Annotated in this window: 58 protein-coding genes and 1 tRNA gene (2 of these 59 only partly in view); 37 read left to right on the forward strand and 22 right to left on the reverse strand. The window is 55.2% G+C overall.

The window, feature by feature from the left end:
* On the forward strand, positions 1-615 hold the 3' end of the coding sequence (locus FHI25_RS16365; RefSeq protein ID WP_210519582.1) for an AsmA-like C-terminal domain-containing protein. It extends 2,904 nt beyond the left edge of the window; only the last 615 of its 3,519 coding nucleotides appear in the window; its start codon lies off the left edge, out of view; its stop codon occupies positions 613-615.
* A 73-nt stretch (positions 616-688) separates the two neighbouring features.
* Here FHI25_RS16365 and tyrS read toward each other — a convergent pair whose 3' ends face one another.
* The gene (gene tyrS, locus FHI25_RS16370) at positions 689-1,942 is read right to left on the reverse strand and encodes a tyrosine--tRNA ligase (protein WP_210519584.1); all 1,254 of its coding nucleotides are present in this window, start codon (positions 1,940-1,942) and stop codon (positions 689-691) included.
* Between the two features lie 187 nt (positions 1,943-2,129).
* Between tyrS and FHI25_RS16375 the strand changes: the two genes are divergently transcribed.
* Positions 2,130-3,245, forward strand: coding sequence for an anhydro-N-acetylmuramic acid kinase (locus FHI25_RS16375; protein WP_210519586.1), 1,116 nt, complete (start codon positions 2,130-2,132; stop codon positions 3,243-3,245).
* 40 nt (positions 3,246-3,285) lie between these two features.
* Here FHI25_RS16375 and FHI25_RS16380 read toward each other — a convergent pair whose 3' ends face one another.
* Positions 3,286-3,924: an alpha/beta hydrolase gene (locus tag FHI25_RS16380; protein WP_008890643.1), complete on the reverse strand. Its 639-nt coding sequence runs from the start codon at positions 3,922-3,924 to the stop codon at positions 3,286-3,288.
* 245 nt (positions 3,925-4,169) lie between these two features.
* Here FHI25_RS16380 and cysE point away from each other — a divergent pair, with 245 nt between their 5' ends.
* From cysE to FHI25_RS16445, 13 genes are all read left to right on the forward strand, one after another.
* Positions 4,170-4,889, forward strand: coding sequence for a serine O-acetyltransferase (cysE, locus tag FHI25_RS16385; RefSeq protein ID WP_197147242.1), 720 nt, complete (start codon positions 4,170-4,172; stop codon positions 4,887-4,889).
* 74 nt (positions 4,890-4,963) lie between these two features.
* A complete protein-coding gene (locus FHI25_RS16390) occupies positions 4,964-5,446 on the forward strand; it encodes an Rrf2 family transcriptional regulator (RefSeq protein ID WP_210519589.1) in 483 nt (160 codons plus the stop codon).
* Between the two features lie 49 nt (positions 5,447-5,495).
* Positions 5,496-6,623 (forward strand): cysteine desulfurase family protein, encoded by a 1,128-nt coding sequence (locus FHI25_RS16395; protein WP_210519592.1) that lies wholly within the window; start codon positions 5,496-5,498, stop codon positions 6,621-6,623.
* 27 nt (positions 6,624-6,650) lie between these two features.
* Positions 6,651-7,874 carry an IscS subfamily cysteine desulfurase gene (locus tag FHI25_RS16400; protein ID WP_063088290.1) on the forward strand — a complete coding sequence of 408 codons (1,224 nt, stop codon included), beginning with the start codon at positions 6,651-6,653 and terminating at the stop codon, positions 7,872-7,874.
* Positions 7,875-7,948: 74 nt separating this feature from the next.
* Positions 7,949-8,353: a Fe-S cluster assembly scaffold IscU gene (iscU, locus tag FHI25_RS16405; RefSeq protein ID WP_008890648.1), complete on the forward strand. Its 405-nt coding sequence runs from the start codon at positions 7,949-7,951 to the stop codon at positions 8,351-8,353.
* 44 nt (positions 8,354-8,397) lie between these two features.
* Complete coding sequence (locus FHI25_RS16410; protein ID WP_008890649.1) at positions 8,398-8,739, forward strand: iron-sulfur cluster assembly accessory protein; 342 nt, start codon at positions 8,398-8,400, stop codon at positions 8,737-8,739.
* Between the two features lie 152 nt (positions 8,740-8,891).
* Positions 8,892-9,512 (forward strand): Fe-S protein assembly co-chaperone HscB, encoded by a 621-nt coding sequence (gene hscB, locus FHI25_RS16415; protein WP_008890650.1) that lies wholly within the window; start codon positions 8,892-8,894, stop codon positions 9,510-9,512.
* A 24-nt stretch (positions 9,513-9,536) separates the two neighbouring features.
* Complete coding sequence (hscA, locus tag FHI25_RS16420) at positions 9,537-11,435, forward strand: Fe-S protein assembly chaperone HscA (protein ID WP_210519594.1); 1,899 nt, start codon at positions 9,537-9,539, stop codon at positions 11,433-11,435.
* Between the two features lie 154 nt (positions 11,436-11,589).
* Positions 11,590-11,925, forward strand: a complete 336-nt coding sequence (locus FHI25_RS16425) for a ferredoxin family 2Fe-2S iron-sulfur cluster binding protein (protein WP_008890652.1) — start codon at positions 11,590-11,592, stop codon at positions 11,923-11,925.
* Positions 11,926-11,979: 54 nt separating this feature from the next.
* Positions 11,980-12,177, forward strand: a complete 198-nt coding sequence (iscX, locus tag FHI25_RS16430) for a Fe-S cluster assembly protein IscX (RefSeq protein WP_008890653.1) — start codon at positions 11,980-11,982, stop codon at positions 12,175-12,177.
* A 125-nt stretch (positions 12,178-12,302) separates the two neighbouring features.
* A complete protein-coding gene (gene tenA, locus FHI25_RS16435; protein ID WP_063088287.1) occupies positions 12,303-13,007 on the forward strand; it encodes a thiaminase II in 705 nt (234 codons plus the stop codon).
* A 129-nt stretch (positions 13,008-13,136) separates the two neighbouring features.
* A complete protein-coding gene (gene mnmA, locus FHI25_RS16440; RefSeq protein ID WP_210519596.1) occupies positions 13,137-14,282 on the forward strand; it encodes a tRNA 2-thiouridine(34) synthase MnmA in 1,146 nt (381 codons plus the stop codon).
* A 183-nt stretch (positions 14,283-14,465) separates the two neighbouring features.
* Positions 14,466-14,542, forward strand: a tRNA-Met gene (locus FHI25_RS16445).
* Positions 14,543-14,758: 216 nt separating this feature from the next.
* On the opposite strand, the gene FHI25_RS16450 is transcribed toward FHI25_RS16445, so the two are convergent.
* Positions 14,759-15,646: a LysR family transcriptional regulator gene (locus tag FHI25_RS16450; protein ID WP_210519599.1), complete on the reverse strand. Its 888-nt coding sequence runs from the start codon at positions 15,644-15,646 to the stop codon at positions 14,759-14,761.
* Positions 15,647-15,759: 113 nt separating this feature from the next.
* Here FHI25_RS16450 and gstA point away from each other — a divergent pair, with 113 nt between their 5' ends.
* From gstA to FHI25_RS16465, 3 genes are read left to right on the forward strand one after another with little or no spacing between them, the layout of a single operon-like run.
* The gene (gene gstA, locus FHI25_RS16455; RefSeq protein WP_210519601.1) at positions 15,760-16,368 is read left to right on the forward strand and encodes a glutathione transferase GstA; all 609 of its coding nucleotides are present in this window, start codon (positions 15,760-15,762) and stop codon (positions 16,366-16,368) included.
* The gene (locus FHI25_RS16460) at positions 16,368-16,760 is read left to right on the forward strand and encodes a nuclear transport factor 2 family protein (RefSeq protein ID WP_210519603.1); all 393 of its coding nucleotides are present in this window, start codon (positions 16,368-16,370) and stop codon (positions 16,758-16,760) included. Before gstA ends, FHI25_RS16460 begins: the two co-directional genes overlap by 1 nt.
* A gap of 3 nt (positions 16,761-16,763) precedes the next feature.
* Positions 16,764-16,985: a 4-oxalocrotonate tautomerase family protein gene (locus FHI25_RS16465; RefSeq protein WP_210519605.1), complete on the forward strand. Its 222-nt coding sequence runs from the start codon at positions 16,764-16,766 to the stop codon at positions 16,983-16,985.
* A gap of 130 nt (positions 16,986-17,115) precedes the next feature.
* Here the strand turns inward: FHI25_RS16465 and FHI25_RS16470 are convergent, their stop codons facing one another.
* Positions 17,116-17,925: a hypothetical protein gene (locus FHI25_RS16470; RefSeq protein WP_210519607.1), complete on the reverse strand. Its 810-nt coding sequence runs from the start codon at positions 17,923-17,925 to the stop codon at positions 17,116-17,118.
* Positions 17,926-18,322: 397 nt separating this feature from the next.
* Here FHI25_RS16470 and FHI25_RS16475 point away from each other — a divergent pair, with 397 nt between their 5' ends.
* Together FHI25_RS16475 and FHI25_RS16480 are read left to right on the forward strand one after the other, a co-directional pair.
* Entirely contained in the window at positions 18,323-19,642 is a 1,320-nt protein-coding gene (locus FHI25_RS16475; RefSeq protein WP_282597595.1) for a sensor domain-containing diguanylate cyclase, read from the forward strand.
* A complete protein-coding gene (locus tag FHI25_RS16480) occupies positions 19,642-20,097 on the forward strand; it encodes a GNAT family N-acetyltransferase (RefSeq protein WP_210519619.1) in 456 nt (151 codons plus the stop codon). The genes FHI25_RS16475 and FHI25_RS16480 overlap by 1 nt, the downstream gene beginning before the upstream one ends.
* 50 nt (positions 20,098-20,147) lie before the next feature.
* On the opposite strand, the gene FHI25_RS16485 is transcribed toward FHI25_RS16480, so the two are convergent.
* Positions 20,148-20,939 (reverse strand): crotonase/enoyl-CoA hydratase family protein, encoded by a 792-nt coding sequence (locus FHI25_RS16485; protein ID WP_210519621.1) that lies wholly within the window; start codon positions 20,937-20,939, stop codon positions 20,148-20,150.
* Positions 20,940-21,017: 78 nt separating this feature from the next.
* On the opposite strand from FHI25_RS16485, the gene FHI25_RS16490 reads away from it, so the two are divergent.
* Positions 21,018-21,596, forward strand: a complete 579-nt coding sequence (locus FHI25_RS16490; protein ID WP_210519623.1) for a TetR/AcrR family transcriptional regulator — start codon at positions 21,018-21,020, stop codon at positions 21,594-21,596.
* 104 nt (positions 21,597-21,700) lie between these two features.
* On the opposite strand, the gene FHI25_RS16495 is transcribed toward FHI25_RS16490, so the two are convergent.
* A complete protein-coding gene (locus FHI25_RS16495) occupies positions 21,701-22,615 on the reverse strand; it encodes an AraC family transcriptional regulator (RefSeq protein ID WP_210519624.1) in 915 nt (304 codons plus the stop codon).
* Positions 22,616-22,754: 139 nt separating this feature from the next.
* Here FHI25_RS16495 and FHI25_RS16500 point away from each other — a divergent pair, with 139 nt between their 5' ends.
* Positions 22,755-23,642 (forward strand): SDR family oxidoreductase, encoded by an 888-nt coding sequence (locus FHI25_RS16500; protein WP_210519626.1) that lies wholly within the window; start codon positions 22,755-22,757, stop codon positions 23,640-23,642.
* Between the two features lie 50 nt (positions 23,643-23,692).
* Here FHI25_RS16500 and FHI25_RS16505 read toward each other — a convergent pair whose 3' ends face one another.
* From FHI25_RS16505 to FHI25_RS16540, 8 genes are all read right to left on the reverse strand, one after another.
* Positions 23,693-24,724 carry a DMT family transporter gene (locus FHI25_RS16505; RefSeq protein ID WP_210519628.1) on the reverse strand — a complete coding sequence of 344 codons (1,032 nt, stop codon included), beginning with the start codon at positions 24,722-24,724 and terminating at the stop codon, positions 23,693-23,695.
* A 142-nt stretch (positions 24,725-24,866) separates the two neighbouring features.
* Positions 24,867-25,850 carry a DMT family transporter gene (locus FHI25_RS16510; RefSeq protein ID WP_349238029.1) on the reverse strand — a complete coding sequence of 328 codons (984 nt, stop codon included), beginning with the start codon at positions 25,848-25,850 and terminating at the stop codon, positions 24,867-24,869.
* Between the two features lie 205 nt (positions 25,851-26,055).
* On the reverse strand, positions 26,056-27,387 hold the full coding sequence (locus FHI25_RS16515; RefSeq protein ID WP_246879156.1) for a branched-chain amino acid ABC transporter permease: 1,332 nt from the start codon (positions 27,385-27,387) through the stop codon (positions 26,056-26,058).
* Positions 27,384-28,394, reverse strand: coding sequence for a branched-chain amino acid ABC transporter permease (locus FHI25_RS16520; RefSeq protein WP_210519630.1), 1,011 nt, complete (start codon positions 28,392-28,394; stop codon positions 27,384-27,386). The genes FHI25_RS16515 and FHI25_RS16520 overlap by 4 nt, the downstream gene beginning before the upstream one ends.
* Before the next feature lie 12 nt (positions 28,395-28,406).
* Entirely contained in the window at positions 28,407-29,114 is a 708-nt protein-coding gene (locus tag FHI25_RS16525; RefSeq protein WP_008890664.1) for an ABC transporter ATP-binding protein, read from the reverse strand.
* Positions 29,111-29,893: an ABC transporter ATP-binding protein gene (locus tag FHI25_RS16530; RefSeq protein ID WP_063088159.1), complete on the reverse strand. Its 783-nt coding sequence runs from the start codon at positions 29,891-29,893 to the stop codon at positions 29,111-29,113. Before FHI25_RS16530 ends, FHI25_RS16525 begins: the two co-directional genes overlap by 4 nt.
* 141 nt (positions 29,894-30,034) lie before the next feature.
* Entirely contained in the window at positions 30,035-31,231 is a 1,197-nt protein-coding gene (locus FHI25_RS16535) for an ABC transporter substrate-binding protein (protein WP_210519632.1), read from the reverse strand.
* 258 nt (positions 31,232-31,489) lie between these two features.
* The gene (locus FHI25_RS16540; protein WP_063088155.1) at positions 31,490-32,389 is read right to left on the reverse strand and encodes a LysR substrate-binding domain-containing protein; all 900 of its coding nucleotides are present in this window, start codon (positions 32,387-32,389) and stop codon (positions 31,490-31,492) included.
* Positions 32,390-32,549: 160 nt separating this feature from the next.
* Here FHI25_RS16540 and FHI25_RS16545 point away from each other — a divergent pair, with 160 nt between their 5' ends.
* The 7 genes from FHI25_RS16545 to FHI25_RS16575 all read left to right on the forward strand — a co-directional run bounded on the left by FHI25_RS16545 (position 32,550) and on the right by FHI25_RS16575 (position 38,931).
* Positions 32,550-32,822 (forward strand): hypothetical protein, encoded by a 273-nt coding sequence (locus FHI25_RS16545; RefSeq protein WP_210519634.1) that lies wholly within the window; start codon positions 32,550-32,552, stop codon positions 32,820-32,822.
* Positions 32,823-32,824: 2 nt separating this feature from the next.
* Complete coding sequence (locus FHI25_RS16550) at positions 32,825-34,009, forward strand: NADH:flavin oxidoreductase/NADH oxidase family protein (protein WP_210519636.1); 1,185 nt, start codon at positions 32,825-32,827, stop codon at positions 34,007-34,009.
* Between the two features lie 121 nt (positions 34,010-34,130).
* Complete coding sequence (locus FHI25_RS16555; protein WP_210519638.1) at positions 34,131-35,042, forward strand: AraC family transcriptional regulator; 912 nt, start codon at positions 34,131-34,133, stop codon at positions 35,040-35,042.
* Between the two features lie 317 nt (positions 35,043-35,359).
* Positions 35,360-36,340: a C4-dicarboxylate TRAP transporter substrate-binding protein gene (locus FHI25_RS16560; RefSeq protein ID WP_210519640.1), complete on the forward strand. Its 981-nt coding sequence runs from the start codon at positions 35,360-35,362 to the stop codon at positions 36,338-36,340.
* Positions 36,341-36,426: 86 nt separating this feature from the next.
* Positions 36,427-36,879 (forward strand): TRAP transporter small permease, encoded by a 453-nt coding sequence (locus FHI25_RS16565; RefSeq protein ID WP_120226337.1) that lies wholly within the window; start codon positions 36,427-36,429, stop codon positions 36,877-36,879.
* A complete protein-coding gene (locus FHI25_RS16570; RefSeq protein ID WP_008890674.1) occupies positions 36,879-38,159 on the forward strand; it encodes a TRAP transporter large permease in 1,281 nt (426 codons plus the stop codon). The genes FHI25_RS16565 and FHI25_RS16570 overlap by 1 nt, the downstream gene beginning before the upstream one ends.
* Positions 38,160-38,214: 55 nt before the next feature.
* Positions 38,215-38,931, forward strand: a complete 717-nt coding sequence (locus tag FHI25_RS16575; protein ID WP_008890675.1) for a GntR family transcriptional regulator — start codon at positions 38,215-38,217, stop codon at positions 38,929-38,931.
* Positions 38,932-39,025: 94 nt separating this feature from the next.
* Here the strand turns inward: FHI25_RS16575 and FHI25_RS16580 are convergent, their stop codons facing one another.
* Entirely contained in the window at positions 39,026-39,865 is an 840-nt protein-coding gene (locus tag FHI25_RS16580) for an NAD(P)H-binding protein (protein WP_210519642.1), read from the reverse strand.
* Between the two features lie 162 nt (positions 39,866-40,027).
* On the opposite strand from FHI25_RS16580, the gene FHI25_RS16585 reads away from it, so the two are divergent.
* The gene (locus FHI25_RS16585) at positions 40,028-40,654 is read left to right on the forward strand and encodes a TetR/AcrR family transcriptional regulator (protein WP_210519644.1); all 627 of its coding nucleotides are present in this window, start codon (positions 40,028-40,030) and stop codon (positions 40,652-40,654) included.
* Positions 40,655-40,669: 15 nt separating this feature from the next.
* Here the strand turns inward: FHI25_RS16585 and FHI25_RS16590 are convergent, their stop codons facing one another.
* Positions 40,670-41,740 carry an EAL domain-containing protein gene (locus FHI25_RS16590; RefSeq protein ID WP_210519646.1) on the reverse strand — a complete coding sequence of 357 codons (1,071 nt, stop codon included), beginning with the start codon at positions 41,738-41,740 and terminating at the stop codon, positions 40,670-40,672.
* A 250-nt stretch (positions 41,741-41,990) separates the two neighbouring features.
* On the opposite strand from FHI25_RS16590, the gene FHI25_RS16595 reads away from it, so the two are divergent.
* The 4 genes from FHI25_RS16595 to FHI25_RS16610 all read left to right on the forward strand — a co-directional run bounded on the left by FHI25_RS16595 (position 41,991) and on the right by FHI25_RS16610 (position 46,737).
* Positions 41,991-42,767, forward strand: a complete 777-nt coding sequence (locus tag FHI25_RS16595; RefSeq protein WP_246879157.1) for an AraC family transcriptional regulator — start codon at positions 41,991-41,993, stop codon at positions 42,765-42,767.
* 114 nt (positions 42,768-42,881) lie between these two features.
* Positions 42,882-43,775, forward strand: coding sequence for an EamA family transporter (locus tag FHI25_RS16600; protein ID WP_210519650.1), 894 nt, complete (start codon positions 42,882-42,884; stop codon positions 43,773-43,775).
* A gap of 158 nt (positions 43,776-43,933) precedes the next feature.
* A complete protein-coding gene (locus FHI25_RS16605; RefSeq protein WP_210519651.1) occupies positions 43,934-45,694 on the forward strand; it encodes a sulfotransferase in 1,761 nt (586 codons plus the stop codon).
* 68 nt (positions 45,695-45,762) lie between these two features.
* The gene (locus tag FHI25_RS16610) at positions 45,763-46,737 is read left to right on the forward strand and encodes an adenosine deaminase (protein ID WP_210519653.1); all 975 of its coding nucleotides are present in this window, start codon (positions 45,763-45,765) and stop codon (positions 46,735-46,737) included.
* Between the two features lie 21 nt (positions 46,738-46,758).
* Here the strand turns inward: FHI25_RS16610 and FHI25_RS16615 are convergent, their stop codons facing one another.
* The 3 genes from FHI25_RS16615 to FHI25_RS16625 all read right to left on the reverse strand — a co-directional run bounded on the left by FHI25_RS16615 (position 46,759) and on the right by FHI25_RS16625 (position 49,551).
* The gene (locus tag FHI25_RS16615) at positions 46,759-47,679 is read right to left on the reverse strand and encodes an alpha/beta hydrolase (protein WP_210519655.1); all 921 of its coding nucleotides are present in this window, start codon (positions 47,677-47,679) and stop codon (positions 46,759-46,761) included.
* Positions 47,680-47,695: 16 nt separating this feature from the next.
* Complete coding sequence (locus tag FHI25_RS16620) at positions 47,696-48,994, reverse strand: hypothetical protein (RefSeq protein ID WP_210519657.1); 1,299 nt, start codon at positions 48,992-48,994, stop codon at positions 47,696-47,698.
* Positions 48,995-49,146: 152 nt separating this feature from the next.
* The gene (locus FHI25_RS16625) at positions 49,147-49,551 is read right to left on the reverse strand and encodes an OsmC family protein (protein WP_063088127.1); all 405 of its coding nucleotides are present in this window, start codon (positions 49,549-49,551) and stop codon (positions 49,147-49,149) included.
* Between the two features lie 199 nt (positions 49,552-49,750).
* Here FHI25_RS16625 and FHI25_RS16630 point away from each other — a divergent pair, with 199 nt between their 5' ends.
* On the forward strand, positions 49,751-50,083 hold the full coding sequence (locus FHI25_RS16630) for a hypothetical protein (RefSeq protein ID WP_210519660.1): 333 nt from the start codon (positions 49,751-49,753) through the stop codon (positions 50,081-50,083).
* Positions 50,084-50,264: 181 nt separating this feature from the next.
* Positions 50,265-51,920 (forward strand): sensor domain-containing diguanylate cyclase, encoded by a 1,656-nt coding sequence (locus FHI25_RS16635; protein WP_246879158.1) that lies wholly within the window; start codon positions 50,265-50,267, stop codon positions 51,918-51,920.
* A 42-nt stretch (positions 51,921-51,962) separates the two neighbouring features.
* On the opposite strand, the gene FHI25_RS16640 is transcribed toward FHI25_RS16635, so the two are convergent.
* The 3 genes from FHI25_RS16640 to FHI25_RS16650 form a co-directional block, all read right to left on the reverse strand.
* Complete coding sequence (locus FHI25_RS16640) at positions 51,963-53,726, reverse strand: sulfotransferase (RefSeq protein WP_210519661.1); 1,764 nt, start codon at positions 53,724-53,726, stop codon at positions 51,963-51,965.
* 146 nt (positions 53,727-53,872) lie between these two features.
* Positions 53,873-55,282: a type I glutamate--ammonia ligase gene (gene glnA, locus FHI25_RS16645; protein WP_008890688.1), complete on the reverse strand. Its 1,410-nt coding sequence runs from the start codon at positions 55,280-55,282 to the stop codon at positions 53,873-53,875.
* A gap of 62 nt (positions 55,283-55,344) precedes the next feature.
* Positions 55,345-55,683, reverse strand: a complete 339-nt coding sequence (locus FHI25_RS16650; protein ID WP_007091888.1) for a P-II family nitrogen regulator — start codon at positions 55,681-55,683, stop codon at positions 55,345-55,347.
* 405 nt (positions 55,684-56,088) lie between these two features.
* On the opposite strand from FHI25_RS16650, the gene FHI25_RS16655 reads away from it, so the two are divergent.
* Positions 56,089-56,871, forward strand: partial view of an aminotransferase gene (locus FHI25_RS16655; protein ID WP_210519663.1) — the 5' portion only. Its footprint extends 390 nt past the window's final position; the window shows 783 of its 1,173 coding nt (coding positions 1-783); the start codon lies at positions 56,089-56,091; the stop codon falls past the right edge of the window.

The raw sequence follows: 56,871 nt of genomic DNA on the forward strand, positions 1-56,871 counted from the left end.
GTGCGCGAAGATTTCCAGACCCGCAAGGTCACAATGACCAGCGAGGATGCCGGACGTTTCCTGCGTGCGGTTGATATGTATGAAAATCTTCTGGGCGGACGCCTGACGATTGAAGGCACGGTTGATGAACGCGACATCGCCCAACCGTTCACCGGTCAGGTCACTGTCAATGAATTCCGCGTGGTCAATGCGCCGATTGCGGCCCGCGTGCTCAGTGCGGCGTCGCTGACCGGGCTTGGCGATGTGTTGCAAGGCAATGGCATCGCCTTTACCGAAATGAACGGCGACTTCACCTATGTTAATGATGTGCTGTCGCTGTCAAAGGTGGCGGCGAACGGCGCAGCCGTCGGGGTCACCGCCAACGGGTCGATTGATTTGGCCAAATCGGAAATCCGACTGGCGGGATCAATTGTGCCGATTTACGCACTGAATTCGGCGCTGGGTGCCATTCCGATCCTTGGTGATATTCTGGTCGGCGAAGAGGGCGGCGGCATATTTGCCCCGACCTACACGGTGGAAGGCGATCTGAACGACCCCAGCATTACGGTCAATCCGCTATCGACCTTTGTGCCCGGCGTGTTCCGCAACCTGATCACCGGTGCCGAGCCGGGCTAAGTCGGCAACAAGACACAAAAAAGCCCCGCACGATGATCGGCGGGACTTTTGTTTTTCTGCGGGTCTTCTTTGATCAGACCGGCTTGATCAGGACGTGGCGTTTCTTGCCGGCAGATACCTTGATTACGCCATCTGCATTTACCGCATCGGCGGTGATATTGGCGTTTTCATCGCTGACTTTTTCGTCATTGATCTTGGCCCCGCCACCCTTGATCAGACGACGTGCGTCACCGCCCGATTTGGCAAGGTCGGCACGGCGGAAAAGATCAAAGGCCGGAATACCGGCATCAAGATCGGCCTTGGCGATTTCCACGGTCGGAAGATCGTCTGCCAGAACACCTTCTTCAAAGGTCTTGCGCGCGGTTTCGGCCGCCGCAAGGGCTGCTTCTTCGCCGCGGCACAGTTTGACCGCCTCGAACGCTAGAACTTTCTTGGCTTCGTTGATCTGCGATCCTTCAAGCTTGGCGTATTCTTCGATCTGATCGAGCGACATCTCGGTAAACAGTCGCATGAACTTGATCACGTCGGCATCTTCGGTGTTCCGCCAGAACTGGTAGTAGTCATAAGACGACAGGCGTTCTTCGTTCAGCCAGACAGCCCCGGCCGCAGTCTTGCCCATCTTGGCACCCGATGCGGTGGTCATCAGCGGGGTCGTCAGGCCAAACAGCGACTTCTCATCAACGCGGCGACCAAGCTCAACACCATTGACGATGTTGCCCCACTGATCCGATCCGCCCATCTGAAGCGTGCAGCCATAGTTGCGGTTCAGTTCGACAAAGTCGTAGGCCTGCAGGATCATGTAGTTGAATTCAAGGAAGCTTAGCGACTGTTCACGTTCCAGACGCAGCTTGACCGAATCAAATGCCAGCATCCGGTTGACCGAGAAATGGCGACCGAAATCACGCAGGAATTCGATGTAGTTCAGCTTGTCTAGCCAGTCGGCATTGTTGACCATGACCGCATCGGTCGGGCCATCGCCAAACGTCAGGAATTGCTGAAACACCTTTTTGATGCCAGCCATGTTGGCTTCGATGATTTCATCGGTCAGAACCGGACGTGCATCATCGCGGCCGGTCGGATCCCCAACGCGGGTGGTGCCGCCGCCCATCAGGACGATCGGTTTGTGGCCGGTCTTCTGCAGCCAGCGCAACATCATGATCGACACAAGCGATCCGACATGCAGGCTGTCTGCAGTGCAATCATAACCCACATAGCACACCACCGTATTTTCCGATGCATAGGCATCAAGGCCTTCAAGATCAGTACATTGGTGGATGTAACCGCGGTCATTCATGACGCGGAGAAAATCAGACTTCAGTTCAGTCATGGTTTTTGCGCTATGTTGGTTGTGATAGAAAATTTGATCCGCCATTCGGTGCGGAGGCGATGATCTAGCACAGAAAACATCCGCTCGGCAACGCATCGGCGAACAGATCTGCCATACGGGTAACGAATTCGCGATAATTTCCTTTTAGGCTACTCAAAACCAACAGCGATTGCGCACGGAGCACGATATGAGACACGGCTGGATAACAGCAATCGGCATGATGAGTGGCACCTCCCTTGACGGGGTGGACGCAGCACTGATTGAAACCGATGGCATCGAAGTGCGCCGCACCGGGCAATCGGTTTTTGTGCCTTATGCGCCGGAATTGCGTGAACGCATGCGGGCCTGCTTTGGCAATCGTAGTGCGACCAACACCGAACATGTCGTTGCCGATGATCTGACACAGGTGCATGTTGATGCTGTTAACATGCTGATGGATAAATCCGGTATGTCGGCCGCCGACATTGGTGTGATCGGCTTTCATGGGCAGACCGTGTTTCATGAACCGGCATCGGGGCTTACGCGCCAGATCGGAACACCGCATATGCTGGCGGAAAAAACCGGCATCCCGGTGGTGGCCGATTTCCGGTTGGCCGATGTCGCCGCCGGCGGGGAGGGCGCACCACTGGCACCTGTCTATCACGCCGCCCTGATCAAAAGTGCCGGTGTTGAGCTGCCCGTGGCAGTTCTGAATATCGGCGGGGTTTCCAACGTTACCTATATCGACGGGGATGACGGCTTACTGGCCTTTGATTGCGGGCCGGGCAATGCGCGGATTGATGACTGGATGCTGCGCCATACCGGCAATCCGGTTGATCTGAATGGCGCAACGGCGGCCTCGGGCACCGGTGACCCGATGGTCGAGGTCAAATTCCTTGAAGACCCATATTTTGACCGCATCCCGCCCAAATCACTGGACCGCGAAGATATGGCGGCACGGATCGACGGGTTGGTGGTTGAGGCCAAGCTTAATGTATCCGACGGGGCGGCAACGCTTGCCAATTGCACGGTGGCGGCCATCGTTGCTGGGGTGAACCATCTACCGGCTGCGCCAAAAGGCTGGTTTGTCTGCGGTGGCGGGCGTCATAACGATTATATCATGGAAACACTCGCTGCCCGTCTTGGGGTGTCGGTGCAATCTGTCGACGTGCTTGATTGGGATGGTGATGCGGTGGAGGCCGAATGTTTCGGATTCCTGGCTGTGCGCCATTTGCGCGACTTGCCGCTCAGCTTTCCGGGAACCACGGGCGTGGCTGAGCCCTGTTGTGGGGGCAAGCTTTATCCAACAAAAAAGGCCGCCTGATCAGGCGGCCTTTTATTTGTGTGGTCAGGCTGCGGGCGGTTTAGGCGCCGCGCTTGTCCAGATAGGCAATCGAGTGTTTGATCACTTCGTCTTGCTGTTTGGCAAAATAGTGATCGGCACCGTCAATCGCGCACATGTCAACTTCAATGCCTTTCTGGGCATTGAGCTTGTCGGCAAGCTTGTTGACCGAGGCGACCGGAATGTTGGTGTCCTGCGTGCCATGGATCAGAATGCCGGATGACGGGCAGGGGGCAAGGAAGGTGAAGTCATGTTCACTTGCCGGGGCTGCAACCGAAATAAATCCGTCAATTTCCGGACGGCGCATCAAAAGCTGCATGCCGATCCAGGAACCGAATGAATAACCGGCAACCCAGGTTGCACGTGCATTGGCGTTATAGGTCTGCATCCAGTCAAGCGCGGATGCCGCATCAGACAGTTCGCCGATCCCCTGATCGAATACGCCTTGCGAGCGGCCGACGCCACGGAAGTTGAACCGCATGACGGAATAGCCACGATCCTTGAACATGTTGAACATGTTAAAGCACAACTTGTTATTCATTGTGCCACCCTGTTGCGGGTTCGGATGGAGGATAAGTGCGATGGGCGAATCGTCAGCGCCGTTATGGTGGTAGCGACCTTCAAGGCGACCTTCGGGGCCGTTAAAAATGACCTCAGGCATGGATCAGACTGCTCCTGTCCACGAATGGAAAGATGTGTGTAACAAAAATATCCGAGTGTTTTTGTAAGTTTTTTCGTGTTTGCGCATAAATTGCTTTGGGCAAATACTTGACCAAGTTACTCGGTTATCCTATATTCCGGCTAACCCGATGGTGCCTGTCGAACCCGACAATTGCTTATGTGCAAGGACGGGGCTGGGCGTGGCTGCCGGGAATCGAAGGTACTAATTACACAGTGGACCGCCCCATGTTCAAGCTAATTCGTCAGGAAATTGACGCGATGATCGCCCGTGACCCTGCGGCGCGATCCCGTTGGGAAGTCGTGATCAGCTATCCGGCGTTTCATGCGATCATGGGCTATCGCGGGACACACTGGCTGTGGCAGCGCGGTTTTCGCCTGACGGCACGCTTCCTGTCGCAGATTTTGCGCTGGTTGACCGGGATCGAAATTCACCCGGGTGCGACGATTGGCAAGCGCTTCTTTATTGACCATGGCATGGGTGTCGTGATCGGCGAAACCGCCGAGATCGGCGATGATGTCACACTGTATCAAGGCGTTACCCTTGGCGGGACATCGCCAAGTGTGAATAGCGACGGCCAGCGCGGCCTGAAACGTCACCCGACCCTTGAGGACGGCGTGATTGTCGGGTCCGGCGCGCAAATCCTTGGACCATTTACCGTGCGCAAGAATGCACGTGTTGGCGGCAATGCCGTGGTCCTGGGCGAAGTGCCCGAGGGTGCGACTGTTGTTGGTATCCCGGCCAAGATCGTCCGCCGTGAACAGGATGACCGGTTCTGTGCTTATGGTACGCCGCTTGGCGATCTGCCCGATCCGGTTGCCCGTGCGCTCGAAGAACTTGGCCGGGAGGTCGAAACTTTGCGCAACAAGGTGGTCGCCCTTGAGGGTGAAAAGGCCGCATCTGATGCCGCACCGGAAAAGCCGCGTATCGTCGCATCATCGGAATAGAACACGCGCCACCGCGCGACATGAATGAAAAGCCCGCTCGGGGTTAGCCCCAAAGCAAGGCAGGAGGACGCACCGTGAAGCTGAGTACCAAAGGCCGCTATGCCGTTATGGCGATGGTCGATCTCGCTGAAAGCAGCAAGGACCGACCGGTCGCGCTTGCAGATATTGCGGACCGCCAGGAAATTTCGCTTTCTTATCTTGAACAGCTGTTTGGCAAATTGCGCAAGGGCGGTCTGGTCCGTTCGGTGCGCGGCCCGGGTGGCGGATATTTGCTTGCACGCAGTGCCACTGAAACCCGCGTTGCCGATGTCATTCTGGCGGTTGATGAACCAATCCGTGCAACCCGTTGCAAGTCCGGTTCGCCCAAGGGCTGCAAGACCAACAAGGGCCGTTGTCTGACCCATGAATTGTGGGAAGAACTCGGTAACCAGATTTATCTTTATCTGGCCTCTGTCAGTCTTGCCGACGTGGTGGATCGCAACGTGGCGGGGACGCTTCGGACGTTCCCGGGTAAAACGACCCAGATCGAAGAGCCGTCACAGGTTGCGGCACAGTAGTTGGTCCTCTATATCGAGGGCAGATGCGAATAAGGATGATTTTAAACTGATGACCGACCAAGTTTATCTCGACTACAACGCCAGCGCGCCGCTTTGCGAAGAAGCAAAGCAGGCCATGATCGCTGCGATGGATGTTGCAGGTAATCCGTCTTCGGTTCATGCCAGTGGCCGTGCGGCCCGCAAGATCGTTGATCATGCCAGACGCACCATTGCCGATCTGCTGGGTGGTGATTCAGAACGGATCATCTTCACCAGCGGCGGTACCGAGGCCAACAATCTGGCGCTGAACGGGTTGGAAGATGTCACCGTATTTACCAGTGCGGTCGAACATCCTTCGGTCATCGAAGCAAGACCGGACGCCAAACGCATCCCGGTGGATGAAAATGGCGTGATTGACCTGAATGCTCTTGAAGCGATGCTGAAAGACGCATCTGACGCCGGGCAAAAGGTTCTGGTTTCGGTCATGCTGGCCAATAATGAAACCGGCGTCATTCAGCCGGTTGCCAAGGTTGGTCTGCTGGCGCGTGAATATGGTGCCAAGGTCCATTGCGATGCTGTTCAGGCGCTGGGCCGGTCGCCGGTCGATATGGGTCGTTTGCTGGTCGATATGGTGTCGATCTCGGCCCACAAGATCGGCGGTCCAAAAGGAATTGGCGCGCTGGCGATTGCGCCGGGCGTGATGCTGGTCCCCCAGATCCGGGGCGGCGGGCAGGAAAAATACCGCCGTGGTGGCACGGAAAACGTTGTCGGGATTGCAGGCTTTGATGCCGCAGCCAAACGTGCCGAGGCCAACATGGCAAGGATGGCGGATATCGCGCAGATGCGTGATCGCCTGGAGACGGAATTGGCATCAGAGGCGCCTGAGCTTCTGATCGCCGGCAAGGGAACGGAGCGACTGAGCAATACAAGTTGCCTGATCCTGCCAGGAATGCCCGGGGAAACCCAGGTCATGGCAATGGATCTGGCAGGTGTTGCCATCAGTTCGGGATCAGCCTGTTCATCAGGCAAGGTACGTGAAAGCCACGTGCTGCGGGAAATGGGTGTTACCGAGCCCGGATCGGCCATTCGGGTCAGTCTGGGACTGGATAGCACCAACGAAGACATTGATACATTTATCCGCGTTTGGAGCCGGATGAGGGGTAATGCAGCGCGCAAGAAAGCGCGTCACGCTGCCTGAGAAAGAGTGAGTGAGGAAGCCTTTAAAATGAACGAGCTTAAAGCAAAGCCGATCTATCTGGACTATCAGGCGACGACGCCGACCGACCCGCGGGTTGTCGAGGCAATGCTGCCGTACTTCACCGAGAAATTCGGTAACCCGCATTCGCGCAACCACAGCTTTGGCTGGGAAGCCGAGGACGCGGTTGAAGTTGCACGCGGTCAGGTTGCCAAGATCATTGGTGCGTCGGCCAAGGAAATCATCTTTACCTCGGGTGCGACGGAGTCAAACAACCTCGCCCTCAAAGGCGTGATGAAGTTCTATGGCAAGAAAAAGCCGCATCTGATCACGGTTGTCACCGAGCACAAATGCGTGCTCGACAGTGCCCGCCACCTTGAGCAGGAAGGTTACAAAGTGACCTATCTTGGCGTTAAGGAAAACGGCCTGATCGACCTTGAAGAACTCAAGGCTGCCATCACCGATGAAACCGCACTCGTGTCCGTCATGGGTGTGAACAACGAAATCGGTGTCATCCAGCCGCTTAAGGAAATCGGTGAAATCTGCCGCGAACGCAAAGTCTTCTTCCATACCGACTGTGCGCAGGCGGTAGGCAAGATCGACCTTGATGTTGATGACATGAAGATCGACCTGATGTCGATTTCCGGTCACAAGATCTATGGCCCGAAAGGCATCGGTGCGCTGTATGTTCGCCGTCGTCCGCGTGTTCGTGTGATTGCACAGATCACCGGTGGTGGTCAGGAACGCGGTATGCGTTCCGGTACGCTTCCGACCCCGCTGATCGTTGGTCTTGGCAAGGCGTGTGACATTCTTAGCAACGAAATGGCTGAAGAAAACGCCCGCATCGAAAAGCTGCGTGACTACACGCTTCAGCGTTTCCGTGACCGTCTCGAAGACATCTATGTCAATGGTGACGAACACGTCCGTGTCAGTGGCAACCTGAACATTTCGTTTGCCTATGTCGAAGGTGAAAGCCTTCTGATGGACATCAAGAACATTGCCGTGTCGTCGGGCTCTGCCTGCACCTCGGCGTCGCTGGAACCGTCTTACGTTCTGCGTGCTCTTGGTGTTGACGAAGAATTGGCCCATACATCCCTTCGTATTGGCATTGGTCGCTACACCACCAAGGAAGAGCTTGATGAAGCCGTTGATGCCATCTGCACCGCAGTTGAGCGTCTGCGCGAAATGAGCCCGCTTTGGGAAATGGCGCAGGAAGGCATCGACATCAAGTCGATCGAATGGGCTGAACACTAAGCACGGCTGAAAACGAACGTTTGACGTAATCAATCTCGTGAGAGAGACACAAGACTTTTAGGAGGACTCCTATCATGGCTTATAGTGAAAAGCTGATCGACCATTACGAAAACCCGCGCAATGTCGGCTCCATGGACAAAAACGAAACCTCTGTCGGGACCGGCCTTGTCGGCGCACCGGCATGTGGTGACGTCATGAAGCTGCAGATCAAGGTGACCCCGGAAGGGATCATTGAAGATGCGAAGTTCAAGACCTTTGGCTGTGGTTCGGCGATTGCTTCAAGCTCGCTGATCACCGAATGGGTCAAGGGCAAGTCGCTTGACGAAGCGGGTTCGATCAAAAACTCGCAGATTGCCGAGGAACTTGCACTTCCGCCGGTCAAGATCCACTGCTCGATCCTGGCTGAAGACGCGATCAAAGCCGCAATCAGCGACTACAAAACCAAAAACGGCGCAGCGGAAGTGGACGCTGCTGAATAAGCAGCGCCCACTCCCCATCGTTTTCGGAATCTTGGGAGAATAAAATGGCTCTACCGTCACCAATTTCTGTCACACCGGTCGCACTTGATCACATCAAGGCGCTGCTTGATAGCCGCGGGAAACCTTCGCACGGCATTCGGCTTGGTGTGCGCAGCAAAGGGTGCTCGGGCCTGTCCTACACGCTGGAATATGCCGATGGTGCCGATGGCTTCGAAGAAGTCGTCGAACTTGACGACGGCGTGAGAATCCTGATCGACCCCAAAGCCATCATGTTCGTGCTTGGCACAGAGATGGATTACGAGGTCAACACGATGGAGGAAGGCTTTGTTTTCCGGAACCCCAACGAGAAAGGTCGTTGTGGTTGCGGGGAATCCTTCCACGTTTGATCAGGCCGGGCTTTCCCTGCTTTCTGAATGGTTATGGCCCTGGCGAGATCGCCGGGGCCATCGCCTGAAAAGGGTGACGTGACCAAGCTATGGTCACGCATCGCCTTTTGAACTGATTTGTTTTTGTCTTTTAATCCTCGGAAGTGCATCGCGTGAGCAATACCGAACAACCTGCGCACAAGGTTTGCTGGTCCTGCAAGGGGCCGGTCGCCGCAAGCGCACTGTTTTGCGAAACCTGCAACGCCATTCAGGCCCCGGGCCAGCTGGATCATTTTACCCGCTTTGGTCTGGAGCGTTCCTTTGACGTTGATGTCGATGCGATGGAAGCGACTTACCTCAAGCAGCAACAAAAGCTCCATCCCGACCGGTTCGCGTCCAAGTCCGGCCGCGAACAGGCCCTGTCATCGCAACAGGCCGCCAGCCTGAATGAAGCTTTCGAGACGCTGAAAAATCCGGTCGCACGGGCACATTATATGCTGCGTCAGGCCGGGCACGAGCCCGAAGGCGGCGAAGGCCATACCGTCAATGATCCGGAACTTCTGATGGAAGCGATGGAAATGCGTGAAGCCCTTGACGATGCCAAGGATAAAATCACCATCGATGCCATCATCAAGGACACCCGCAAACAGGCGCGTGCCTGTGAAAACGATCTGGGTGCCGCCTTTGACAGCCAATCCTTTGACGCGGCCAAGAAACTGGCCACCCGTTTAAGATATCTGATGAAAATGACCGAGGAAGCGCGCGCGAAGAAATCGCGCCTTGCCGCTGCCTGATCATAGAAAAAACTGGACGTAAGAATGGCTCTGCTAAAAATCCACGAACCGGGCGAAACACCCCTCCCGCATGAGGACGAACGCCAGATCGCTGTCGGGATCGATCTTGGAACCACCAACTCGGTGGTTGCAATCTCGAACTCGGAAAAGCCGGAAGTTCTGCGCGATAAATCCGGTGGCAATGCGATTGTGCCCTCTGTCGTCTATTACGGCGATGACACGCCGGTTGTCGGCGAAGCCGCCCGTGATCAGATCAACTCGGACGCCAGCCGGGTGGTGTCGTCGGTTAAACGTCTGATGGGCCGTGGTCTGGAAGACGTCAAATCGGTTGCCGGCACGCTGCCTTATCACGTCGAAGTCCCGGAAAAATCCGACGCCGAAAACGGCGAACCGATGATGGTGCGGCTTAATGTCGGTAGTCGGGTCCTGACCCCGGTGGAGGTTTCGGCAGATATCCTGCGCGCACTGCGCGCCCGTGCCGAAGAAAGCCTTGATAAACCGGTCGAAAAGGCCGTGATCACGGTGCCGGCCTATTTCGATGACGGGGCGCGCACCGCGACCAAGGATGCCGCCAAGCTGGCCGGTCTGGAAGTCCTGCGTCTGGTCAATGAACCGACTGCTGCCGCCTTGGCCTATGGCCTTGATAACGGGGCAGAGGGGCTTTATGCCGTCTATGACCTTGGCGGCGGGACCTTTGATATCTCGCTTCTGAAAATGCAAAAGGGCGTCTTCCAGGTGAAGGCGACCGGTGGGGATGCTGCCCTTGGCGGCGATGATTTCGATCATGCTATTGCCGAACATCTTCTGGCGGAACGCAAGGATGGTGGTGCGACCGATGATCTTGATGCATCAGATGCCAAACGCCTGCTAAAGGCCGCCCGGACGGTCAAGGAAAGCCTGACCGATCAGGACAGTGTCGAAGTCACCGTTGCACTCAATGGCACGGAAACCAAACACACCGTAACGCGCGATCAGTTTGATGCGATGATCGCCAAGCTGGTTGCCCGCACGGCCGCCATCACCGAACAGGTCCTTGATGACGCCGATGTCCTGCCCGAAGACGTCAAGGGTGTCGTGCTGGTCGGTGGATCTACCCGTGTGCCAGCCGTGCGCAAGGCGGTGGCCGATCTGTTCGAACAGGAACCGCTGTCGGACATCGACCCGGACGAGGTTGTCGCCCTTGGTGCGGCGCTTCAGGCAGAGGCTTTGACAGGTGGCTCGGACAACCTTCTTCTGGATGTGACGCCGCTGTCGCTGGGGCTCGAGACCATGGGCGGGATTGTTGAAAAGGTGATTGACCGCAACACGCCGATCCCGGTGACCAAGGCACAGGAATTCACAACCTATCAGGATGGCCAGTCGGCCATGATGATCCATGTGGTGCAGGGCGAACGTGAAATGGTCGATCAGTGTCGCTCGCTCGCGCGCTTTGCCCTGACCGGAATTCCGTCAATGGCGGCCGGCGCTGCACGCATCCGTGTACAGTTCAATGTCGATGCTGACGGCCTTCTGACCGTCTCGGCCCGCGAAGAAACCACGGGTACTGAACAGGAAGTCGCGGTCAAGCCGACCTATGGCATCAATGAGTCTGATATGGCGACCATGTTGCGCGATAGCATGGTCCATGCCCGCGAAGACATGGAAATGCGTGTCCTGACCGAGGCCCGCGTCGAAGCACGTCGCAACATCCTGGCGGTCAATGCCGCGATGGAGGCTGACCGTGCGCTTCTGACCAAGGAAGACGAGGCCAACATCAAACAGGCCATTGCCAATCTTGAAACGGCCGCCGCAGGCGATAACCGCGATGCGATCAATGACGCCGCCGAGGCGCTTGAAAATGCATCCCGCCCGTTTGCCGAGGCCCGTATGGATAGCCGGATCCGCCAGGCACTTGCCGGGCAAAATGTCGATGAAGTTCACTAGGAAGTGAATTAATCGACACCGGCGGAATTGACAAACCGGCGAACTGCGGCGATTGTCCCCGACAACCGCCAAGGTCAGGCCGGATAAGCGACCCGTATCGCGGGGCGCATAAACAGAGATCGAACGAAAAGTATTACCGAGGAGAAAGGCACAAATGCCTAAGATCGTTTTTGTCGAGCCGGATGGCACCGAAAAGGAATTCGAAGTCGCCGACGGCCTGTCTGTTCTGGAAGCTGCCCACAAGAACGGCATTGACCTTGAAGGTGCTTGCGAAGGTTCGCTGGCATGTTCGACCTGCCACGTCATTCTTGAAGATGACTGGTTTGACAAGCTTGATGAACCGTCCGAAGACGAAGAAGACATGCTTGACCTTGCCTTTGGCCTGACCGAGACCTCGCGTCTTGGCTGCCAGATCATCATGAGCGACGAGCTCGACGGTCTGCGTGTCAAACTTCCGTCCGCGACCCGCAACATGATGGTCGACAAGTAAGTTTCACCTTCTGCTGACCGGGCGCATTGCCGCCCGGTGTCAAAGGAGACGGATATGCGTTGGACAGACATTCAGGACATCGCGATCGAGCTTGAGGAAGCCCATCCGGACAAGGATAACCTCAACCTTCGCTTTACCGACCTGCATAAATGGGTCACCGAGCTTGAAGGTTTTGAAGACGATCCTTCGAAGTCGAACGAGAAGATTCTCGAAGCCATCCAGATGGCCTGGATCGACGAGCGCGACGACTGATTTCGATGAGTGTGATGTGCGCCAAACGGCCTGCACCCTGATCACGAAAATGCGGACCAGCCTGCAACATGCGGGCTGGTCCGTTCTTGTTTGAGCCACCATGAATAAACAGGGAAGGGACCAGCATGAGCAAACCCGCCACCTTCACCGACATCATTCCCGTCGACAGTCTGTTTGGCAAATTGCGCACCTGCGCACCCGAAGCCTGGCAAAGCTATGTCTGCCATGACTTCGTCAAACAGCTTGGCAACGGCACACTGCCCGAGGCCGCGTTCAAGCATTACCTCATTCAGGACTACCTGTTCCTGATCCAGTTTGCGCGCGCCTATGCGCTGGCGGCCTATAAGGCCGAAGACCTGCATGCCATGCGCCAGTTTTCCGGCACAGTGCATGCCATCCTCGATATGGAAATGAGCCTGCATCTGGACTTCTGCAAAGGCTGGGGCTTGTCCGAGGCCGATATCGTCGCAGAGGCCGAGGCACGGGCGTGCATCACCTATACCCGCTATGTGCTTGATCGGGGGCATCAGGGGGACGTGGTGGACCTGCAGGTGGCCCTGATGCCCTGTATGGTGGGCTATGCCGAAATCGCAAACCGCCTGATGGCAAGTTCTGATACTGTGCTTGACGGCAATCCGTACCGGGCATGGATTGAAATGTATGCGTCCGACGAATTCCAAGACGTGGCAAAGGCCGAGATCGAGTTGCTTGAACACACAGTTGCCACGCGCGGCGGGCATCGCCGCCTCGAAGGGCTGGTGGAAACCTTTACCATGGCAAGCCGCCTTGAAGCCGATTTTTGGCAGATGGGACTTGATCTGGCAAAATAGGCCAAGATCGCCTATATAAGCCCGAATAAACCGTCACGGGTGGCGTACGCGCCGCCCGTTGGTCGTTTGAGATCGATCTTTGTACAACTTCTTGTCGCTGCGGCCTTGACCCGCAGATGGGTGGGAAAAATGAATAGTCTTGGCTTTGATAAAGCCCCGGAAGATACCCGCGTGGTTGTCGCCATGTCGGGCGGGGTTGATAGCTCTGCCGTTGCGGCCCTTCTGAAATCAGAAGGCTATGACGTGGTGGGCATCACGCTTCAGCTTTATGATATGGGGGCCAATGCCCCGACCCGTGCGAAATCCTGTTGTGCCGGGCGCGATATTTATGACGCGCGCAAGGTGGCCGAGGATATCGACATTCCCTATTACGTGCTCGATTACGAATCACGCTTCCGCGAAGAAGTGATCGATGATTTTGCCGACAGCTATATGCGCGGCGAAACCCCGATCCCGTGCGTGAAATGCAATCAGACCGTCAAATTCCGCGATCTGCTTGAAACGTCCTATGACCTTGGGGCCGATTGCATGGCGACCGGCCATTATGTGCAGCGGAAACTGGGCGCCAATGGTCGGGCCGAATTGCACCGCGCAGCGGACCCCAACCGTGATCAAAGCTACTTCCTGTTCACCACCACCCAGGAACAGCTTGATTTCCTGCGCTTCCCGCTGGGTCATTTGATGAGCAAGGCGGAAACCCGTGCGCTTGCCGCCAAGTTTGGCCTTGAAGTCGCCGATAAGCCCGACAGTCAGGACATCTGCTTTGTCCCGGATGGTAAATATGCCCGTCTGGTCGAAAAGCTGCGTCCAGAGGCCGGCGAACCCGGCGAGATCGTTGATCTTGACGGTAATGTGCTCGGCGATCATCGCGGCCTGATCCATTACACGGTCGGGCAGCGACGCGGGCTTAATATCGGTGGCACGGCAGAACCGCTTTATGTCGTTAAACTCTCGCCCGAAAAGCGTCAGGTTATTGTCGGGCCGAAGACGGCCTTGGCCAAGAAACTGGTTTATGTTCGCGAACTCAACTGGCTTGATGGTGATCAGATTGATGAAAACGGGGTTGAGGTCGAAGTCAAACTGCGCTCGGCCATGCAGCCGACCACGGCAACCGTCTACCCCGAAGCATCCGGCGAGGCCCGCATTGAACTGCACGATGCGCAGTTTGGCATCGCACCGGGGCAGGCCGGTGTGTTCTATCAGGGCGAACGCGTGCTTGGCGGTGGCTGGATCACCCGCGAAGAGCTGATCGGCAACACCGCAAGTGCCGCCTGATCGGGATTGCCCGATGAACGAATAGGACGGGCGAGGGCGCATGTTCCTCGCCCGCCAGTTTCACCAGAAGTTTTGCGGGAAGGTTTTTTGACAAAATCGTCAAAAAGGCGCTTGACGGGGACGGCTCCCTGACTTAAAAACCGCCTCGTTCCAAGCGTACCGGAACACCACAAAATTCCTTGTGGCCGAGTAGCTCAGCTGGTTAGAGCAGCGGAATCATAATCCGCGTGTCGGGGGTTCAAGTCCCTCCTCGGCTACCAATTAAAAACCCCCTCATGGCTTCGCCTGAGGGGGTTTTTAATTGATCGCCTTGGATCGGGCTCGCCCCCGGGGGGCACGAGAAAGCGAGGCACGCAGCTATCGATAGACGTTGCGCGAAATGCGCAACGATCCGCCGGGCTTTGCCCAAGGATAAAAAGCAGCCCAATGGCTGATTTTTACAACTCCCTCCGTCACGTTAATCAGAACGGTCTCACCTAACTCACTCTAGCTTGTGTCTGAAGCGCCCGCCAAATCTCACCCTGCACCCGACCCATCGCCTGATCCCGCCGTCTTATGGCGAAGACTTCAGTATGGCGTGGGCGAAAATCTGCGATGTTGAGCGCAACAAGTTCTCCGCTTTTAAGTTCCTCCGTGATCATGTGTTCGGGCAGGCCTCCCCAGCCGTGCCCGTTCATGATGACCGATTTCTTGGTGGCGAAATCTGATACGGTCCAGCGCCGCCCGCCCGCCAGCACGTCGCGTGTTTGATTGTAATCCGGGCCACCTGTGCCCGAGACGATGACCTGCACATAGCTTTGCATTTCCATGCGCGATCGCATGCCGCTGCGCCCGGCCACAGGGAAGCTGCGATGGGCGACGGGGCGAATGACGACCGTGCCGACAGGTGTGGTTTCGACGTGATCAATATCGACACCCTCCATCCCCGCGATAATCAGATCCGCATCCCTCTTCATCAACCGGGCCAGTGGACCGCCCATCATTTCGGTGGCAACCGCGATGTGGGTATTGGGGAATTTGTCGCCGATTTGACCAAGGATTTTAAGGATCGGTTCGAGCGACATGGTTGCGGTCAGTGCGATGCGCACCAGTGGTTCCTGTGTGCTGCGCAGTTCCTGAGCGGTTGCCTGAAGTTTGCGAAATTGATCAAGAACGCGGGTGGCTTCGCGCAGGAATACTTCCCCCTCGGATGACAGGCGGGGGCGGTAGTCTTCGCGTGAGAAGATGGCAAAGCCCAGCTCGTCTTCCAGTTTGCGCACCTGATGGCTGATGGCCGATTGCGCCTTGTTCAGGCGATCCGCGGCCCCGCGAAAGGTGCCGGTGCTGACCACCGCGTCGACGGCGATGAGTTGTTCGAGGTTCATGTATGCCTCAAGATGATCTGATTTATAGATCATTACTATGAAAAGTCGATATTATCAATTGCTCGTCTGGTTTGGCATTAAAGGGGGCATAGATCAAACCAAAGGAGCTACCCATGAAACTCTATTACTTGCCCGGTGCCTGTTCGCTTGCCAGCCACATCATGTTGCATGAAGTGGGGGCCAAGTTTGACATCGAAAGCGTTGATGTTGCGCAAGGCCTGACCGAAACCGGCCGCACATATCGTGAAATCAGCCCGAATGGCTATGTGCCCGCCCTTGAGATCGAAACGGGGGATACCCTGACCGAAGGTGTCGCGATCTTGCAATACATTGCAGACACCCATGCGGATCGTGCCTTTTCGCCAAAGCCCGGTTCGGTCGCACGCGCGCGCCTGCAACAGTTTCTGAACTTTGCGGCGGCGGAATTGCATAAATCCTGGGGCCCGCTTTTCACCGATGGGGCGAGCGCGGCCGAACAGCTTGCGGCCAAGCAGAAGGTCGCAACCAAGTTTGACCATCTTGAAAGTGTTTTGGCAGATGGTCGCGACTTCCTTGTCGAGAACCGATTTTCGGTGGCGGATGCCTATACCTTTGTTCTGGCGAACTGGGCGAATTTCAAGGAAATCGATCTCGTTAATTGGCCGCATCTTGCAAAGTTCGTAGCGCGCATTCAGGCCCGCCCGGCGACACAAGCCGCGATGAAAGCCGAGGGGCTTGTGTAATGCAGCTATCTGATGAATTGCAAATTGATGACGACGTCAAAGCCTTGATGGAGCGCTATTTCGACGGGCTTTATCAGTCTGACAGTGAAATCCTGCGCACCGTGTTTCATCCTGAACTTGCCTATGTCAACGCGACGGACGGCAATCACGAGTTCATGGACCTTGAGACATACATGACGCGCATCGATAACCGTGAACCCCCGGCTAAACGCGGTGATCCGCGCCGCGAAAGCGTTGACCGGGTAACCCAGACGGGCCGCCAGATGGGCTTGGTCGAAGCCCGCATGACCATGATGGGACGGGATTATCAAGACCTGCTGACACTGATCCATACCGATGACGGATGGAAGGTGATCACCAAGGTTTTCGCGTATCGCGCAAAGGAGGACTGAGCAATGCCGTACGTCAATATCAAGCTCACCCGTGAAGGCGGGCCGGATGGAACCGGCCCAACGTCAGAGGAAAAAGCCCAACTGATCAAGGGCGTAACTGATCTGCTTCAGAACGTTCTGAACAAGTCACCCGCCACGACCTTTGTCGTAATCGATGAAGTATCGCTTGATGATTGGGGTATTTCTGGGCAATCGGTGCGCAAGATCAGGGCTGCCCAAGGCTAAGCTCTGACAGGACTCTATCTTCGAAACAAGCCCTGCATCCCTTGATGTGGGGCTTGTTTCGTTTCGGCGCTGCCCGGACAAGCGTTAGGTACGTTTGTTATGAACCTGGATCAGCGACATCCGAAATGGGTTACTTGGTTACACTGGCTCGGCCGAGAACTTCATTGTTGATGCAAGAGGCATAGATCCAATCAGAGTCCGTTACGCCCAGCTTGTTGCACAGCGCCTGCGAGGAGGGGTTATCAAGGCGAACGCCAGTCATGAAACCTCGTGCAGCTTCTTTTTCCCACATATGAATGATTGCCTTGGCACCAAGAATTAAGCCGATCTTTTCGCCCCGTCTGTCCTCACGCGTGGCAAGCATGCCCCAAAATACATCGTTTGGTCGCGCTCCGGACGGATGATGCATCACGAATGAAGATGCACTCGCAACCGGTGCGCCAGCCGCGTCAATGGCAACCAAGTTTATGCCGCGCCTGCCTTGACCCCGCATGATGGCGCCCGGCACAGGCATGACGTCACAGGATTGGCAAAGTGCTGCAACATCAGCGACCAGTTCATTCGGCGACATTTTGTCGAGTGCTACAATCGACAGGTCGCTTGGCATGTCATATTTATCAAGGACTTGACGGCTGGCCTCGTAGGTCGCTTCACCACCCCAATAATGTTCATGGCGGTCACACGAAAACCCGCGTGCCTTCAGTTCTGCGAACAGTTTATCTGCCTTGAATTTGGGGAAATAATAGGCAACCGATGCGCCAAGCAAAGAGGCGACAGATGCAAGTATGTCGGCGGTGTCGGTCTGTATATCGGACAGGGCGACCGTCCGGCCGTAATATGCAAATCTCGGATTGTCCTTTATCAGTGACCAAAGAGCCGCACTCCTCTTCATCAGAGCGATACTGCTTTCTGTCCCGAAAAATTCCTGATGATTATCCAACTCTGTCCCTTTCAAGCTTTGCCGATTTGCGAACCGTTTTCTTGAGTTCGCTCAGCTGACTAAAGGAGGCGTGGACGATCGCCGCGCCTGGTTAGATGGACACGGCTTCACTTTGAACTGACCTATATTGCGTCATGCGGATGCCGGATAGTGCCCGCCAATGTCAAAAGACAAGTATATACGATGGTACAGGAGTTTTCATACTTCTGCCAGCAATGTCGGGCACTCGCGCGATGTTTATGTGCCGGGGGAATGTGTGGTCGTATAGCTGACATGCTTGTCCGGTATGGGGAAAATGTCGTTCTTAAGGATAATGCCCCAAAGGTTGGCTTTTATTTATACGGACGTATGTATATATTCGGCGCGATAAATTTACTCGGGAAACCCACGCCCACCAATGACCTATGCCGCTTCTTTTTCCATTTTTCTTACCGTCTTTGCCGTTGCTACAATTGCATATTCGATCCGTGTGCACAGGCAGGCGCGGGCGAGGCTAAATGCACTCAAAACCCTGATATCGAATATGTCTGATGGTGTGGTGACGCTTGGTGCAGATGGATCTGTTCAAAGCGTAAACGCCGCCGCAGCAAACATGTTCGGCCGATCCGAAGGCGATTTACAGGGGGCGGTCCTTACGGCCCTTTTTCCCGACATGCCTGCCAGTTACGATGAATCGCAGGAAGGCAGTTACCAAATCGAAGCCGTTCGGGCCAGTGGCGCGAAATTTCCGGTTGCGGTGTCGTTTGTCCGGTCGAGTAATCGGAATGATAAGGCCCGCATGGTGCTTGTGCGCGATCTTTCACATGCGCGAGTAGAAACGACTGACGAAGAGCAACGCTTCAAGCAAAGCCAGTATTTCGCGCGCATCGGGACTTGGGACTGGCGCGTTGATACTGACGAACTTTATTGGTCGGACGCGATTTACGGCATGTTCGGCTATAAACCGGGCGAGGTGACTCCAACCTATTCCCTGTTCTGTGATGCCGTGCATCCCGAAGACAGGGAACGCGTTCGCCAAGGTGAACTCCGATGCATTGAAACCGGCGAAAACCATGACGAGGAATACCGAGTTGTCTGGCCTGACGGCACCATCCGCTGGCTGCGTGAAACCGGAAATGTCACCAAGGACGAAAATGGTGAAACCGTCAAAATGATGGGGGTTGTGCGCGACATTACCGAGGAACGCGCAGAAGCTGATCAAATCCGCGAACTTGCCTTCCATGACTCGCTTACCCGCTTGCCCAACAGGATCATCTTCGAGGACCGGTTAAGCAAGGCGATAGATCGCGCCAAGCGTAACAAGAAGCGTGTCGCCGTGGTGTTTATTGATCTCGATGGATTCAAGCAGATCAATGATGGGCTTGGCCATGCGGCCGGCGACCGTGTTCTGGTCAATACCGGGCAGTGTCTGGTCAATGCTGTCCGGGCATCTGATACCGTGGCACGCATCGGTGGTGATGAGTTTACCGTCATTCTCGAAGATCTGGAAGATGACGCCGAGGTGCGTGGTATCGCTGAAAAGATCCTTGGTGCGGTATCCACGCCGATGGAATTGGGGGATGGCACTTATCGGGTCGGGGCCAGCCTTGGTATCGCGATCTATCCCGAACATGCCCGAACGCTTGATACCCTCATCCATATCGCTGATCTGGCGATGTATACCGCCAAGGCAGAGGGCACAAACCTTTATCACATCGGTTGGGAGTTTGCAGACTGATGGCAGACATGATTGAAATACGCCCCGCCGCAGAGGCCGACCGTGATGTCTGGGCCGGTCTGTTTCGCGACTATATGGTGTTTTATGGTTGTGAGATTTCTAACACGGCACTCGATACGACCTGGGGTTGGATCATTGATCCATATGGGCCGATGGAATGTCTGTTGGCTGCGACAGGCAATCAGGTCGTGGGCTTCGCGCAATATCGCGCTGTGCCGGAAACCCTGACCGGTAGCTGGTTCGGCCAACTTGACGATCTTTTTGTCGCGCCCAAAGCCCGCCACGCAGGCGTCGCACAGGCCTTGATGCAGCGGTTGGACAACATCGCCCGCGACCGGGGATGGTTCAAACTGACCTGGATCACGGGCAACGACAATGCGACGGCGCGGCGCCTGTACGATCAGATCGGCAAGGCTTCGAACTGGGTGGTGTATGAACGGCTGCTTGAAGATTGAAGATCAAAGGCAGCCGCAGGGATGGCTTTACCATCCCTGCGGACCTGAGATCAGGTTGCGGTGTAATACGGTGTTCTGCGCTCTATCCAGGCGGTCAACCCTTCATGAATGTCATCAGTGGCGACCATTCGGGCGAACTGTTCGGACTCAGCCTGTAATCCCTCTGCAATCGTCAAGTTGATGCCGCGCGTTACCGCTGTGATAATCCGTGCCGCTGCCAGAGGGGAGTGGCGAAGGATACGGTGGACAAGGGCATAAGCCTCCGAGAGCAAATCATCATGCGGTACGACCTTGTTCACAAGGCCCAGCTCGTATGCCCGTTCGGGGGTGAAGGTGTCACCGGTCAGCAAAAGTTCCAGCGCGCGTTTACGCCCCGCTAGCCTTGGTAATCGCTGCGTCCCCCCGAATGTCGGTGGGATACCAATGTTGATTTCGGGTTTGGCAAAGATTGCCCGGTCACTGGCAATTGCCAGATGCACAGCCTCGGTGATTTCGCAGCCTCCGCCAAATGCAATGCCGTTCACCGCAGCAACGATGGGTTTGGAGAACGTTTCCAGTCGTGCGGTCATGCCTTGGCCGCGCCGAACAAATTCCTTGATCGCGACGTCGGCTCCCTTGCGCACTGATTTTGCGAATTCAGGGATGTCGCCGCCAGCAGAAAAGGCCCGATCCCCGGCACCGGTCAGAATGACAGCATGGATAGATCGATCATCCTCGATCAGATCAAGCAGTTCCATCATCCGGTCGTTGGTTTCGTAATTCAATGCATTGAGCTTTTCCGGCCTGTTGAGCGTCAGCAGGGCGATTTTGTCAGTGACGTCCATTTTGATGCAATTGGTCATGGCTTCCTCCGATATTGACAAGATCGGGGATTGGTAGCAGTGATATAAAATGAATTACACTCACTGGTTAGTATACATATGAAACCGCAAGTCCCCTCAACCCGTGACCGCATTCTTACGGCTGCCAACAACCTGTTTTATAACGAGGGCATTCGGGCGACGAGTGTCGATGCGATCGCAGAGAAAGCCGGAATTACAAAGAAGACCCTCTATTACCACTTTCCGAGCAAAGACAATCTGGTGGCGCGCTATCTCGAATCACGCGACCAGCCAAATCTTGAGATTTTTGCGCAATGGTTCGATGCCTGCGAAGGGACTGTTGCCGACAAGGTTGGAGCGATTTTTACCGGCGTCGGGGAAGGGGCACGTCACCCGAAGTGGAAGGGGTGTGGGTTCCAGCGAACCGTGGCCGAGCTCGCCAATATGCCAGGCCACCCCGCAGTGCAAGTTGGCGCAGCTCACAAAAAGAAATTTGAAGCCTGGCTGACAGTCAAATTCACAGAAGCCGGTATCGATAAACCGGCGGAAATCGCACGCCATATCGTTGTTCTGATGGAAGGAACATTTTCCATCCTGCTGATGCATCGTGATGCGGACTACGCAGATGCAACTGCCGTCGCGGCGCGGCAACTGGTGAAGGCTGCTTTGGTCCGTTAACGATTTGAGGAAAAGAGGGGCTGGGGAAAAGTAGACAGTCGCCTTTTCCTTATCAATGATGCCCAAATGGATTGCATTGCACTGTCGGAGCCGGCACTTCTGGCTTATGGTGTATCCAGAGTTCGCCCATACCCCCTTGGCGCGCACCCCATTACCCGCTTGAAAGCCGTACTAAACGCACTTTCAGACTCATAGCCGAGCGACAGTGAAATCTGCGAGATCGGCGCGCGGGAATGCAGCAGCTTTTCGCCCGCCAGCATCATCCGCCAATGCGTAAGATAGGCCATCGGGCTTTTTCCGACCTTGTCCTTGAAACGTGCGGCAAAGGCGGAACGCGACATGCCGGCACACCGTGCCAGAGTTTCGACTGTCCAATTTTGCGCCGGATCGGCGTGGATGGCGGACATGGCTTTGCTAATCTGCGGGTCGGCAAGGGCAAAGAACCAGCCGACCCCCTTGGCGTCATCATTCATGTACATGCGCAGCACCTGAATCAGCATCATATGAGCGAGATGTTGCAAAACCAGTTTGCTGCCCGGATCGCCTTTGCGCATTTCGGCCATGGTGCGTTCAATGCACTGGCGAAGTGCTTCGCTTTCATCACGGTTGCGAATAACCGCAAGCGGCGGCAACATCGCAAGCAGCATGTCGGCCTGCGGCCCCTGAAGGCCAAACCGGCAGCTGGCCACCACGCAATCCCCGCCACCATTCAGTGTTCGGATGACGCCGAACCCGGTGGGTTTGAACGTCGTGCCGGCCAGCATTGGCGGCACATCAAGATCGCTTCCCATCAAAAACGCCTTGCCGTGCGGCAACAAGACGCAGTCGCCTGTTTGCAGATGCACCGGTTCGGACAGCCCCTCAACTGAAATCCAGCACTCGCCCTTAACAATCGCAGCCGTTTTGATGTTGTGCCCCTGATGGGGGAACTGGATCGCCCAGGGCGCGCCAATGTCAAACCCGGCCGACAGGTAATTGTCGGGGCGGAGCAAAGACAGAATATCGGAAAGCGGATCCATATGGCGACCTGTATCTGGACGAATGAGAAAGTATATTGGATTTATGCGCATAGATCGTCCAAGCCGCAAGCGATATTGTGCCTGCAACAGGAACGCGGTGCGGGCCGGTTGTTTTTACCAATTTAAGGATGGTGTGAAGATGCGTGTTTTTGTAACAGGTGCGACGGGCTTTGTTGGATCAGCCGTGGTGAAGGAGCTTCTGGATCATGGGCATTCGGTGCTGGGGTTAACGCGCAGCGATGCCGGGGCCGAAAAACTGGCGGCCCTCGGCGCGACCGCCTTTCGCGGTGATCTGGATGACCTTGGCAGTCTTCAAAGCGGGGCGGCATCTTGTGATGCGGTGATCCATACTGCTTTTGATCATGATTTTTCCCGTTATGTTGAGAATTGCGAAAAGGATCGCCGCGTGATCAGGGCCATGGGATCGGTTCTGGCTGGGTCGGATCGCCCGATGATAGTGACATCGGGTATCGCGCTTCTGCGTGCTGATCGGCCTTTGGTTGAAAGCGATACGGTCAGCGGAGATATTCCGCGAAAGGCTTCAGAAGAGGCTGCGGCCGAAATAGCAGCAGATGGCGTGAATATCTCGGTTATGCGCTTGCCGCCCTCCGTCCACGGGGTAGGTGATCATGGCTTTGTGCCACTTCTGATCAATCTGGCCCGCGAAAAGGGCTTTGTCGCCTGTGTCAAGGATGGTGATAACCTCTGGCCTGCGGTGCATCGTTTGGATGCCGCGCGCGCCTACCGGCTTGCCATCGAAGACCGCGCAAGCCAGCCTGCTTATCATGCCGTGGCCGAGGAAGGCATTGCCTTTGCAGATATCGCCCATACGATCAGTCTTGGGCTTGGGCTTCCGTTCAAATCGCTGACGCCGGAGCAGGCCCACGACTATTTCGGTTGGTTTACCCATTTCGCAGCCATTGATTGCTGCGCTTCAAGCGGTCGAACGCAGCAGGCGCTTGGCTGGACCCCGTGCGAAATCGGCCTGATCGAGGATATGAAAACCGCTGGATATTTTGACGCGTAATTTCGAACGAAAAGGCCGGATCGTTCCGGCCTTTTCTGCTGATTTGGTGATCAGGGCGTCTTGGGCGTGCGACGCAGAAGCCGTCCGTCAATCACTGCAAGCCCGACACCAATTACGACCATGCCGATGACGTGCTGCATCATCAGTGCTTCGCCGAGAAACCCGACACCCAGCAAAATTGCACTGACCGGGATCAGGAAGGTGACGAGCAGCAGGTTGCTTGCACCCGCGCATTTGAGAATGGCGAAATAGAGGATATAAGCCAGCGCAGTGCTCAGTGTTGCGAAGCCCAGAACGGCAAGAATCGTGCTGGTGGTGGGAACCGGCAGGTGCCAGGGCCGATCAATCAGGATAGACAAGGGCAGGAGCATCAGGCTCGACGCGCTGGTCATGCAGGCCGCGGTGAGGATCGGCGGGGTGGTGGCAAAACGTCTGCCAAACACCCCGGCACAGCCATAGCTGAACGCGGCAAGCAGAACGGCACCCGGCGCAAGCAGGCCCAATGTGTTGGCAGATGTCGGAAGGCCGAAAATCACAATCACGCCGCCAAACCCGATCAGGACACCGATGGTTTTGCGCAAGGTGAGCTTTTCGCTGTCTGTGGCGATATGGGCGATCAGCAGGGTGAAAAGCGGAGTGGTGGCGTTCAGGATGGCGGCAAGGCTGCTGGTGATTTGTGTCTGGCTCCAGACAATCAGGCAAAAGGGTATCAGGTTGTTAAGTCCGCCCATCACGGCAACGCCCGCCCAGAATTTCGGATCACGCGGGATGGCGATATCGCGCAACAACACCACCCACCACAGAACCATGGTCGCAATCGACACCCGGCACAGCACAAGCGTCAGGGGCGGCAGATCGACAAGTGCGATTTCGGTAAAGAAAAACGATCCGCCCCACAGGATCGATAGCGAGATCAGCATCAACCAGCTGATACGGTCCATCGGCTGGGAAGGGGGTTGTTTGGGCTGTAAGCCACCTGCGGATGAGAGGTTTCTCGGGCCATCAATGCCGCGATGTTTCGGGCGGGAAGACAGTTCCATATCAAGCGATATCAAACGTGTGGTGTTTTCATGGGGCAGCATCGCGGGCTCCGTCGATCTGTTGGTGACCAACGAAGATTAGGCGGATCAAAATGTTGTTGCTCGCCAGTTTCGGACCTGAAGGTGGGATCAAAAAAAACGGGGCCCAAGCGGCCCCGTTTTAATCATCAGACAATCAGGTGTCCTATTCCGGCGCGAGGGTTTTATTCCTCATACTAATGAACTTCGGAAGCCGCGCAAAGATCGTGATGTTGCCAAGCAACACCATCGCAAGCCCGGTTGCACCAATCGGGGTCCAGACATAGCCTTCAAGGAAGGTCGAGACTGTGAGTGCCACGACCGGGAACAGCACGGTGACATAGGCCGCGCGTCCGGCACCGACACGGTTGACCAGTGCGAGATAGGCGATAAACGCCACGACCGATCCCGGAATGGCGAGATACAGCAGGCCGCCGATATAAACTGGATCGGTTGGCATGACCGGAGTCTGGCCCTTGAATATGGCAAAGATAAACAGCAATACCGTGCCATAAACCATGCCGCGCGCAACCGCATCGCGGTTGGGGATGCCCATACGGTTGAGTTTGACCGACACCATGTTGCCGCAGCTAAATACCGCCGTGCCGCCAAGCGCAAGCAGCATGCCGGTGATGGCATTGGCGTTGTGCGACAGGGCATAGATCTGATTGGCAAACAGACAGGCGATACCAGCAAGCCCGAATGCCGCACCAAAGACAAAGCGCAAACCCGGACGGTTGCCATAAAAGGCCCAGTTGCCCAGTGCATTGAAAATGGTCGAGGTGGTGAAAATCACCGCAACAATGCCGCTGGCGATATAGCCCGTCGCCGAATACATCAGGATAAAGTTGATGCCAAACAACCCGCAGCCCAAAAGAACGATCCACGGATGTGCGTGCCATGGCACAGGGCGCCATTTGCGCGTTATCAACAGGAATCCGCACAAAACGACTGCCGCCAGCGCAAAGCGATAGAAGATCGAAATTTCGACCGGGATCGGTCCGATCTGAAGTTTGATCGCATACCAGGTAAATCCCCAGCAGGCGGTGACGATCACGAATAAAAGGGCTGTCATCATCGGGGCTTTCAAAACAGCACGTGCACGAGGGGCGGTGGCACGAAGGGTGACGGTTGACTCAAAACGGGTCACGCAGGTTGGCAGCGCGCGGGGACCAGTCAGGGGATTTGCGGATATATGGGGCATATCCGTAAACCAACAATAGGCCACAATCAGCCTCGCGTGGCTTTCACGTTCTTGCGCTGTTTTTCAAATTCTTGCCGGCAAGTTCGCCTCGCCAATAAAAAACGGGGCGGATACCTTGCGGTATCCGCCCCGTTCGATTTCACGTTTTTGTTTAGGAAGACCGTGTCATGGCTGTTGATCGGTTGGTGGCCTCGGGGATCAGGCCCTTTGGCGCAAACCGCATGACGATCAAAAGGATCGCCCCCATCATCAGATAACGCATATAGGCCGCACCGGCGACGAGGTGCTGGGCAAGCTCCGATCCTTCGCCAAGCGGGGCGGTGATCGTTGACATGAACCAGTTGCCAAACGGCTCTGCCTCGACCCAAAGGAACCAGATGATGAAGCCACCGAGGATCGAGCCCCAGTTGTTGCCCGAACCACCCAAAATCACCATCACCCAGATCAGGAAGGTGTAGCGCAGCGGAATGTAACTGGTTGGCGTCAACTGACCGTCAAGGGTGGTCAGCATCGCACCGGCAATCCCGCACACCGCACACCCCAGTACAAAGGTCTGAAGGTGGCGGCGTTTGACGTCCTTGCCCATCGCAGCCGCCGCATCGCGGTTGTCACGAATGGCGCGCATCATACGGCCCCACGGGGACTTCAGTGCGCGTTCAGCAAACCACATGATGATCGCAAGCACGATGACAAACAGCACCGCATAGCACAGCTTGACAAACAGGCTGGCGGCATCGGAAATCTCGGTCGCACCAAAGAAGTTGGCCAGACTGATGAACCATTCACTTTCGATAAGGTCGACTTCATAGGGCACCGGGCGCGGAATGCCGGTGACGTTTTTAACCCCGCGCGAAAGCCATTCTTCGTACTTGATGATCGCAATGATGATCTCGGAAATACCAAGGGTGGCAATCGCCAGATAATCCGCCCGCAGGCCAAGCGCGATCCGCCCGATCAGCCAACCGCCACCAGCGGCCACCAGACCGGCAAGCGGCCATGCGACAAGGACGGGCAAGCCCGCACCACCCAGATAACCGCTGAGCGCCGGGTCGATGCTTTCAATCGCATCGGTTGCCGGACCAAAGAACACCCCGATCAGGAAATAACCCGCCAGCAAAAGAACAAGCGTTACCGGAAGCTTCAATGCCGGGTGCACAAAGCGTCGGGCGTAGATCACCGCAATGATCGTCGCAGCAAGGCTGAGCAAGGACAGGGCAATATCCCCACCGGCAACGGCCCAGGCTTCGCCCACAGGCGGCATCGAGACCAGAACGGCGGTAAGGCCACCAAGTGCTGTAAAGCCCATTACACCGACGTTAAACAGGCCGGCATAGCCCCACTGCATATTGACGCCGAGCGCCATCACTGCAGAGATCACACAAAGATTGAAGATGCCAAAGGCGACGTTCCAGCTTTGAAGAAAGCCGATCGCGATCAACACCAGGCACATCAGGCCATATAGGAGCGCAACTCTCTTCGTCATATCACTTTCCCACGAATAATACCGGTTGGCCGGATCAGAAGAACCGCGACCAGAATGATGAAGGAGACTGCAAACTTGTAGTCCGTCGACAGAAGTTGCACGAGCCCGTCCGGCGCCCAATCCGTCGGGCCAAGATAGGTCAGGAACTTCTTGAAGGCATAGGTCACCGTCACCTCGGAGAAGGCCACAATGAACGCGCCCAAAATCGCGCCGACCGGTTGCCCGATGCCACCCAGAATGGTGGCGGCAAAGATCGGAAGCAGGATCTGCAAGAAGATGAACGGCTTGTAGGTCTTATCAAGGCCATACAGCGTGCCGGCGATGGCAGCCAGTGCCGCTGCAATAACCCAGCAGATCATCACCACACGTTCCGGGTTGATCCCCGACAGCAGTGCCAGATCCTCGTCATCGGAATAGGCGCGCATGGCCTTGCCCGAACGGGTTTTCTGCAAGAACCAGAACAGCCAGGCAACGACAATGGCGGTGACAACAACCGTGATCAACTGGCTTTGCTTGATGGCAATACCTTCATCAAGGCCCAGGGCACGGCGTGAATCAATCGCGCCAATGATAAAACGTTCACCATCGGCAAAGCTTTGATCGGCCGGGCCGATGACAATGCGGATAATACCGGCAATCAGGAACATGACGCCGACCGATACAATGGCAAAGACAATTGGGTTTGAGCGCTGCTTGCGATAAAACCGAAACACCATCCGATCCATGACAAGTGCCATGCTGATGGCAGCCAACACCCCAATCGGCAACGCCAGAAGGGCGGTCGGGAAGGGGGCGATAGAAACGCCCATATTTTGCAGGAACCAGGTGACCAAAATCGTGATCATGGTGCCAAACGACATCAACTCGCCATGCGCAAAGTTCGCAAAGCGCAGGATGCCGAAAATAAGTGTGACGCCAAGCGCCCCAAGGGCGAGCTGTGCACCATAGGCAGTCGCCGGAACGACCACAAAATTGGTAAACAGCGCGAGTGCGTTAAGAATTTCCATTCAAGTCCCCACTTAGCCGCCCAGGAAGGAGCGGCGAACTTCTTCGTTGGCGAGAAGGGCTTCGCCCGTATCGGTGAACCGGTTGCGTCCCTGCACCAGGACAAAACCGTGATCGGCGATCTCAAGCGCCTGACGGGCATTTTGTTCAACCATCAGAATGGCGACGCCGGTTCTGGCGACTTCCACGATCTTGTCGAACAGTTCATCCATCACGATGGGCGAAACACCCGCAGTCGGTTCATCGAGCATAAGCAGCTTTGGCTGGGTCATAAGTGCCCGACCAACCGCCACTTGCTGGCGTTGACCACCGGAAAGCTCGCCTGCGGGCTGATTGCGTTTTTCGCCAAGGATCGGGAACAGATCGAAAATCTGTTGTTTGGTTTCCTCGATCTTGTCGTCCTTGCGGATGAAGGCCCCCATATCGAGGTTTTCCTCGACCGTCATCGAAACGAAAACGTTGCGGTTCTGGGGCACAAAGCCCATGCCCTCGGGCACGCGTTCCTGCGGGGCAAGGTTGGTAATATCCTTGCCATCCAGAACCACTGATCCTTCACGCAGGTTCAACATGCCGAACACTGCCTTCATCGCGGTTGATTTACCGGCACCATTGGGGCCGACAACAACGGCGATCTCGCCCTTTTCAACGGTAATCGTGCAGTCATGAAGGATATCACTGCCGCCATAGCCGCCGGTCATGCCGGTTGCGCTTAAGAAACTCATGACGGCACCTTCCGTTCATGCTTGCGACCTGTGCCGAGATAGGCCTCGATGACCTCCTCGTTATTCTTGACCTCTTCGATCGTACCTTGGGTCAGGACTTTGCCCTCGGCCATGACGATCACGGGATCACACAGGCTGGCAATGAAATCCATGTCATGTTCGATCAGGCAGAAGGTATAGCCGCGCTCTTCATTGAGGCGCTTGATCGAGGTCGCAATGGTATTAAGCAGCGTACGGTTCACACCGGCACCCACTTCATCAAGAAAGACGATCTTGGGTTCGACCATCATGGTGCGGCCCAGTTCGAGCAGTTTCTTCTGACCGCCGGAAAGATTGCCCGCCAGCTCATGCTTGATATGGTCAATTTCAAGGAAATCGATCACCTCAAGTGCGCGTTCGTAGTTCTGGGCTTCAATTTCTTTGACGCGGGAATAGTTAAACCAGCTATGGCGCAATTGTTCGCCCGGCTGGTTGCCCGGAACCACCATCAGATTGTCCAGCACACTCAATGTCGAGAATTCGTGCGCAATCTGGAAGGTTCGCAAAAGGCCCTTGTGGAAAAGTTCGTGCGGTTCAAGGTGGGTTACGTCTTCGTCATCAAGGAATATTTTCCCCGAAGACGGCGGAAAGACGCCCGCAATAATATTGAACAATGTTGTTTTACCGGCACCATTCGGCCCGATCAGGCCGGTGATGGAACCTTTTTCAATGGATAGCGATACGCCATCGACTGCCTGAATGCCGCCGAAATTCTTGGCGATGTTTTCGACCCGTATCATTGGGAGTTTTTGACCCTTGTCATGCGTTCTGTACCGTGGAAATCAACCAAATATTGCGGTGACGACCCGGTAATAGAGGAACTGCCAGAAACCGAAGTCTCTGACAGTTCCAGCGTCGTTAGCGATCAAAGGATGATCGGCTTAGTGGTACATCTCCGTTTCCCACTTGCCGCCCTTGATTTCCGTTTCACGGAAGCTACCAGCGGACTCGCCCGGCTCGATCAGTTCGAGCGCGGTACCGCCGACATAGTCGATGTCACCACCATCAGCGAGGATCTGAAGCGCTTTGGCCAGTTCACCCGGATAGATTTTCTCACCCGGTGCATTGGCCACTTTCAGGATGTGGTCTTTGTAGACAGCACTATCCGTCGAACCAGCCGACTGCATAGCCAGCAAAAGCAGGGCAGATGCGTCATAAGCTTCCGGGACATACGGGTCATCACCCTTGAAGCCCTTGTCTGATGCCAGTTCGGCCAGCATGGACGCGCCCGGGCTGTCAGTGCCCGGGTTGGTGCCGATCGAGCCATCAAGCATATCACCGAAGTTGTCGGTCAGCGCTTCACCAACCATGCCGTCCGGCAGGACGAACTTGTCGAACGCACCGGTATCAAGCGATGCCTGAATGATGCCTTTGCCGCCCTGATCAAGGTAACCGGCAACAATCAGAACTTCACCACCGGCAGATGCCAGAGTGCCGATTTCAGCAGAATAGTCGGCTTTGCCATCTTCATGGGCAGCAACGGCGGTGATTTTGCCGCCTTTTGCTTCGTATGCCGCCTGAATGGCGTCTGCAAGGCCTTTACCATAGTCGTTGTTGGTATAGGTCAGCGCAGCCGATTTAATGCCGCGACGATCAAGGATTTCAGCAATGATCTGGCCCTGACGTGCGTCCGACGGTGCGGTACGGAAGAAGTACCCGTCATCTTCGATTTCGCTTAGCGCCGGCGAGGTTGCCGACGGCGAAATCATGACGATACCGTTTGCGCGGACAACGTTGTTCAGGATGGCCGTGGTCGCGCCAGAGCAGGTCGCACCGTTAATGCCGTGAACGCCATCAGACGTCACAAGACGATCAGCCGCCGCGGTGGCTGCTGCTGCGTCGATACAGGTACTGTCACCGCGTACCGAAACAACTTCACGCCCGCCAAGCAGCAGGCCGCTGTCGGAAACTTCCTTAATGGCCAATTCGCCGCCAAGTGCCATCGGCTTGACGAGTGATTCCGTCGGGCCGGTGAAGCCTTGCAGCATGCCGATCTTTACCTGTTCCTGTGCAGATGCGCCTGCGACGACAGCCGTCGAAAGTGCTGCCGAGAAGAGGAGGGTAGAGAGTTTTCCCATAGTGTAGCCTTCCCTGTTTTATTGGGCCTTTATATTCGTGGGGCAGTATACAGAAAACACAACGCGTTTCCAGTTTCTTAACTTTAAGTTACAAAATCGCTCTTGCATATGGGGCGGTTGGCGGTAGGTTTCGCGACCAAACGGGCGGACGCAGGTGTGGCTGAGTTCACACCTGTGATTGGGCGAGTTTCGTGATGTCACGGCGGGCGATGAGCGCCGTATACGGGGCACAACAGTGGGGGCTTTGATGGCCGGTGATCAGGCAAACACCCGCATGCCGCGTTCGGAAATCTTGCGGAACCCGGCAATGACATGTTCGGCCAATGCCTCCTCTACCGCGCCATGGCCGTCACGCTTGGCAAGGGTCATGCGATATTCACCGATTTCCGGCAGGCCGTGCGACGGACCAAGATGGACAAGATCATCTGAAATGACACTGATCGGAAGCGGCGCAATCGCCAGATCGGCGCGCACGGCGGCAATCTGTGCCTGGCAAAACTCGCTGGTATAGGCGATGCGGTAATTTACCCCGGCATCATCAAGCGCCTTAAGCGCCATGGTCCGCCAGTAACAACCAGGCTCGGCCATCGATACCGGCAAGGGGCGTTTGTCAATCGCACTGCCATGACGCGCGCCCAGCCAGACCAGCGGTTCGGCATGGATCGGCGGCTGGCGATCAAGCTCCGCATCAAAACTGAAGACCGCGATATCCAAATCACCTTTATGGATGGCCTGACGCAGGGTGCGTGTCGGGCCAAGATTGACGTCGATATCAACATGCGGGTGGGTTTGCGCAAACCGTTTGAGGATTTCGGGAATGGCAACGATACCGGTGTCATTGGGGACACCCAGCCGCACGGTGCCGGCAAATTCCGGGGCATGGAAATGCGACATCGCCTCGTCATTGAGTTTAAGCAAACGCCGCGCATAACCCAGCAAAACCTCGCCATCCTCGGTCATGGTGACCTTGCGAGTTTCGCGTTTGAACAATTCCCGTCCGACCATGGTTTCAAGCTTTTTGACCTGAAGGCTGATTGCCGACGCACTGCGATGAACCTTTTCGGCGGCGCGTGAAAAATTGCCAGTCTCGCAGATCGCGACAAACGTTCGGGCAAGATCGAGATCAAGATTGTGAACAACGCTTGTCGGGGAATTCATGATCGGCCTCTTGGCAAAAGGAACGCGATGGGAGCGTTTCGCAACAATAGCGCGAAACTTATGCTGTGAGATTTTCTAATAGATGAGATTAGATCTTCTCGTTTGATTAATCAATGAGGAATCCTCAATCTTGGATAAACACAGATTGGAGATTCTCATCATGAAAGCGATCACATCTTTCGAACATGCTCCGCTGGGCCTTGTCGGTCATCTGCGTGCCGCCATCGAAGCCTGGCAAAATGAACGCGCGATCCAGAAGGCCATCGCCGCCAAATCTTCGCGTGCTGTACCAGCCGCAGCCGACAAATCTCATTTGAGTGCAGCTGAACTGCATGAAAGCCGCCGGACACATGGCACGTACATCACAGAACCGGGGGATGTCCTCTCGGGACTGGTTTTGAATTGGCCATCCCCGTCGCGCAAGGATCACTGATCTTGGAAAATCCGTTGTTCAGACCGTTGGAGCTGCCAAGTGGTGTCGTCCTCAAGAACCGGATTGCGAAATCGGCAATGTCGGACTCGCTTGGGGATGGCACCGGCCACCCGACCAAAGCCCAGAATTGGCTTTACCGCCGCTGGGCCGAGGGTGGGGTGGGTGTTTCGATCATCGGTGAAGTACAGGCGCAACCGGGATATGCCCAGAAGCCCGGTAACCTTGTGCTCGATGATAATGCCAACCTTGATCGGTTCCGTGCGCTTGCCCGGCAGGGGGCGGCAAAGGGCAGTAACCTTTGGCTACAACTGGGGCATGCCGGGGCACTTGCCTTTGCCCCGACCAGCACGCCAAAGGGGCCGAGTGCGCTTGATCTTCCGGGGTTGAAATGTGCGGCACTGACCGATGACGAAATCCATCAAATCCCGGCCCAATTTGCAAGAACTGCCAAACTTGCTGAGCATGCCGGGTTTGGCGGGGTGCAAATTCACGCGGCCCATGGCTTCTTGCTTAGTCAGTTTCTCTCACCGCTGTTTAACAAGCGTTGCGACGACTATGGCGGATCGATTGCCAATCGCATGCGGTTGCTTCTTGAAACCATTGGTGCCGTGCGCACAGAAGTCGGGCCCGGTTTCGTCGTGGCGGTCAAACTGAATGCCACCGATCAGTTGGAAGGCGGCCTAAGCGAAGATGATGCACTGGCCGTCGTTACCGCGCTTGATCAAACCAAAATCGATCTGATTGATATCAGTGGTGGTACTTATTTTCCGGGTGCAAAGGCGGCCTCTGACGGTGCTGGCGGTGGGCCCTATTTCATGAATTTTGCCAAGCGGGCCCGCAAGGTTACCACCAAGCCCCTGATGTTGACCGGTGGCTTCAAGACCCGCGCACAGGCAGAGGAAGCGCTGAATAGCGGCGTCATTGATATCGTCGGTTTGGCGCGCGCGTTGGTTATCGAGCCCGCCCTGCCAGATCTCTGGCAACGGGGTGATCGCCATGATCCGGTCTTTCCCCGTTTTGACCATGCGCCGGCTGGTGGCATTACGGCATGGTACACCATGCGGCTGACAGCGCTTGCAGGGCGGGTGGAAATGCCGGAATTTGATGATCTGGATCAGGTGCTTTCCGCCTACGAAGCGCGGGATGCGGACCGGGCGCAGATTTGGTTGCGGTATTTCGGGGCTTGACCGTTACGCGGACAGGCGGCCTTTTCACATTCTTGCGCAAAACAGGTCAGGGTTGCATGCGCATTGCTTTGCAAATCCACAACACAATGCGATGATGTGGACTTAATGTCAGGAACAGAAAATGGCAGAGACAGCATCAGCCTTTCAGCCCAACGGGCGTTATCAGAAGTTTGAAGTCTTCAATCAGTTGATTGGGGATGCAAACCTGTTGCGCGCGGGTGATTTCGGCGAAAGCATCTCGGCGGCCCATTGGCGGCGCAATGCCGATGTCCTGACCCGCTATACCGATCCGGATCATCATACCATCAGCCTCTATGTGAATGGCGGTACGGGTATTCAGCGCAAGATCGGCGTCGACCCGATGAGTGGCGGTGGGCCCGGCCGGTGCTGTTTGATGCCGGCCTATCTGACCTCGGATTGGCTGGTGCATGGCGAGGTGGAGCTGTTTCACGTCTATATCCCGCATGCTTCGTGGGAACGCGCCGTGGTCGAGGCCTTTGACATCGAACCCAATGCGGTCGAAGTCCCGGAAAAGACCTTTTTCCTGGATCCGCTGATTGAACAGACCGTGCGCCAGTCGATGCTGCCACTTGATTGGGATGTTCCGGCCGACCGGATGGCGATGTCCAATGCCGGGCAGCTTTTAATGGGCCATATGCTGCGCAGCTATTCGACGCGCCGTGATCTTGGTTTCAAGGTTCGTGGTGGATTGTCACCTGCCATCAAGCGTCGGGTATTCGATTTTGTCGATGCCAACCTTGATCAGCCGCTAACCATCGAAGAACTGGCAGAGGTTGCTGATTTGTCGGCCTATCACTTTGCCCGCATGTTCCGCAAAACCGTCGGTGAAGCGCCACATCAATTCGTTCTGCGCCGCCGGATCGAACGCGCAATGCATATGTTGCGTGATGGCAATGCCCCGGTTGCCGAAATTGCGCTTGAGACCGGCTTTTCCAGTCAGGCCCATCTGACCACGCGGTTTAGCCGCTTTACCGGGCTGACACCTGCGAAATATCGCAGCATTTCCCAATAACATCTCCCGTCTTTCGATTGGCCGCCTGATCCAACCATCTGATCAGGCGGCTTTTTGCTGTCGCGATTCTCTTAACGCGCCCGCTGAGCAGGGCGTCTGATTGGTGTGCTTTCAGGCGCGTTTGTCTGCGGCGATCATTGCCCGGTCACTGACAAGTTGCCCGGTGGCGAGGGGTGATTTTTATTCAAGTTATTGAAAATAAACAAATTTACAGGCTTGAGAAATTCGTTGACAAGATAGAGGCGAGATACCTAGAATTTCAAAGCAACTAAAATATCAATTTTGGTAAAAGCCAATCCATCGGGAGGATGTCTCTAATGAAACTCACTATGAAATCACTCGGACTGTGTGCAGTCGTCGCAGGCGCACTGGCCGCTGTCATGCCGGCAAACGCGGCAACAACCCTTCGGATCGGGACCGTTCTGGCCCCGAATGATCCGATGGGACAGGGACTTGAAAAGTTCAAAACGGACGTGGAAAAGGCAACCAACGGCGATGTGGAGATCGAGATTTTCCACAACTCGCAGCTTGGTGATACCACTGAAATGATCGATCAGGCCCGTGCGGGTGCCGCTGTCGGTACCGTGACCGATGTCGCCCGTTTGTCGAGTTTTGTGCCGTCGCTTGCGATCATGTCGGTGCCGTTCCTGTTTGATACCTATGAGCAGGCTGACAAATTTGCCCTGTCGGATGAATACATTTCCTGGGGTGAAGAACTGCGTGAAAAATCAGGCCTCGTGATGATTGCCTCGAACTGGTATCAGGGCGCGCGCCATGCCCTGACGCAGAAGCCGATTTCAAGCCCGGCCGATCTTTCGGGTGTTCGTATGCGCACCATCGGTGCACCGGTCTGGATTGAAACCATCCGTGCGATGGGTGCAGAACCGACCCCGATTGCCTGGGGCGAAGTATACAGCGCCCTTCAGCTTGGCACGATTGACGCTGCCGAAGCACAGCCGACCGCGATCTGGAATGCAAAGCTTTATGAAGTAATCAAAAACGTCACCAAAACCGGCCATATCCAGCTTGTGACCGCCCTGGTTGTCGGTGCCGAAGCCTGGGACGAGATTTCACCGGAAAACCAGAAAATCGTTCGTGATCTGGCCGTGGAAAATGGTCGCTATGCCTCGGCCTTGACCATCGAGCTCGGTGAAAAGGCGCTTGAAGACGTTGCTGCAAGTGGCGTTGAGGTCAGCGAAGTTGATCTGGCACCGTTCAAGGAAGCCGTCAAACCGGTTTACCAGATGCTCGAACTCGAAGCAGAAGCCGCTGTTGTTAACAAGGTTCTTGGTCGCTAAGACCACAAACCTTCTGGTAGCCTAGCGAAAGTGCGTTGCTTTTATATCGGGCAACGCACTTCAACTTCACAATGGAAATTGAATTGATGCTCAAGCGGATTGAGTTTGCCTGTGGCGGCATATTGCTTGTCGCTGTGGTCATTCTTGTGGCGGTGGCCTCTGTGGCGCGCGCCATGGGATCGCCGATCATCTGGTCAGTCGAGATGGCGCAACTGATCTTTGCCTGGCTTTGCATGTTGGCTGCCGACATTGCCATGCAGGAAGACCGGCATTTCGGTCTTCAGATATTGCGTGAAATCCTGTCCAAACGGGCAAGCGCATGGGTGGAAATCATCAATATTCTGGTGATTATCGGATTTCTTGCGTTCCTTCTGAACTATGCGTGGACAAACATGATTTTGATGCATCCGCGCTTGGTCGGGGCCGCGCAGATTAATGCTTCTTATATTCATGCTTCGATGGTTGTCGGCATTCTGTTGATGATCCGAACCATGGTTGCCCAACTTATTCGACGCATTCGCAACAGGGAGATCAACTGATGCTGTTGTTGATTGCAGGTTTATTTACAGTCTTCCTCGTCTGCGGGATGCCGGTTGCCTTTGCGCTTGGCCTTGCGTCCATTCCGGTCTTTGTCATGACGGGTGCTATGCCACCGACGGTCGTGATCCAGAAAATGGTCACCGCGACACAAAGCTTCCCGCTTCTGGCCGTGCCGTTCTTTATTCTGGCCGGCAATCTTATGAACGTGACGGGGATCACCCATCGCCTTGTTAAGTTTGCAAGTCTTCTGACCGGCTGGATGGCAGGCGGTCTGGCACAGGTTTCAATTGTGCTGAGTTTCATGATGGGTGGTATTTCGGGATCAGCCGTGGCTGACGCCTCGATGGAGGCCCGCCTGCTGGGCCCCAGCATGATCAAGAAAGGCTATTCCAAGGCCAATACGGCGGCGGTTCTGGCCTTTGGCTCGATCATCACCGCAACCATCCCGCCCAGCATCGGTTTGATCCTGTTTGGTTTTGTGAATGAAGTTTCCATTGGGCGGCTGTTCTTGGCCGGCGTTTTGCCGGGCATTTTCCTGACCATCGTTTTGATGATCACATCCTGGCTTGTTGCGCGCAAAAACGGCTACACGCCGGATCTGCCGGAACTTCCCAAGGCCAAGGAACTGACTGCCAGCTTCTTTGAAAGCATCTGGGCACTGGCCTTTCCGGTTATCCTGATCGTCGGGTTCCGCTTTGGTATCTTTACCGCGACAGAGGCCGGGGCGTTTCTGGTGTTCTATGCGCTCGCCGTCGGGTTGTTTGTCTATCGTGAGCTGAACTTTGCCCGGCTCAAGGAAGCCATCTTTGGCTCGATCTCTGATCTTGGCATGGTGATGTTGCTGATCATCATGGCAGCGGTGCTTGGCTATGCCATGACAATTGAACGGGCCCCGCAACAGATCACTGAATTTGTCACTACTCTGACCGAAAACAGGACCGCGATCCTGATCCTTGTTGTCGGGGTGCTGGTGGTCAGTGGCATGTTCCTTGAAGGTGCGGCCAATATCCTTCTGGTCACCCCGATCGTCATGCCGGTTCTGGTCAGTGCCGGTTATGATCCGGTGCATATGGGCATTCTGATTGTCACCCTGATCAACTTTGGCGGTTTGACGCCGCCAGTCGGCGTGATCATGTTTACGGTCTGCGGCATTTTGGGTGTTAAGACCGGGGAATACACACGTGCATCCATTCCGTTCTTTGTTGCCATGGCGCTGTTCTTCGTTCTGCTGGCAGCGATACCCGCTTTGACATTGCTGTTGCCCAATACATTGATGTAATGACAATTTCAGTCCAACAGGGGCATGTAGGCAAATGCCAGGGAGACACAAAAACATGAACACATCAACGGGCGGACTGATTTCGATGCATGACGGATCGGTGAAAACCAGCATGCATGTTCCGGCATCTGCGCTGGTCTATGAAGAAGTCCGTAACCAGATTGTTTCTCTGTCCCTGCTTCCGGAAACCACGCTTGTCCGGGCGGAATTGGCTGAAAGCTTCAATGTCAGCCAATCCCCCGTGCGAGAGGCCATTTTGCGCCTCGAACAGGATGGTCTTGTGGTGTCCTATCCGCAATCGCGTACCGTGGTGACCAAGATCGACGTTGCCCGCATCCGCGAGGAACATTTTCTTAGGGTTGCTGCGGAGTGCGAGGTCGTCCGCCAATTGGCCGAGGCCAAGGATTCCCCCGCTGTCGTCAAGGCCAAGGGCATTGTCAAAATGCAGGAGGCACTGGTTGGCGATATCGAACAGATCGACCTGTTCAAGCAACTTGATGAAACCTTCCACGCCGCCTTGTTTAACGGGGTCAATCAGTCAAACCTGCATTTGCAGATCACCGCACGCAGTGGTCATTTGGCGCGTGTGCGAACCCTTGATCTGCCACGGGCCGGCAAAATGGTTTCGGTGCTTGAAGGCCACAAGGCGATTATAGATGCCGTCCAGTCCGGTGATGGCGCGTTGGCAAGCTTGGAAATGCGCAAGCACCTTTCCGGCACCATGGAACGTCTTCCTCAGATCATCGAAGAAAACAAAACGCTGTTTTCCTGATCTTTGCTTGGCGGCAGATGTAGCCGTCCGGCAAGCTGGCATAAGATGAACCAAACGGCGCGCTGCATGATTGCTGCGCGCCGTTTGCGTTGTATCAGGCGCGTTTGGCGACGTCCCAGATGCCAGTTTTGGCGGCTTCTTCGACGAAGTTGCGCAGGCTGTTGGGCTGGCGGCCAAGAATTTCATATACATAGCTGGTCGGCTGGCTGTTGCGGCCATCAAGGACTTCGGAAAACAGATATCGGATCAGGCCACGGACTTCGTCGGGCATGCCGTCTGCTTCAAGTTCGGCATCCAGTTCATCAACGGTGATGGCCACGAAATTGACCGGGTGGTTGGTGACACTGGAAATCATTTTGGTGACATCGGCAAAGGTGACGGCACTCGGCCCGGAAAGCTCATAGGTCTTACCAATATGACTGTTATCAAGCAGGCAGGCAACCGCGCATTCGGCAATGTCATTGGCATCAACAAACGGTTCGGGTGTGTCACCCGCGGGCAGGGCCAGGGTGCCTTGCTGGATATAGGGCAGGAACAGGTCTTCGTTGAAATTCTGGAAGAACCAGTTGGCACGCAGCACCGTCGCATCCGCCCCGGAATGACGCAGGGCGTCTTCGGCACGATGGGCGGCTTCTTCACCGCGGCCAGATAACATCACAATGCGTTTTGCGCCATGCATCAGCGCGCGCTTGGCAAAGCTTGCGATGATGTCATCAGATCCTGGAACGGCAAGATCGGGCTGGAACGTGACATAGACTGCGTCGCGATCACGCAGGACATCATCCCAGGTTGTCGGATCGGTCCAGTCAAAGGCGGGTGTCGTGCTGCGTGAAACGGCACGCACATCATGACCAAGGGCAATGAGCTTTTCGGCAACGCGTCGGCCGGTTTTGGCCGTCGCGCCCAGAACAAGAAAGCGGGGATTGGTTGGCATTAAATTGGCTCCTGAATGGGTTTTCCGAAATGTGAGGAATCCTCACATTTGCCAAATGTGATAAATCCTCATATTTTGATCGTCAAGAGCTTTGGCCCATCACAAGCCTGTGAAACCCGGGCCACGATGCCGGGATATTTCGAGGATAAAGGATCTAACGCGTTGTCTGATAACGTGAAAAAAATGCGTCGCGCACCGACCCAAAAAAGAAGCCGCGAACGGGTCGATACCATCCTGAAAGTCGCCTGCGAGCTGATTTCAGCCCAAGGCAGTGATGCCATCAAGATGGGGGAGGTCGCGGAAAAGGCGGGGATTTCCATCGGTTCGCTCTATCAGTATTTCCCCGATAAGGCGTCGATCATTCATGCGCTTGCCGATCGCTATAACGCCGAATCCCTGCATTGCATCGAAGAGGCACTGGCAGAAGCGAACTCGCCTGATGCCTTGCTCGCAGCCTTTGACCGGTTGATTGACACCTATTACGAGCTGTTCTTGGCCGAACCGGTGATTTGCGATATCTGGACCGGGACCCAGGCTGATAAGACACTGCGCGATATGGAAATGGAGGTCAGCCGTGCCAATGCGGACCTTCTCGCCAAGACAATCCTGCGCGTGCGCGGCAATGATGGTGATTTCAAAACAATCGCCGCACGGTGTTTGCTGATCATGTATTCCGGCGAAGCCACCATGCGGCTTGCCATCGCTATCCCGCGTACAGAGGGCCGCGAGATCGTGGCAAGTTACAAGCGGATGGTCGGCCGTGAACTGGCTGATATGGCCCGGGTTTAGGCCATTTGGGCGTGGTTAGCCTGCCTTGGCGGTAAAGGGTGCTGGGGCAGGGCGGCCAAGAAGGAAGCCCTGCACATAGTCAACATCATGATCACGCAGGAAATCCAGCTCTTCCTGGCGTTCTATGCCTTCGGCGATGACTTCGATATCAAGCTGCTTGGCCAGCGCGATCAGCTTGCTGACAATTGCCTGTTTGAACTTGTCATGATCGACGTGATCGACCAGTTCGCGGTCGATCTTGATGATATCGGGGCGCAGTTCCGGCAGCATGTTCAGCGTCGAATAGCCGGATCCGACATCATCGAGTGCAACCCGGAAACCCGAATCACGATAGGACTGAAGGATGGCGCTCAGATGTGCCGTGCTACGGACCTTTTCGGTTTCAATAACCTCGAACACAACATTGCTGCGATCAAGATTGCATTCCTCGACGACTTCGATGGTCGAACGCAGGCAAGAATCCGGATCATAGATCGAGCTAGGCGTGAAGTTGATAAACAGATTGCCTTTCACACCTGCCTTGTGCGCATTGCGGACATTGGCGGCACGTGCTGCGCGATCAAGCTGAAACAGCAAGGTCGCGGACTGGGCCGCATCAAAAAGCTGGCCCGGATTGATCACATCGCCGGTCGCGCTTTCGCCGCGGACAAGGCATTCATGGGCATAGGGTTTGCCAAGGTCATTGATATCAAAAATCGGCTGGAATACCGAATTTAACCGGTTGTCGCGCAACAGATCGCCCAGCCATTCTGCCCCGATTGCCGCCCGGATCGCGCCAAGGCTTGTGATCTGGGCGATGTCATCGATTTCGGGGCGCTGAGCGCCTGGCATGATCAATGCCTTGGTGTCCGACAGTTCTTCGGGAAGGAGACTGTCCGATATGGCATCAATCAGCGCCCGCAGACCCGGACGGGTGTAATGGATGGATAGTGTTGCGACAGACGGCGTTTTTTCGACCTCTATGCCGATTGATTTCGCACCGGCCAGGATTTTGCCGGTGGTATGGGCAACTGGCGGCCAGAGAAAGAGTGTCCCGTTTGCAGGTGCGATTTCAGGAACCGCATCACATTTTTCACAATAGGTCACCTCAATCTCCCCGTCTGGTCCTTTTTCGTGCCGGTGGCTTTTCCTGATCGGCAATTCTTCTGATTAACATACTGTAACATAGGGTGCGCAGTGACAATAAATCCTGCGTCGACCAACACATTTGTACGGCACTTTATCCTGTACGGCGATGTTTACGGCAGGCGATCAATCAAGACGCTGCGCGAAGGGATTTATCATTGCGAAAAGCACTGATAAACTTTGCCCGTCATTCTGCGAGACCGAGGATCCGATGCAGTACAGCATGCGGCAATACCGCCCCGAAGCACAAAGCCATAGCCACGGCGATTTCCACCAGATCATCATCTCCGAGCTCGGCAAGCTTGAGATGGAGGTCGAAGGGCGCGGGGGTGAGGTGTGTGGTCGCCAACTGGCCTTTGTCGAAGCGGGTAAAACCCATGCCTATCGTGCGGAGGGGCTAAACCGCTTCCTTGTGCTTGATGTCGATGCCGATCTGGCCCGTCGCACTGGTCTTGAAGCGCTTTGGCATCGCCATGGCAGTGCTGCGACGTATCTTGAAGTGGGGCTGGGGCATCAGAGGGGACTGGTCGCGCTGTTGCAGGCGATCGCGCCGTTACGCGATCAAGATTGCCAGACAGATATGCTTGATTGCCTGAAGACGCTTTTACTGCGTAGCCGTCAGAGCCGTGGCGGGAATACCTTTGGCATGGCGGCGCTGCCATCACGGCTCCTCCGTACCATGGCATGGGCGGAGGCCCGCTTGGGCGAAGACATTACGATTACTGATTTGGCGACCATTGCCGCCCAATCGGAGAGCAGCCTGTTTAGTGCCTTCCAAAAACATGTCGGGACAAGCCCGATGCGCTGGTTGACCGAGCAACGCCTGCAAATGGCCATGGCGCTTTTGAGTGATCCTGAAATTCGCCTTTCGATGTCCGATCTGGCAAATGCGGTCGGGTTTGCCGATCAAAGCGCCTTTTCGCGTGCTTTTTCCCGCCGGTTTGGCTGCGCGCCCAGATCCGTCCGCCGCGATCCGGCGACCTTTTAGGGCGCATACTCCCCAACAAGTACTTTGCGCAAACTTCCGGAGTTTGGGCAAAGACCGGATCGTCAAACAGGCGCATCTTCCGGTTTGTAAAATCAGCAAACCGGGATGGGTGCGATGGATGAAAAACGGAAGGCAACGCTGATCGGTTCGGTTGCCGTAATTCTTTGGGCTCTGCTTGCCCTGTTCACGACCGAAGTGGCCGACATCCCGCCGTTTCAACTGGTCAGTTTGTGCTTTGGTATCGCCAGCATTTTCAGTGCGCTCTGGATCACGCTCCGCGGGGGTGATGTGGTTCGGGCCTTGCGTCAGCCACTTGGTGCCTGGGTGCTTGGTGTCGCGGGGCTGTTTGGCTATCACTTTTTCTATTTTGTGGCGCTGGCAAACGCGCCCGCGGTCGAAGCCAGCCTGATTGCTTATTTGTGGCCGCTGCTGATTGTCTTGTTTTCCGCACTTTTGCCCGGTGAACGCCTGAAGTGGCAGCATATCGGGGGTGCCGTTCTGGGGTTGTCAGGGGCCTTTCTTCTGGTGGGTAAGGGACAAGCCCTGACCTTTGATCCGGCATTCGCGCTGGGATATGGGGCGGCAATTATCTGTTCATTGCTGTGGTCGGGTTATTCTGTCGTGAACCGGCGCTATCGCAATGTTCCAGTGGGGGCTGTCTGCGGGTTTTGCGCTGGTGCCGCCATTCTTGGCCTTGTTACGCACAGCATGGTCGAAGACTGGGTAACACCGGGCGCAAGACAATGGCTTGCTATTCTCGGGCTCGGACTGGGCCCGGTCGGGGCTGCTTTCTTCGTCTGGGACCATGGCACCAAACACGGTGATATTCAGATCCTCGGTGTTCTGGCCTATGGCGCGCCATTGCTCAGCACCTGCTTGCTGATTGCGTTCGGCAAGGCGATTGCAACGCCAGCCATTATCGCCGGCTGCATCTTGATCGTTGGCGGCGCTGTTCTGGCGTCAGCGAATTTCAATTCACGAAAACGTCGGCAACGAAGTTCTGTTTAATAATGCCAATCGTAGTGTGTGGCATTTCGGTCACAATTACGTGAACATCGGTCAGAAAGGACCTGATTGTGCTGTGCAGTGGTATTTAACTGACCTATAGTCGTTATGTGCTTGGGGAGGGGGCGTAGAACAACAATTACGCATCCAGGGACAGACGAATGACGCAGTCACAAAAAGACATTGCGCTTGAAATGAAGCAGGCAATGTCGGCCGGGCAGTTTGATCGCGCAGCCATGATTGGCGCGCGATTGTTGTGTTTTCATTCCAATAGAACCGATATCCAGATCATGACTGCGGTGAGCGAGCTGCAGTCAGGCTCTGTTACAAATGCAGGTAGAAGGCTGAAAAAGCTGTTTAATTCGCTTCCGTTGACTGACCGCTTTTTTGGACCAGTCGCTCAGAACTTCCTGCAATATGCATATCAGTCAAATGACTACTCTTCATTTGAATCTTCGATCAAAAAGCGGTTGCGTGCTGCGACGCACAAGGACGGGCTCAGCTATATGCTTGCTGACGTCATCTTCCAAAGAGAACTCAGCAAAAGTCCCGGACTGTGTTTTGCGCCGGGGCTGGGCGAAGCGATCGATGTTCTCAATTCGATTCCCGGCAAGAGCCAGGCATTCGACGAAGCCCAGATGCTGCTTGGGCGCGTCTATCTGTATCAAGAAAAGTACACAAAGGCATTTGGCATTCTGGAAGGCGTTGTTGAGCGCAACCCGGATGGTCTTGCAACACGAATGTTGCTGGCGTCATCATATGCAATAGCTGGCGAAGTGGAAAACGCAGTTACTGCAAGTCTGGGAATTCTGCGTAGGAACCCATCTTTTGGTGCCCAGCCATACCTGATCATCTCCTTTATGCGCCCGCAATCCATGCCAGAAAGTGCCAGCGGTGTTCTTGATGCAATGCTTGATAAGGCGGATGTCGCAAAAGGTGAGCGTTACAAGGCGGCCTTTGCGCGGGCAAACATCGAGGAAATGAAAGGCAACATGAAAGAGGCCTTTGATTTCTATCGGATGGGGCATAGTGCAAACCGGTCGGAGCGGCCGTTTGATATGCCGCGCGAGCTCACGGAACTTGCGCGTTTGCGTGATATGGCGGGATCGGCCCCGGTTTTGGACGATGTCAGCTCAGAAAACGAAGATGGCCCGCGCCCGATCTTCATAGTCGGGATGCCGCGATCCGGAACAACCCTGACCGAGCGTATTCTTGGTGCCCATCCCGATGTGCATGCCGCCGGCGAAATCGGCGACTTTGCCAAGGCGGTGATTGATGTGGTCGGACGTGGCCAGATTTCTGACCAATTGGCGCGCATCGATGCCAAGGCAGCCAAGAAAATTCGCCACCAGTATCTTGCGGCACTCAAGGCCTATGCGCCCGAAAAGCGGTTTGTCACCAACAAGACACCGGCCAATTTCCTGCGTGTTGAGATGATCCGGCGCGTTTTTCCTGATGCGCCAATCATTCACACCCATCGTCATCCACTTGCGACCTGTCTTTCGATCTACACAACGCCGTTCTCGATACCGATGCGATACTCCGACGATCTGGGGGAATTGGCCGATTACTACCGCGGCTATGTCGGTCTGATGAATGCCAGTTTTGAAGCAGATCAAAATGGCCAGTTGTATGATCTTTCGTACGAAGACCTGGTTTCTGATCCGGAAGTTGTTGCACAGGATTATCTGGCCCATTGCGGACTGGATTGGCATCCGGGATGTCTTGAATTTTATCGTGCCGGCAAAGTTGCCGCGACGGCCAGCATGATACAGGTTCGTCGCCCGATCAATCAGGACTCCGTTGAAAAATGGCAACGGTTTGAGCCGTTTATCGGGCCGTTGGCATCCTTGGCCGATGATCCGTACGTTCAGAAATGGAGTGCTGCGCGCAAATCATCGCGTCGTGCGGTTGCTGCGTGACCAAGCGGGTTGGTTTGGGTTAGAAGGTATCGGTTATAAGATGATGCCGACAAACCCGGAGCACCGCGATGAACACGACCATTCCAAAGGCAGAACTGCACCTGCATCTTGAAGGGGCGATGACACCTTCGCTTGTCCGCAGCTTTGCCAAGCGCAATGGTCTGACATTGCCGGATGATATCTATGATGCGCAGGATCGCTATATCTGGCGTGATTTTCCCGAGTTCCTAAACAGTTTTGACAAGGCGAGTGCTGCCATCCGCACCAAGCAGGATTATTCCGATCTGACCTGTTCGTATCTGGTCGAGCAGGCAAAGGTCGGCACGCTTTATGTCGAGATTTTCTGTTCGCCGACCCATGCGGCCAGTTGCGGATTGTCGTTTGACGCGCATCTTGAGGCAGTTGTTGATGGTATTGACCGTGCCGAAAAGGAAACCGGGATCATCGGGCGGATTATCATGACTTGTGTGCGCCACGTTGGGCCGGATGTTGCGGTCAAGGTCGCGCGTGAAACGGTTGATTGTCGTCACCCGTACATTGTCGGTTTTGGGATGGGCGGCAATGAAAGCCTGTTCACACAGGAAGATTTTTATCCGGCGTTCAAGATCGCCCGCGATGACGGTCTTGGCTGCACCACCCATGCCGGCGAGGTCGAAGGACCGCAAAGTGTCTGGGATGCGATTGAAAAACTTCCTGTGACACGGATCGGCCATGGGGTGCGATCAATCGAAGACCCCAAACTGGTCGAAACACTGGTTAAGCGTGATATCGTTCTTGAAGTTTGTCCGGGATCTAATATCGCGCTTTCGGTTTTCCCGGATTACACATCCCATCCGCTGCGCAAATTCTACGACGCGGGGGTCAAGGTGACCCTTGGCTCGGACGATCCACCATTTTTCTTTACCTCGCTTGCAGCCGAATATCAGCGTGCCGAGGAGGTGTTTGGTTTTAGCCCCGAAGAGCTCAGTGGTTTGACTCGCACCGCCATCGAAGCTGCCTTTGTTGATGATGCGACCAAGGCGAAACTTCTGGCAAAGCTCTAGGCAAGGGGCATGGTCCCAGATTCACTTTTTTTGCGTGCGCTCGATGTGCGCATCAAAAATTTGCCAGAACCTGTTTCGATAGATGTCACGTTCTTGAAGAATTTCGTGGCGGGCTTCTGGGATCTCCGCGATGGTGATCGATGGGACGTTGCCAAACAGATCTTCCGTCGTCTGGTTGGAAACAACCTGATCGTTCCCGGCCAGAACAATGGTGATGGGGGGCAGGGACCACGTGCCGGCCTTCATCTGTTCGATACGGGCGGTCAGCGATGCTTGCGCCTTGAAACAGGCATCAAGCCAGCCGGCAGAAACGCCACCAACCACAAGGTTCGGACTGTTTTGCAAGATGGCAACATTTCGCGCATGGCGGACCGGATCGGAAGTCAGGATGTTTTCGGCCTCGAACCCGGCAAGCGGGCTTAGTTTGCGTTGGCCGGGCAGGTACTGTTTGTCAAATCCGTAACGACACATGCTGTCGGCGACAAATTGCGCCGCCAATGACAACCAGTCAGGCCCGCCCAGTCCAAAAAACGGCGCGACCATCACCACGCTTTCCCACAGATCCGGTTGATCGAGCATCATCGCCATCGCAACCAACCCGCCGGTCGAGTGCGTTATCAGAAGCGGGCAGGAAATGCCGTGGACGTTTTTGACATGGTCAATAACATGGCGTGTATCGGCGATATATTGCGCAACATCATGGACATACCCCAGGACCGGATCATTCGTTTCGCGCGATGACCCACCGTGGCCGCGAAAATCAAAGGTCACACAGCCAAAACCACGTTCGGCAAGGTCGTCTGCCGTTTCCTGATAGCGTTCAATATATTCCCCGCGCCCCTGCAGGATCAGGACATGTTGACGCGCGTTTTCGGGCGTCTGAACACCAAAGCGCAGATTTATCCCGTCCGGTGTTTGGAAAATATCGGTCGCAAAAGTCATGGGGCGGCTTCAGTTCCTAATCCTGCGCGGTGATTGCCTTTGCGATGAAGGCAGCCATTTTATCCATCATACCGGGGAAATCGGGATTAAATGTGCCACGACGCATAGTGCCGGGGGGCGCGTCGTCAAAAAGATTGCGCTCGCCATACAGGACATCGGTGCCGGACTGGCAGTTTGAGCGGGTAGGTTCGTCATCATAATGCCCGCAATCGGGGACCACACCATCAAGGCCATAGATGGGATCCTTGGGGCTCATGGTAATTGCGGTGTGGGCATGGTTGAGTGTGCGCATTTCATCGTCTTCCGAGCGGACAATTTCAATGCCTTCACAGGTTGCGCTGTTAGTCGGTGGGTCGATTTTGCCCTGATACCAGATCAGGTGTTTTTGCGGGCTGGTGACTTTGTTGCAGAAGAAATCGCGCATCAGGTCGGGGTTGATGGTCTGATCATCGGAACTGACAACGCCGAAAACCGGCACATCGAAATCGGCCAGCTTTTCTTGGCCAAAGGGCTTGGTCAGCAAATAAAACTCCGCTGCCGCGTTCATGGCCATCGAACCATATTTGCCGGGATCGTTATTCTCGCCCTCACCGACCCAGTGTTTGACATATCGGACATAGGGGGTAAGCCAGGCCTGTTCGCTTTTGGCGGCAAGACCGGGCGACAGCATAACCAGTGCTTTGATCAAATCGCTCTTGGTCTGTTGTTCGCTATAGACCCGCCCGATCAGGGCGGCCCCGGTCGAAAAGCCCATCGGGATGATGTGATCAATCTCGTCCCCAAAGCTGTTCATGCCGAAACGAACGGTTTCGAGCCAGTCTTCATATTCGACATCAAGCAAGTCCCCCGGCACGGTGCCATGCCCCGGAAGAAGAACACCGTGAAACGTCGCACAGGGAAAGCGTTGGCGCAGATCATCACGGATGTCACTTAACCAATAAGGGCTGTCGGTCAGGCCATGTACCATCAAAAAGCCAACACCATTTCCCTGCGCAGGGTCGGTTTCTTCGTTGGCAGTGCAGGTGTTGCTCACCGGTCCAAGAGCGAAAGGCGCACGCATATCGACAACCTGATCAAGGGTATGAATGCCAAACGGTTTTTCTTCATGCGCAAATCGTGTCGTGGCAAGGACGTCGCGGAGTTGCTGGCGTGTGGAGCGGACATAATCTTCAAACGGCAATCCTTCGGCGGGCGGAGCAATCGCGGCACCGGATGGCGAAAGCGGGTCGGCTGACTTTGCGCAGGCACCTGTCGTCAAAAATCCCAGCAGGGCAAGGGATGCCAAACCAGTCTGAAATATGCGGGACGTACCCATGATGATTGCTCCGTTCGGTTCCCGGGATTGGACGTGGTTCTTCTATTGTTGTCAGAAGATGTTAACGCGGGAAGTCACATGGTGCGAGAAACAAAAAAGCGATCTGTTCACAGATCGCTTTTTCATCAATATCGCCGCTATGAGTAACCGGATTATTCCACGAGTTCCCAGCTGTGCGTGACCTCTGCGGCCTTTGACAGCATGATGGATGCCGAGCAGTATTTTTCTGCCGAAAGTTCGACAGCGCGACCGACCTTTGTTTCATTAAGGTTTTCACCCTTTACCTTGAAGTGCAGGTGAATTTTGGTGAAGACCTTCGGGTCGGTTTCTGCGCGTTCGGCCTTAACGTCGGTTTCGACATCAAGCACGTTTTCACGGCCCTTTTTGAGGATATGAACAACGTCAATCGACGAACAGCCACCGATACCAAGCAGAAGCATCTCCATCGGGCTCGGGCCAAATCCGTTATCCCTGTCGCCATCCATGACGACACCATGTCCGGTGCCACTCATTCCGGTGAAGGTCAGGTTTTCAAGCCACTTTACACGCGCTTCCATCTTCGCATTCCCATATGTGAACAATTGTTGTCTTAACCTCTAGCCCGCCTTGCGCTTACCTGCAAGGTGAGATCATGGAAAGTCGGCCGGGCAGTGGTCGCAAATGCGACCATGAGTGGTAAGTTGTTATAGGAGTTTTTACTTTCCGGATGGATACTGGTGTAATTATTCAGATCCCTATGGTGCAGGAGTATCAGTTATGACAGAGGATCCGACGCGCAGCAAAAGCCGTTTCATGATGGGCATGGAGCATGTCCTGCGTGAGATCAATCACGAAATCATCAGCCCGGCCATTCCGGATATGTCGGTTGAAAATGCTGTGCCGCTGATGATCACCGTTGCACGGCTTCGGGCGGATTATCTGAAATTTGCCTTTCACCTTTGCGATGATCGCGCAGAAGAACACCCGACGGTGGAAGAACTGGCAAGACTCAAGCATCTGAGAGAAAGCTTTCAGGAAATGCTGGCCGTCGCCAAGGAACTCGAACACTGCATTGATCGCGGTTACATCGATCTTCCGATGAAAAAATAACGATATTCTGACCTGCACCCGTGTTTGATGTCCTGCTATTCAAAAAAATAATGACTTATTCTCCAGTATATGCAATGGGTTGCGCATATAAATACACAAGGCCGTCTTAAAAGGTCTGATCTGGGACATCACATAAAACACGAATAAAGGGAGAGCGCTGTTTTGCAGCGCGCCGGGTGTCTTGTCAGTCAGTGCGGATGTTGTGGCAACTGCGGCGTTGTCACGCGACAGTCTTATTTTTCTTGATCCGGATGGCCTTACCGTCGTCTACGTCAACGCGGCTGCGGAAAAGCAGCTTGGCGATGCAAAATCGGTTTTGCGCAAAGGCACAGAGGTCAAACAGCTTCTGGCCTATCTTGCCAAAAATGGTGAATTTACCGATGGCGACGCGGTAGCAGCAGTTCGCAACGCCCTTGCATCGATTTCGTCGGGAAAACATGCCGAACTTCCGGCTTTCCGTCTGGGGAAAACGCCGTTTAACTGGCATTGCGATGTCGGACCGTCCGGGACATTTGCGCTGGTGTTACGTGACGCCGGACGCGCCCAAGAACTTGCCAAGGCGCTGGCCGAGCACAAGACGTTCATTCAGCACCTCATTGATGTTTTGCCAACCCCGGTTTACCTCAAAAACCGCGAAGGGGTTCTGACCCGCTGCAACGGTGCCTTTGCCGAACTGTTTGGCACGGATGTCGAAACGGCAATTGGCAAGAGAATGGCGGATTTCGCGCCCAAATCACTTGCCAAAACCGTCGGTGAACTCGAAGCACCTTTACGTGATGCCGAGGGGCAGGTACGTGACGAGATTACCTTTGCGATTGACGACAAGGAATGCATAGCCCTGTTTGCCGCCTCGACACTCAGGGGGCCAAGTGGCGCGATTGCGGGCACCATCGGGTCATTGATTGACGTGACCAGTCTTAAAAAGGCACAGGCCGAAGTCGCCGAGGCATCCCAGCGTCTGACAGGTCTGCTTGAAAGTGCACCGATCGGGGTCGGGATTTCCAACCGGGAAAGTGGCGTTTTCAAATTCTTCAACAGCACATTTTCCAAAATGCTCGGAATTGAAGACGAAAGCAAAGCAACGGACTCCATTCTTCTTTCCGAACGTTATCGCGAGAAATCGCTCGAGGATATGGATGCGCTGGGCGAACTTCAGGACGTCGAGATCCGGTTGCGCCGATCTGATATGCCCGAGGCGCGCTGGCTTAAAACATCAATCGAGCCGCTGTCGTTCCAGGGGGAGGAAAGCGTGCTGTGGTGGACCAGCGACATCACCAAGCAAAAGCACGCCGCGCGCGAATTGCAGAACAAGGCCAATAATGATGAGCTGACCCGGTTGGCCAACCGTGCGCGCTTCATGCAGAAGCTTGATCAGTGCGAAACCGTGTTGCGCGGGACCGATACGCCCGCCGCGATTTTTATCCTTGATCTCGATGGTTTCAAACAACTGAACGACACACAAGGTCACGCCGCCGGGGACTGGGTGCTGGTTGAAACCGGCAAACGCCTGAAACGTGCAGCCCGCCGTGCAGAAGAGGTGGCACGCCTTGGCGGCGACGAGTTTACCTTGTTGTTCTTAAACAAGGGCGCTGAAAAGGAAATGGCGGAGGCGGCTGAAGCCATTCTTGCCGAAATGAGCCGTCCTTTTGTCTGGGAAGGACATGATTGCGATATTTCCGCCTCGATCGGGCTGGCTGTGTTTGATGGCGGCAATTGCGATATGAGCGAGCAACTCCGCCGTGCTGACAAGGCAATGTACGAAGCCAAGGCGGCAGGCAAGGCGCAGTACCGCCTTTATACCCCGGATATGGAGCCCGATCTTCATACTGACGACTGAGCCGACGCGAATTCTTTTCCACGAAGTATCAGCGCGCTTGGTTCAATCGGGTTTAATGCCTAGGGCTTTCAAGAGCGGTTTGATATAGGGTGCATACGGTTTCCAGCGTTCAACACTGGTCTGATAAAGTCCCTGTCGGACCTGTGCCGCACTCGCAGTCCGGACCGAGCGCTCTGTCTTGTGGAAATCCAGCATCGCGTCATCCCAAGGCAGGCCGAGAAAGTCGATCAGCCTGCGGGCTTCGGGTTCGATATTGGTGACCAGATCTTCGTAATTGATCTCGATAAACCGATCCTTTGGCAGGACGGCGCGCCAATGCGCCATCAGGTCCTCATAGGCGCGATAAAACTCGCCAAGTTCTGTCTGGTTGCAGGTATAGACCTGCAAATTGGCAAACCGCTTGGAATAGCACGACAGACACGTATCGACCGGATTGCGGCGACAATGAATGATCTTGGCACCCGGCACGGAAAGCAGGATCAACCCAACCCAGGAAAAGTTCCCCAGCATCTTGTCGATGATCAGCTTTGTCGCCGGGGTGGGCGGATACATCGCGTTGACTTCTTCGCGATAGGATTTCGCCAGTTCCGCGAGCAGCGCAGAATTGCCGATTTTATCATGGTCTTCCGGCTGACTGGGGAAAAGCGTGCTAAACAGCCGGTCCTTGATTTTCGGGAATGTCCGCAACTCGCCCGTTGCCAATGTTTCTGGATGACTGCCTAGTATTTGTTCAGTCAGCGTGCTGCCACAGCGCGGCATGCCAACGATAAAGGCATGAGATGGGCCGTTGTCGTAGTGTTGCGGCAGGTCTTTGAACAGCTCCGCCGGAAAATAATCGGCAATCGCCCTGACGCGCCCGCAGGCGATTTTGGAATCATAGGCCTTTTGCGTCGGCGTGTTTTCGGCGAAGTCCTGACGGCGCAGCGCATTGGCGGCATCAAGATGGTGGATGGCCTGCTTTGGGTCTTTGCTGTCGATATAGGCCTTGCCAAGTGCAAAGCCGATCATCTCCCGATCAACCTTTTGCAGTACGGTGTCAGTATCGTTCAGGATATCGACCATCATCTTGATTTCGGGACTGTCAGGCTTGAACTTCATGACATCGGCCAGATCATGCCAAGCACGCCCTGACTTGGGGTTTTGGGCAATGACTTTCCGGAAGCATTCCTGCGCACCTTCCAGATCGCCCATGTGACGTTTTGCTTCGCCAAGTTGTAGCAGATTGCTTGTTCGGCGTTCCGGATCATCCGGGCCGATCTCTTCTGCGCGGGCCAGGTATTCCAGTGCTTCTTTTTCACGCCCGACCTTAAGCAATGCTGCCCCAAGATTGTTCAATGCCTGCCAGTTATCGGGACTGAAGCTGACAGCTTTTTCAAGGATGGTGATGCCTTGGGTGATGTGTTCTGCCTGAATAAGGTAAACGCCAAGGTCGCTATAGGTCTGTCCATGGGTTGGGAACTTCCGGATCGCGGCAAAAAGGATTTGCTGAACGAGATCATACCGGCCTGCACTGGCAAAAATGCCGGCAAGTTCACGGAAATAGTCAATTTTGCTGTCAGGCAAATTGCAGGCGGATTGCAGCAACTGTGCGGCTTCGTTCAGATTGCCCGTTGCACGGTGGATCTGCGCCATCATCATCAAGACGGGACCATAGCCTGGCGCGGTGGACATCGCCTGCTGCGCGCGTGCAAGGGCATCCGCGGCGTTGCCTGATGCAAGGGCGCTTCGCGCGGCCTGGATCAGTTTGTCAGCCTTTTGGCGGTTGCGCTTTTCGGCGAAACTCGATGGTGATGCTGGCTTGGTCATGAAGCTGATTTAATCCCGATGCGAAAGGTAAGGTCAAGCTTAGCGGCAAAGGGGTAAGCAAACTGTTAGGGCAGGGATAGCGAAACGAAAAACGCCCGGCCGATTGGCCGGGCGTTTCGCGTAAGCATTGTCTTCCGGATGGAAGATCAGCCGCTGTAGTACATGTCGAATTCGACCGGGTGCGGAGCCTGTTCGAAACGAACGACTTCTTCCATTTTCAGTGCGATGTATGCGTCGATCAGGTCGTCGGTCATCACATCGCCTTTTTTCAGGAATTCGCGGTCTGCGTCGAGGCTGTCGAGAGCTTCGTGCAGCGAACGGCAAACGGTCGGAACTTCTTTGAGCTCTTCCGGCGGAAGGTCATAGAGGTTTTTGTCCATTGCTTCGCCCGGGTGGATCTTGTTCTCGATACCGTCAAGGCCAGCCATCAGCATTGCAGAGAATGCGAGATACGGGTTGGCAAGGGCATCCGGGAAGCGGATCTCAACGCGTTTGCCTTTCGGAGACGCGGTGTACGGGATACGGCAGGAAGCGGAACGGTTACGTGCAGAATATGCCAGCAGAACCGGTGCTTCGAAGCCCGGGACTAGACGCTTGTAAGAGTTGGTCGTCGGGTTGGTGAAAGCGTTCAGTGCTTTGGCGTGCTTGATGATACCGCCGATGTAGTACAGAGCGGTTTCAGAAAGGTCAGCATAGCCATTGCCAGCAAACAGCGGTTTGCCTTCGTGCCAGATCGACTGGTGGGTGTGCATGCCCGAGCCGTTGTCACCGAAGATCGGTTTCGGCATGAAGGTTGCGGTTTTGCCATACTGGTGTGCAACCATGTGGATGCAGTATTTGTAAACCTGAACCGCGTCAGCATGTTCGATCAGGGTGCCGAATGCGATACCCAGTTCGTGCTGCGACGGGGCAACTTCGTGGTGGTGCTTTTCGCAACGCACGCCCATTTCGTTGATGTAGTTGACCATTTCGGCACGGATGTCGTTTGCCGAGTCAACAGGCGGTACCGGGAAGTAACCACCCTTCGGACCCGGACGGTGGCCGCGGTTGCCGCCTTCGAATTCGGTGCCGGTGTTGTACGGACCTTCTTCGGAGTCAAGCGCGTAGGCCATGCTTTCCTGCGAGGTGCTCCAACGAACGTCGTCGAACATGAAGAATTCCGGTTCTGCGCCGAAATATGCGGTGTCGCCGATACCAGCGGATTTCATGTATGCCAGTGCGCGTTTCGCGGTCGAACGCGGGCAACGCTCGTAACCCTGGCCGGTGGCCGGTTCGATAACGTCACAAACAAGGATCAGGGTCGGCTGCGCGGTGAACGGATCAACAACGGCGGTCGACGGATCCGGCATCAGGATCATGTCGGATTCGTTGATTTCTTTCCAACCGGAGATCGACGAACCGTCGAACATAATGCCGTCAACAAAGACGTCTTCGTCGATGGTGCAGATATCCTGTGCGGTGTGCTGCCATTTACCTTTGGTATCGGTAAAGCGCAGATCGACAAACTGGATGCCTTTTTCTTTGATCAGATTAAGTACAGAAGCAGCGTCAGACATGATGCAACCCTTTAAAACTCATAAACAGTTACCGTATGGTGTTCAACGAAAGGCGTGACCGATCAGATCGCGTCGTTACCCCGTTCACCAGTACGAATACGGATCGCGTCCTCAAGTGAGGAAACGAAAATTTTACCGTCGCCGATACGCCCGGTATGAGCGGCTTGCTGGATTGCCTCAATCGCACGCTCTACCAGCGTGTCCTCGACGACGATTTCCAGCTTTACCTTCGGCAGAAAGTCCACAACGTACTCGGCGCCGCGATACAGCTCCGTATGACCTTTCTGACGTCCGAAACCTTTGGCTTCGGTGACGGTAATCCCTTTGAGACCAATCTCTTGAAGGGCCTCTTTTACCTCGTCAAGCTTGAACGGCTTGATGATGGCTTCAATTTTTTTCATTAGCGCCCTCTGCTTTTTGGCGAGAGTTGCGTTGAACTCTGTAAAGCGTAATGCTTCGCCCTCTGACTATTGCACGGACCATGCCAGTTTTCACCGGCAACGGCATTCTAAGGATTCTCTGTGCGAAAACCCAGCAAAACCCATGAAATTTTTAAGATTTTCTGGTTTGCTGGTGACTGTGTTTTAGGCAAGATGTTCAAAAAATATGCAAACGCCCTGTTTAGAGGGCAGACAGGCTGGTTCAAACCTCTCCGGGCTTGCCATTCCGGGGCCATCATGCGACAGGATTTGCTATGCAAGGGTGTGGTCGGGCACAAAAATTATACCCGATGACCGGGACTCGACTGACCATGATACGACCGGGGGCCACCATCCGGTGAACGACCATAATATAAAGGACGCCTCATGACCGAATTCGTCGGCAATCCACTTTTCGCTTCGGGCGGGATCACGATCTTCGAAGTGATGAACGAACTGGCCCAGAAACATAAGGCCATTAATCTGGGGCAGGGTGCGCCGGATGAAGATGGCCCGGCCGATATTCGAGAAGCCGCCGCCAAGGCAACGATGGAACTGTCCAACCAGTATCCGCCGCTGGCTGGTGTGCCCGAACTGCTTCAGGCCGTTGCCGACCATAACAAGCGATTTTATGGCATCGAGGTTGATCCGAAAAAAGAAGTGCTGGTTTCCGTCGGTGCGACCGAGGGGTTGGCCGACGTGATCATTGGTTTGGTCGCACCCGGTGATGAAGTCATCCTGATCGAACCACTTTATGACAGCTACCTTCCGATGGTGAAGCTGGCGGGCGGCATTCCCAAACTGGTGCGCGTTACCCCGCCGCACTGGGAATTGCCACGTGACGAACTGGCGGCGGCCTTTTCGGAAAAAACCAAGCTGATCCTGCTGAATTCGCCGCAGAACCCGTGCTCGAAGGTTTACGGTGATGACGAGCTGCAATTCATTGCCGATCTATGCATCAAGCATGATGTGATTGCACTCTGTGACGAGGTTTATGAGCATCTGGTCTTTGACGGGCGCAAGCACAAACCATTGATGACGTTCCCGGGCATGCATGAGCGCACCGTGCGCATCGGATCGGCGGGCAAGACCTTCTCGCTGACCGGCTGGAAGATTGGCTATATTACGGCTTGTGCAAAGCTGATGGAGCCGATCAAGAAGGCGCATCAG

Origin of the sequence: Thalassospira sp. ER-Se-21-Dark, assembly GCF_017922435.1 — a bacterium.
Classification (GTDB): Bacteria; Pseudomonadota; Alphaproteobacteria; order Rhodospirillales; family Thalassospiraceae; genus Thalassospira.

Coding starts and splice junctions, on each gene's coding strand:
- tyrS (WP_210519584.1), bottom strand. CDS start 1,942: ATGACTGAACTGAAGTCTGATTTTCTCCGCGTCATGAATGACCGCGGT.
- FHI25_RS16375 (WP_210519586.1), top strand. CDS start 2,130: ATGAGACACGGCTGGATAACAGCAATCGGCATGATGAGTGGCACCTCC.
- FHI25_RS16380 (WP_008890643.1), bottom strand. CDS start 3,924: ATGCCTGAGGTCATTTTTAACGGCCCCGAAGGTCGCCTTGAAGGTCGC.
- cysE (WP_197147242.1), top strand. CDS start 4,170: ATGTTCAAGCTAATTCGTCAGGAAATTGACGCGATGATCGCCCGTGAC.
- FHI25_RS16395 (WP_210519592.1), top strand. CDS start 5,496: ATGACCGACCAAGTTTATCTCGACTACAACGCCAGCGCGCCGCTTTGC.
- FHI25_RS16400 (WP_063088290.1), top strand. CDS start 6,651: ATGAACGAGCTTAAAGCAAAGCCGATCTATCTGGACTATCAGGCGACG.
- iscU (WP_008890648.1), top strand. CDS start 7,949: ATGGCTTATAGTGAAAAGCTGATCGACCATTACGAAAACCCGCGCAAT.
- FHI25_RS16410 (WP_008890649.1), top strand. CDS start 8,398: ATGGCTCTACCGTCACCAATTTCTGTCACACCGGTCGCACTTGATCAC.
- hscA (WP_210519594.1), top strand. CDS start 9,537: ATGGCTCTGCTAAAAATCCACGAACCGGGCGAAACACCCCTCCCGCAT.
- FHI25_RS16425 (WP_008890652.1), top strand. CDS start 11,590: ATGCCTAAGATCGTTTTTGTCGAGCCGGATGGCACCGAAAAGGAATTC.
- iscX (WP_008890653.1), top strand. CDS start 11,980: ATGCGTTGGACAGACATTCAGGACATCGCGATCGAGCTTGAGGAAGCC.
- tenA (WP_063088287.1), top strand. CDS start 12,303: ATGAGCAAACCCGCCACCTTCACCGACATCATTCCCGTCGACAGTCTG.
- mnmA (WP_210519596.1), top strand. CDS start 13,137: ATGAATAGTCTTGGCTTTGATAAAGCCCCGGAAGATACCCGCGTGGTT.
- FHI25_RS16450 (WP_210519599.1), bottom strand. CDS start 15,646: ATGAACCTCGAACAACTCATCGCCGTCGACGCGGTGGTCAGCACCGGC.
- gstA (WP_210519601.1), top strand. CDS start 15,760: ATGAAACTCTATTACTTGCCCGGTGCCTGTTCGCTTGCCAGCCACATC.
- FHI25_RS16460 (WP_210519603.1), top strand. CDS start 16,368: ATGCAGCTATCTGATGAATTGCAAATTGATGACGACGTCAAAGCCTTG.
- FHI25_RS16465 (WP_210519605.1), top strand. CDS start 16,764: ATGCCGTACGTCAATATCAAGCTCACCCGTGAAGGCGGGCCGGATGGA.
- FHI25_RS16475 (WP_282597595.1), top strand. CDS start 18,323: ATGACCTATGCCGCTTCTTTTTCCATTTTTCTTACCGTCTTTGCCGTT.
- FHI25_RS16480 (WP_210519619.1), top strand. CDS start 19,642: ATGGCAGACATGATTGAAATACGCCCCGCCGCAGAGGCCGACCGTGAT.
- FHI25_RS16485 (WP_210519621.1), bottom strand. CDS start 20,939: ATGACCAATTGCATCAAAATGGACGTCACTGACAAAATCGCCCTGCTG.
- FHI25_RS16490 (WP_210519623.1), top strand. CDS start 21,018: ATGAAACCGCAAGTCCCCTCAACCCGTGACCGCATTCTTACGGCTGCC.
- FHI25_RS16495 (WP_210519624.1), bottom strand. CDS start 22,615: ATGGATCCGCTTTCCGATATTCTGTCTTTGCTCCGCCCCGACAATTAC.
- FHI25_RS16500 (WP_210519626.1), top strand. CDS start 22,755: ATGCGTGTTTTTGTAACAGGTGCGACGGGCTTTGTTGGATCAGCCGTG.
- FHI25_RS16505 (WP_210519628.1), bottom strand. CDS start 24,724: ATGCTGCCCCATGAAAACACCACACGTTTGATATCGCTTGATATGGAA.
- FHI25_RS16515 (WP_246879156.1), bottom strand. CDS start 27,387: ATGACGAAGAGAGTTGCGCTCCTATATGGCCTGATGTGCCTGGTGTTG.
- FHI25_RS16520 (WP_210519630.1), bottom strand. CDS start 28,394: ATGGAAATTCTTAACGCACTCGCGCTGTTTACCAATTTTGTGGTCGTT.
- FHI25_RS16525 (WP_008890664.1), bottom strand. CDS start 29,114: ATGAGTTTCTTAAGCGCAACCGGCATGACCGGCGGCTATGGCGGCAGT.
- FHI25_RS16530 (WP_063088159.1), bottom strand. CDS start 29,893: ATGATACGGGTCGAAAACATCGCCAAGAATTTCGGCGGCATTCAGGCA.
- FHI25_RS16535 (WP_210519632.1), bottom strand. CDS start 31,231: ATGGGAAAACTCTCTACCCTCCTCTTCTCGGCAGCACTTTCGACGGCT.
- FHI25_RS16540 (WP_063088155.1), bottom strand. CDS start 32,389: ATGAATTCCCCGACAAGCGTTGTTCACAATCTTGATCTCGATCTTGCC.
- FHI25_RS16545 (WP_210519634.1), top strand. CDS start 32,550: ATGAAAGCGATCACATCTTTCGAACATGCTCCGCTGGGCCTTGTCGGT.
- FHI25_RS16555 (WP_210519638.1), top strand. CDS start 34,131: ATGGCAGAGACAGCATCAGCCTTTCAGCCCAACGGGCGTTATCAGAAG.
- FHI25_RS16560 (WP_210519640.1), top strand. CDS start 35,360: ATGAAACTCACTATGAAATCACTCGGACTGTGTGCAGTCGTCGCAGGC.
- FHI25_RS16565 (WP_120226337.1), top strand. CDS start 36,427: ATGCTCAAGCGGATTGAGTTTGCCTGTGGCGGCATATTGCTTGTCGCT.
- FHI25_RS16570 (WP_008890674.1), top strand. CDS start 36,879: ATGCTGTTGTTGATTGCAGGTTTATTTACAGTCTTCCTCGTCTGCGGG.
- FHI25_RS16575 (WP_008890675.1), top strand. CDS start 38,215: ATGAACACATCAACGGGCGGACTGATTTCGATGCATGACGGATCGGTG.
- FHI25_RS16580 (WP_210519642.1), bottom strand. CDS start 39,865: ATGCCAACCAATCCCCGCTTTCTTGTTCTGGGCGCGACGGCCAAAACC.
- FHI25_RS16595 (WP_246879157.1), top strand. CDS start 41,991: ATGCAGTACAGCATGCGGCAATACCGCCCCGAAGCACAAAGCCATAGC.
- FHI25_RS16600 (WP_210519650.1), top strand. CDS start 42,882: ATGGATGAAAAACGGAAGGCAACGCTGATCGGTTCGGTTGCCGTAATT.
- FHI25_RS16605 (WP_210519651.1), top strand. CDS start 43,934: ATGACGCAGTCACAAAAAGACATTGCGCTTGAAATGAAGCAGGCAATG.
- FHI25_RS16610 (WP_210519653.1), top strand. CDS start 45,763: ATGAACACGACCATTCCAAAGGCAGAACTGCACCTGCATCTTGAAGGG.
- FHI25_RS16615 (WP_210519655.1), bottom strand. CDS start 47,679: ATGACTTTTGCGACCGATATTTTCCAAACACCGGACGGGATAAATCTG.
- FHI25_RS16620 (WP_210519657.1), bottom strand. CDS start 48,994: ATGGGTACGTCCCGCATATTTCAGACTGGTTTGGCATCCCTTGCCCTG.
- FHI25_RS16625 (WP_063088127.1), bottom strand. CDS start 49,551: ATGGAAGCGCGTGTAAAGTGGCTTGAAAACCTGACCTTCACCGGAATG.
- FHI25_RS16630 (WP_210519660.1), top strand. CDS start 49,751: ATGACAGAGGATCCGACGCGCAGCAAAAGCCGTTTCATGATGGGCATG.
- FHI25_RS16640 (WP_210519661.1), bottom strand. CDS start 53,726: ATGACCAAGCCAGCATCACCATCGAGTTTCGCCGAAAAGCGCAACCGC.
- glnA (WP_008890688.1), bottom strand. CDS start 55,282: ATGTCTGACGCTGCTTCTGTACTTAATCTGATCAAAGAAAAAGGCATC.
- FHI25_RS16650 (WP_007091888.1), bottom strand. CDS start 55,683: ATGAAAAAAATTGAAGCCATCATCAAGCCGTTCAAGCTTGACGAGGTA.